This window comes from Pseudoxanthomonas sp. 97-1-1, assembly GCF_057773125.1.
The window spans coordinates 841,868-896,665 of the sequence record NZ_JBYMTJ010000002.1; the positions used below are offsets into that span (position 1 = coordinate 841,868).

57 protein-coding genes and 2 tRNA genes (2 of these 59 only partly in view) are annotated in these 54,798 nt (G+C 66.3%); 46 read left to right on the forward strand and 13 right to left on the reverse strand.

What is annotated here, in order from left to right; translation table 11 throughout:
* The 5 genes in view from AC3DET_RS11170 to AC3DET_RS11190 are tightly spaced (at most 51 nt apart) and all read left to right on the forward strand, a layout consistent with a single transcriptional unit that may run on beyond the window.
* Positions 1-105, forward strand: the final stretch of a protein-coding gene (locus AC3DET_RS11170; RefSeq protein ID WP_488391620.1) for an MraY family glycosyltransferase. It extends 867 nt beyond the left edge of the window; only the last 105 of its 972 coding nucleotides appear in the window; its start codon lies off the left edge, out of view; the stop codon is at positions 103-105.
* A 21-nt stretch (positions 106-126) separates the two neighbouring features.
* Complete coding sequence (locus tag AC3DET_RS11175) at positions 127-2,040, forward strand: polysaccharide biosynthesis protein (RefSeq protein ID WP_192202576.1); 1,914 nt, start codon at positions 127-129, stop codon at positions 2,038-2,040.
* Positions 2,037-2,939: a UTP--glucose-1-phosphate uridylyltransferase GalU gene (gene galU / locus AC3DET_RS11180; protein ID WP_488391621.1), complete on the forward strand. Its 903-nt coding sequence runs from the start codon at positions 2,037-2,039 to the stop codon at positions 2,937-2,939. The genes AC3DET_RS11175 and galU overlap by 4 nt, the downstream gene beginning before the upstream one ends.
* A gap of 51 nt (positions 2,940-2,990) precedes the next feature.
* On the forward strand, positions 2,991-4,298 hold the full coding sequence (locus tag AC3DET_RS11185) for an NAD(P)/FAD-dependent oxidoreductase (RefSeq protein ID WP_488391622.1): 1,308 nt from the start codon (positions 2,991-2,993) through the stop codon (positions 4,296-4,298).
* Between the two features lie 5 nt (positions 4,299-4,303).
* Positions 4,304-4,648, forward strand: a complete 345-nt coding sequence (locus tag AC3DET_RS11190) for a tRNA-binding protein (protein WP_337732038.1) — start codon at positions 4,304-4,306, stop codon at positions 4,646-4,648.
* 72 nt (positions 4,649-4,720) lie between these two features.
* Here the strand turns inward: AC3DET_RS11190 and AC3DET_RS11195 are convergent, their stop codons facing one another.
* The 3 genes from AC3DET_RS11195 to AC3DET_RS11205 are packed head-to-tail and all read right to left on the reverse strand — an operon-like array spanning position 4,721 to position 8,977.
* Positions 4,721-5,926: an acetyl-CoA C-acyltransferase gene (locus AC3DET_RS11195; RefSeq protein ID WP_488391623.1), complete on the reverse strand. Its 1,206-nt coding sequence runs from the start codon at positions 5,924-5,926 to the stop codon at positions 4,721-4,723.
* Positions 5,927-5,949: 23 nt separating this feature from the next.
* A complete protein-coding gene (locus AC3DET_RS11200) occupies positions 5,950-8,322 on the reverse strand; it encodes a 3-hydroxyacyl-CoA dehydrogenase/enoyl-CoA hydratase family protein (protein WP_488391624.1) in 2,373 nt (790 codons plus the stop codon).
* Between the two features lie 25 nt (positions 8,323-8,347).
* Positions 8,348-8,977: a TetR/AcrR family transcriptional regulator gene (locus tag AC3DET_RS11205; protein WP_192202570.1), complete on the reverse strand. Its 630-nt coding sequence runs from the start codon at positions 8,975-8,977 to the stop codon at positions 8,348-8,350.
* A gap of 219 nt (positions 8,978-9,196) precedes the next feature.
* Between AC3DET_RS11205 and ndk the strand changes: the two genes are divergently transcribed.
* The 9 genes from ndk (at position 9,197) to moeB (ending at position 18,331) form a co-directional block, all read left to right on the forward strand.
* Positions 9,197-9,622, forward strand: a complete 426-nt coding sequence (gene ndk / locus AC3DET_RS11210; protein ID WP_162337947.1) for a nucleoside-diphosphate kinase — start codon at positions 9,197-9,199, stop codon at positions 9,620-9,622.
* Positions 9,623-9,668: 46 nt separating this feature from the next.
* Entirely contained in the window at positions 9,669-10,856 is a 1,188-nt protein-coding gene (rlmN, locus tag AC3DET_RS11215) for a dual-specificity RNA methyltransferase RlmN (RefSeq protein ID WP_192202788.1), read from the forward strand.
* Positions 10,846-11,667, forward strand: a complete 822-nt coding sequence (gene pilW / locus AC3DET_RS11220) for a type IV pilus biogenesis/stability protein PilW (RefSeq protein ID WP_192202569.1) — start codon at positions 10,846-10,848, stop codon at positions 11,665-11,667. Before rlmN ends, pilW begins: the two co-directional genes overlap by 11 nt.
* Positions 11,664-12,479: a RodZ domain-containing protein gene (locus AC3DET_RS11225; RefSeq protein WP_337732035.1), complete on the forward strand. Its 816-nt coding sequence runs from the start codon at positions 11,664-11,666 to the stop codon at positions 12,477-12,479. The genes pilW and AC3DET_RS11225 overlap by 4 nt, the downstream gene beginning before the upstream one ends.
* 61 nt (positions 12,480-12,540) lie before the next feature.
* Positions 12,541-13,176, forward strand: a complete 636-nt coding sequence (locus tag AC3DET_RS11230) for a YfgM family protein (protein ID WP_337732034.1) — start codon at positions 12,541-12,543, stop codon at positions 13,174-13,176.
* Positions 13,173-14,360 (forward strand): outer membrane protein assembly factor BamB, encoded by a 1,188-nt coding sequence (bamB, locus tag AC3DET_RS11235; protein WP_488391625.1) that lies wholly within the window; start codon positions 13,173-13,175, stop codon positions 14,358-14,360. The genes AC3DET_RS11230 and bamB overlap by 4 nt, the downstream gene beginning before the upstream one ends.
* A 180-nt stretch (positions 14,361-14,540) precedes the next feature.
* Positions 14,541-15,941, forward strand: a complete 1,401-nt coding sequence (gene der / locus AC3DET_RS11240) for a ribosome biogenesis GTPase Der (RefSeq protein ID WP_337732032.1) — start codon at positions 14,541-14,543, stop codon at positions 15,939-15,941.
* Complete coding sequence (locus AC3DET_RS11245) at positions 15,938-17,155, forward strand: molybdopterin molybdotransferase MoeA (RefSeq protein ID WP_488391626.1); 1,218 nt, start codon at positions 15,938-15,940, stop codon at positions 17,153-17,155. The genes der and AC3DET_RS11245 overlap by 4 nt, the downstream gene beginning before the upstream one ends.
* A gap of 36 nt (positions 17,156-17,191) precedes the next feature.
* Positions 17,192-18,331, forward strand: a complete 1,140-nt coding sequence (gene moeB / locus AC3DET_RS11250; RefSeq protein ID WP_488391627.1) for a molybdopterin-synthase adenylyltransferase MoeB — start codon at positions 17,192-17,194, stop codon at positions 18,329-18,331.
* On the opposite strand, the gene AC3DET_RS11255 is transcribed toward moeB, so the two are convergent.
* Positions 18,332-19,282, reverse strand: a complete 951-nt coding sequence (locus tag AC3DET_RS11255; RefSeq protein ID WP_488391628.1) for a helix-turn-helix domain-containing protein — start codon at positions 19,280-19,282, stop codon at positions 18,332-18,334.
* Positions 19,283-19,395: 113 nt separating this feature from the next.
* Here AC3DET_RS11255 and AC3DET_RS11260 point away from each other — a divergent pair, with 113 nt between their 5' ends.
* From AC3DET_RS11260 to AC3DET_RS11270, 3 genes are all read left to right on the forward strand, one after another.
* Positions 19,396-20,169, forward strand: coding sequence for an SDR family oxidoreductase (locus AC3DET_RS11260; protein ID WP_488391629.1), 774 nt, complete (start codon positions 19,396-19,398; stop codon positions 20,167-20,169).
* A gap of 117 nt (positions 20,170-20,286) precedes the next feature.
* Complete coding sequence (locus tag AC3DET_RS11265; RefSeq protein ID WP_488391630.1) at positions 20,287-20,538, forward strand: hypothetical protein; 252 nt, start codon at positions 20,287-20,289, stop codon at positions 20,536-20,538.
* 31 nt (positions 20,539-20,569) lie between these two features.
* Complete coding sequence (locus AC3DET_RS11270; RefSeq protein WP_488391631.1) at positions 20,570-22,411, forward strand: monovalent cation:proton antiporter-2 (CPA2) family protein; 1,842 nt, start codon at positions 20,570-20,572, stop codon at positions 22,409-22,411.
* Between the two features lie 9 nt (positions 22,412-22,420).
* On the opposite strand, the gene AC3DET_RS11275 is transcribed toward AC3DET_RS11270, so the two are convergent.
* On the reverse strand, positions 22,421-23,215 hold the full coding sequence (locus AC3DET_RS11275; protein ID WP_488391632.1) for an alpha/beta hydrolase: 795 nt from the start codon (positions 23,213-23,215) through the stop codon (positions 22,421-22,423).
* A complete protein-coding gene (locus AC3DET_RS11280; protein ID WP_488391633.1) occupies positions 23,208-23,504 on the reverse strand; it encodes a DUF1244 domain-containing protein in 297 nt (98 codons plus the stop codon). The genes AC3DET_RS11275 and AC3DET_RS11280 overlap by 8 nt, the downstream gene beginning before the upstream one ends.
* 85 nt (positions 23,505-23,589) lie before the next feature.
* On the opposite strand from AC3DET_RS11280, the gene folD reads away from it, so the two are divergent.
* The 5 genes from folD to tadA all read left to right on the forward strand — a co-directional run bounded on the left by folD (position 23,590) and on the right by tadA (position 28,964).
* Positions 23,590-24,498, forward strand: a complete 909-nt coding sequence (folD, locus tag AC3DET_RS11285) for a bifunctional methylenetetrahydrofolate dehydrogenase/methenyltetrahydrofolate cyclohydrolase FolD (protein ID WP_488391634.1) — start codon at positions 23,590-23,592, stop codon at positions 24,496-24,498.
* Between the two features lie 188 nt (positions 24,499-24,686).
* Positions 24,687-26,144 carry an IMP dehydrogenase gene (gene guaB / locus AC3DET_RS11290; RefSeq protein ID WP_192202786.1) on the forward strand — a complete coding sequence of 486 codons (1,458 nt, stop codon included), beginning with the start codon at positions 24,687-24,689 and terminating at the stop codon, positions 26,142-26,144.
* Positions 26,145-26,206: 62 nt separating this feature from the next.
* The gene (gene guaA, locus AC3DET_RS11295) at positions 26,207-27,772 is read left to right on the forward strand and encodes a glutamine-hydrolyzing GMP synthase (protein ID WP_488391635.1); all 1,566 of its coding nucleotides are present in this window, start codon (positions 26,207-26,209) and stop codon (positions 27,770-27,772) included.
* Positions 27,773-27,979: 207 nt separating this feature from the next.
* Positions 27,980-28,480, forward strand: a complete 501-nt coding sequence (locus tag AC3DET_RS11300; RefSeq protein WP_488391636.1) for a hypothetical protein — start codon at positions 27,980-27,982, stop codon at positions 28,478-28,480.
* Positions 28,473-28,964 (forward strand): tRNA adenosine(34) deaminase TadA, encoded by a 492-nt coding sequence (tadA, locus tag AC3DET_RS11305; RefSeq protein WP_488391637.1) that lies wholly within the window; start codon positions 28,473-28,475, stop codon positions 28,962-28,964. The genes AC3DET_RS11300 and tadA overlap by 8 nt, the downstream gene beginning before the upstream one ends.
* Here tadA and AC3DET_RS11310 read toward each other — a convergent pair.
* Positions 28,961-29,431 (reverse strand): DUF2721 domain-containing protein, encoded by a 471-nt coding sequence (locus AC3DET_RS11310; protein WP_337732019.1) that lies wholly within the window; start codon positions 29,429-29,431, stop codon positions 28,961-28,963. The two genes, tadA and AC3DET_RS11310, sit on opposite strands and share 4 nt — an antisense overlap.
* Before the next feature lie 100 nt (positions 29,432-29,531).
* On the opposite strand from AC3DET_RS11310, the gene orn reads away from it, so the two are divergent.
* Positions 29,532-30,101: an oligoribonuclease gene (gene orn, locus AC3DET_RS11315; protein ID WP_488391638.1), complete on the forward strand. Its 570-nt coding sequence runs from the start codon at positions 29,532-29,534 to the stop codon at positions 30,099-30,101.
* Between the two features lie 57 nt (positions 30,102-30,158).
* On the opposite strand, the gene AC3DET_RS11320 is transcribed toward orn, so the two are convergent.
* Both AC3DET_RS11320 and ppsA read right to left on the reverse strand, forming a co-directional pair.
* Positions 30,159-31,139 carry a mechanosensitive ion channel family protein gene (locus AC3DET_RS11320; RefSeq protein ID WP_488391639.1) on the reverse strand — a complete coding sequence of 327 codons (981 nt, stop codon included), beginning with the start codon at positions 31,137-31,139 and terminating at the stop codon, positions 30,159-30,161.
* Positions 31,140-31,202: 63 nt separating this feature from the next.
* Entirely contained in the window at positions 31,203-33,575 is a 2,373-nt protein-coding gene (ppsA, locus tag AC3DET_RS11325; RefSeq protein ID WP_488391640.1) for a phosphoenolpyruvate synthase, read from the reverse strand.
* A gap of 154 nt (positions 33,576-33,729) precedes the next feature.
* Here ppsA and ppsR point away from each other — a divergent pair, with 154 nt between their 5' ends.
* Both ppsR and AC3DET_RS11335 read left to right on the forward strand, forming a co-directional pair.
* On the forward strand, positions 33,730-34,551 hold the full coding sequence (ppsR, locus tag AC3DET_RS11330; protein ID WP_192202550.1) for a posphoenolpyruvate synthetase regulatory kinase/phosphorylase PpsR: 822 nt from the start codon (positions 33,730-33,732) through the stop codon (positions 34,549-34,551).
* 114 nt (positions 34,552-34,665) lie between these two features.
* On the forward strand, positions 34,666-35,148 hold the full coding sequence (locus AC3DET_RS11335; RefSeq protein WP_488391641.1) for a DUF1249 domain-containing protein: 483 nt from the start codon (positions 34,666-34,668) through the stop codon (positions 35,146-35,148).
* A 24-nt stretch (positions 35,149-35,172) separates the two neighbouring features.
* Here AC3DET_RS11335 and AC3DET_RS11340 read toward each other — a convergent pair whose 3' ends face one another.
* From AC3DET_RS11340 to AC3DET_RS11350, 3 genes are all read right to left on the reverse strand, one after another.
* Positions 35,173-35,400: a hypothetical protein gene (locus tag AC3DET_RS11340; protein ID WP_142124729.1), complete on the reverse strand. Its 228-nt coding sequence runs from the start codon at positions 35,398-35,400 to the stop codon at positions 35,173-35,175.
* 210 nt (positions 35,401-35,610) lie between these two features.
* Positions 35,611-35,686: transfer RNA gene (locus AC3DET_RS11345), tRNA-Glu, on the reverse strand.
* A gap of 53 nt (positions 35,687-35,739) precedes the next feature.
* Positions 35,740-35,815 (reverse strand) — tRNA-Ala (locus tag AC3DET_RS11350).
* A gap of 140 nt (positions 35,816-35,955) precedes the next feature.
* On the opposite strand from AC3DET_RS11350, the gene AC3DET_RS11355 reads away from it, so the two are divergent.
* The 21 genes from AC3DET_RS11355 (at position 35,956) to AC3DET_RS11455 (ending at position 53,900) form a co-directional block, all read left to right on the forward strand.
* Positions 35,956-36,699: a beta-ketoacyl synthase chain length factor gene (locus AC3DET_RS11355; protein ID WP_488391642.1), complete on the forward strand. Its 744-nt coding sequence runs from the start codon at positions 35,956-35,958 to the stop codon at positions 36,697-36,699.
* Positions 36,692-37,489, forward strand: a complete 798-nt coding sequence (locus AC3DET_RS11360) for a lysophospholipid acyltransferase family protein (protein WP_446539200.1) — start codon at positions 36,692-36,694, stop codon at positions 37,487-37,489. Before AC3DET_RS11355 ends, AC3DET_RS11360 begins: the two co-directional genes overlap by 8 nt.
* Positions 37,467-37,736 (forward strand): phosphopantetheine-binding protein, encoded by a 270-nt coding sequence (locus tag AC3DET_RS11365; protein WP_488391733.1) that lies wholly within the window; start codon positions 37,467-37,469, stop codon positions 37,734-37,736. The genes AC3DET_RS11360 and AC3DET_RS11365 overlap by 23 nt, the downstream gene beginning before the upstream one ends.
* A 24-nt stretch (positions 37,737-37,760) precedes the next feature.
* Entirely contained in the window at positions 37,761-38,015 is a 255-nt protein-coding gene (locus tag AC3DET_RS11370) for an acyl carrier protein (protein WP_142124725.1), read from the forward strand.
* A gap of 17 nt (positions 38,016-38,032) precedes the next feature.
* Positions 38,033-38,584 (forward strand): COG4648 family protein, encoded by a 552-nt coding sequence (locus AC3DET_RS11375; RefSeq protein ID WP_488391643.1) that lies wholly within the window; start codon positions 38,033-38,035, stop codon positions 38,582-38,584.
* The gene (locus AC3DET_RS11380; protein WP_488391644.1) at positions 38,577-40,259 is read left to right on the forward strand and encodes an ApeI family dehydratase; all 1,683 of its coding nucleotides are present in this window, start codon (positions 38,577-38,579) and stop codon (positions 40,257-40,259) included. The genes AC3DET_RS11375 and AC3DET_RS11380 overlap by 8 nt, the downstream gene beginning before the upstream one ends.
* Entirely contained in the window at positions 40,249-41,028 is a 780-nt protein-coding gene (locus tag AC3DET_RS11385) for a glycosyltransferase family 2 protein (RefSeq protein WP_488391645.1), read from the forward strand. The genes AC3DET_RS11380 and AC3DET_RS11385 overlap by 11 nt, the downstream gene beginning before the upstream one ends.
* Positions 41,025-41,969, forward strand: coding sequence for a lysophospholipid acyltransferase family protein (locus AC3DET_RS11390; protein WP_337732008.1), 945 nt, complete (start codon positions 41,025-41,027; stop codon positions 41,967-41,969). Before AC3DET_RS11385 ends, AC3DET_RS11390 begins: the two co-directional genes overlap by 4 nt.
* Positions 41,962-43,503, forward strand: coding sequence for an HAL/PAL/TAL family ammonia-lyase (locus tag AC3DET_RS11395; RefSeq protein WP_488391646.1), 1,542 nt, complete (start codon positions 41,962-41,964; stop codon positions 43,501-43,503). The genes AC3DET_RS11390 and AC3DET_RS11395 overlap by 8 nt, the downstream gene beginning before the upstream one ends.
* Positions 43,493-43,924: an acyl-CoA thioesterase gene (locus AC3DET_RS11400; protein ID WP_142124719.1), complete on the forward strand. Its 432-nt coding sequence runs from the start codon at positions 43,493-43,495 to the stop codon at positions 43,922-43,924. Before AC3DET_RS11395 ends, AC3DET_RS11400 begins: the two co-directional genes overlap by 11 nt.
* Entirely contained in the window at positions 43,921-44,553 is a 633-nt protein-coding gene (locus tag AC3DET_RS11405) for an outer membrane lipoprotein carrier protein LolA (protein WP_488391647.1), read from the forward strand. The genes AC3DET_RS11400 and AC3DET_RS11405 overlap by 4 nt, the downstream gene beginning before the upstream one ends.
* A complete protein-coding gene (locus AC3DET_RS11410; protein WP_488391648.1) occupies positions 44,546-46,906 on the forward strand; it encodes an MMPL family transporter in 2,361 nt (786 codons plus the stop codon). The genes AC3DET_RS11405 and AC3DET_RS11410 overlap by 8 nt, the downstream gene beginning before the upstream one ends.
* Positions 46,903-48,135, forward strand: coding sequence for an NAD(P)/FAD-dependent oxidoreductase (locus AC3DET_RS11415; RefSeq protein WP_488391649.1), 1,233 nt, complete (start codon positions 46,903-46,905; stop codon positions 48,133-48,135). The genes AC3DET_RS11410 and AC3DET_RS11415 overlap by 4 nt, the downstream gene beginning before the upstream one ends.
* 8 nt (positions 48,136-48,143) lie before the next feature.
* Positions 48,144-48,671 (forward strand): DUF3261 domain-containing protein, encoded by a 528-nt coding sequence (locus AC3DET_RS11420; RefSeq protein WP_488391650.1) that lies wholly within the window; start codon positions 48,144-48,146, stop codon positions 48,669-48,671.
* Positions 48,668-49,858: a beta-ketoacyl-ACP synthase gene (locus tag AC3DET_RS11425; RefSeq protein WP_488391651.1), complete on the forward strand. Its 1,191-nt coding sequence runs from the start codon at positions 48,668-48,670 to the stop codon at positions 49,856-49,858. The genes AC3DET_RS11420 and AC3DET_RS11425 overlap by 4 nt, the downstream gene beginning before the upstream one ends.
* Positions 49,859-50,314, forward strand: coding sequence for a hotdog family protein (locus tag AC3DET_RS11430; RefSeq protein ID WP_446539189.1), 456 nt, complete (start codon positions 49,859-49,861; stop codon positions 50,312-50,314).
* A complete protein-coding gene (gene fabG / locus AC3DET_RS11435) occupies positions 50,311-51,075 on the forward strand; it encodes a 3-oxoacyl-ACP reductase FabG (protein WP_488391652.1) in 765 nt (254 codons plus the stop codon). The genes AC3DET_RS11430 and fabG overlap by 4 nt, the downstream gene beginning before the upstream one ends.
* On the forward strand, positions 51,072-52,313 hold the full coding sequence (locus AC3DET_RS11440) for a beta-ketoacyl-ACP synthase (protein WP_488391653.1): 1,242 nt from the start codon (positions 51,072-51,074) through the stop codon (positions 52,311-52,313). Before fabG ends, AC3DET_RS11440 begins: the two co-directional genes overlap by 4 nt.
* A 24-nt stretch (positions 52,314-52,337) precedes the next feature.
* A complete protein-coding gene (locus tag AC3DET_RS11445) occupies positions 52,338-52,805 on the forward strand; it encodes a hypothetical protein (protein WP_337731998.1) in 468 nt (155 codons plus the stop codon).
* A 41-nt stretch (positions 52,806-52,846) separates the two neighbouring features.
* Complete coding sequence (locus AC3DET_RS11450; protein ID WP_488391654.1) at positions 52,847-53,341, forward strand: hypothetical protein; 495 nt, start codon at positions 52,847-52,849, stop codon at positions 53,339-53,341.
* A 121-nt stretch (positions 53,342-53,462) separates the two neighbouring features.
* Entirely contained in the window at positions 53,463-53,900 is a 438-nt protein-coding gene (locus AC3DET_RS11455) for an excinuclease ATPase subunit (protein ID WP_337731996.1), read from the forward strand.
* Positions 53,901-53,950: 50 nt separating this feature from the next.
* Here AC3DET_RS11455 and AC3DET_RS11460 read toward each other — a convergent pair whose 3' ends face one another.
* Positions 53,951-54,798 carry the 3' portion of a heavy metal translocating P-type ATPase gene (locus AC3DET_RS11460; RefSeq protein ID WP_488391655.1) on the reverse strand. It continues 1,534 nt past the right edge of the window, so 848 of the gene's 2,382 nt are visible here — the last part of the coding sequence; its start codon lies off the right edge, out of view; the stop codon is at positions 53,951-53,953.

Here is a 54,798-nt window from a genome sequence, read left to right on the forward strand (position 1 = left end):
GGCATGCCCCGGACAACGGTGGTAGCCACCCTGGGCGCGGTGATCGCCGTCTACGGGTTCGGTGGGGCGCTGTGGGTTTTATTGCGCCGAGGATGGCGTAGCTGATAGCACACGGAGACGGAGCTGATGGAGTCCTGGCGGGATCGATTGAGTGGGTTCATGCCGCGCCTTCTGGTAGCGGCCCATGATCTGACGATGGTGTGGCTGTGCTGGCAGGTATTGCATCGTCTTCGGTACGCAATGCTCGCCCAAGCACCGGCGTTTCCTCTTTGGTCGAACGAGATTGCCATCGTTCTGTTGGCGCAGGGCGCCGTGTTCTGGTGGATGGGGCTGTATCGCGGTCTCTGGCGCTTTGCCAGTCTTCCAGACCTCTGGAATATCGTGAAGGCGTGTGCGCTGGGCTTCCTGGGCGTTGTCCTTGGGCTGTTCTTCTACAACCGGTTCGGTTCCACGCCGCGTGCAGTGCTGGGCTTCTACCCGTTTGCCCTGGTGGGTTTCCTTGGCCTGCCCAGGCTCGCTTACCGCGCATGGAAGGACAGTCAGGTCAACCGCAGCAACGAAAGTGCGTCCCGAGTGCTGATCTTGGGCGCCGGCCGGGCAGGCGAAGCTCTTGTACGGGAGCTCCGGCGCACGGGAATCTATCAACCGGTCGCCTTCCTTGACGACGCGTCACGGTTGCACGGATCAAAACTGCAGGGCATTCCCGTGCTGGGGGGATTGGAGAACGCGGCGGCGGTTGCGCGCGAAACCGCTGCCCGCATGCTGGTCATCGCCATGCCGTCCCTCGATGCGCCGGCGATGCAACGCGTGGTGGCGATCTGCGAAAGCACCGGGCTGCCTTTCCGCATGGTGCCCCGACTGGTCAACGTGCTGGAAGGACAGTCCATGCCGGGCGACCTCAAGGAGGTCGCGATCGAGGACTTGCTTGGCCGAAAATCCGTCACGCCCGACTGGAAGCTCATCCGGGGCTGGCTGGGCGGACGGACCGTGATGGTGACCGGTGCGGGCGGGTCCATCGGCTCGGAGCTCTGCCGGCAATGTGCTCGCCATGGTGCCCAGCGGATCGCACTGGTTGAAATCGACGAACTGGCGCTTATCACGATCCAGGGCGATCTTCGTCGAGCTTTCCCGGATCTTGAGGTTCTTCCGATACTCGGCAACTGCGGAGATGCGGCCGTCATTGAGCACGCGCTGAAGATTGCAGAGCCGGATGCCGTATTCCATGCCGCAGCTTACAAACAGGTGCCATTACTTGAGGGGCATCTGCGGGAAGCGGTTGGCAACAATGTTCTGGCAACCGAAACGGTGGCACGTGCGTGTCGTGAAGCGGGTGTCGCGACCTTCGTGCTGATTTCCACGGACAAGGCCGTGGATCCCGTGAACGTGCTTGGTGCGACCAAACGCCTTGCGGAGATGGCATGCCAGGCGCTCGATGATGCGCGCTCGGGAACGCGATACGTCACGGTGCGTTTCGGCAACGTCCTGGATTCCGCAGGTAGCGTAGTCCCCTTGTTCCGGGAGCAGATCCGCAAGGGCGGGCCGGTTACCGTCACCGATCCGGACGTGACGCGCTATTTCATGACCATTCCCGAGGCGTGCCAGCTGATCCTGCAGGCCGCTTCAGGCGCAGCGCATGCATCCATCTACACGTTGGACATGGGCGATCCGGTGCCGATCCGCCTGCTGGCGGAACAGATGATCCGATTGGCAGGCAGGCAACCCGGGCGCGATATCGCCATCGTCTACACCGGTCTTCGCCCCGGGGAGAAGCTGCACGAAACGCTTTTCCACGCAGATGAGCGCTACCAGCCCACCTCTCACTCGAAGATCATGAAGGCGCTTGCGCGCGAAGTGGCGCCCGAGTTCATCGAACTGGCTCTGCAGCGCATGCGGGCAGCGCATGCCCGGTACGATACGAACGAGTTGGGAGAGGTGCTGCGGATCGCGGTTCCCGAGTTCGCACCGTTGTCAAACGACCAGGATGATTCTTCGGCTAACATCGTGGTATTCCCAGGTCGCGATGCCCGCAGGACCCGATGACCACTGCCAGAATCCGCAAGGCCGTTTTTCCCGTCGCCGGTCTCGGCACCCGCTTTCTGCCTGCGACCAAGACCGTGCCGAAGGAGATGCTGCCGATCATCGATCGGCCGTTGATCCAGTACGCCGTGGATGAGGCGGTCGAGGCCGGGTGCGACACCTTGATCTTCGTCACCAACCGCTACAAGCATGCGGTTGCCGACTACTTCGACAAGGCCTATGAGCTCGAGCAGAAGCTGGAGCGGGCCGGAAAGCTGGAGCAGCTCGAACTGGTGCGGAATGTGCTGCCCAGCCACGTACGCGCTGTTTTCGTGACGCAGGCCGAGGCGCTGGGTCTGGGGCATGCCGTGCTGTGCGCCAAGCCGATCGTGGGCGATGAACCCTTCGCGGTCCTGCTGCCCGACGATTTGATATGGAACCGTGGGCCCGGTGCGTTGAAGCAGATGGCCGACGCCGCCGAAACGACGGGCGCCAGCGTCATCGCTGTGCAGGATGTGCCGCATGACCAGACAGGTAGTTACGGCATCGTGGCCACCGACGCCTTCACCGGAAGGGAGGGGCGCATCCGTGGCATTGTGGAGAAGCCGAATCCGGAGGTCGCGCCCAGCAATCTGGCGGTCGTCGGCCGTTATGTGCTCGATTCGCGCATCTTCGCCTTGCTGGAAGGTACGGTGCCGGGCGCCGGTGGCGAGATCCAGCTGACGGACGCCATCGCGGCGCTGCTGCTGGAAAAACCGGTACATGCCTATCGCTTCAAGGGCACCCGCTTCGACTGCGGTACGCATATCGGCCTCATCGAAGCGACCATCCGCTACGCACTCGACCACGAGAAACTCAGTGATGCGGCACGCGTCATGATGCAGGATGCCCTGGCCGAACTGGGCGTGCGGGAACTCGAGTAGGGTTCCGCGTTGCCGAACGTCTGATCGAAACCCTTCGCCTCGAGTCACTCGATGGATGCCATGTCTGCGGTCGACACCTCCGGGGCCGGCTACTATCTCGATACGGCTGGCGCGGTCCCGGTATCGCCAGTTCTGCACGGGAGCGTGGATGCATCGGTCTGCATCGTCGGCGGCGGGTTTGCCGGGCTCAATACCGCGCTGGGCCTGTCGGAGAGGGGCGTCCGTGATGTCGTGCTGCTCGAGGCCGAAGCGGCCGGGTATGGTGCCTCGGGTCGCAACGGGGGCTTCGTGTTCGGCGGATTCTCGCGGGGTGAGGACGCGCTCCTGCACGACCTGGGTGCCCAGCGCGCAAGGGCTCTTTATGACGGCACAACGGATGCTGTCGACCTGATCCGGCAACGCATCACGCGCCATGCCATTGCCTGCGACGACACGCACGCCGGGATCATCTGGGCCAACTGGTTCAAGGATCCGGAGGTGTTGCGGAGCCGGCAGCGCCTGCTGGCGGATCAATATGGTCAGGACTGGCGATGGATGCCGCAGGAAACGCTGCGAAGCCACATCCGGACGCACCGTTACCACGACGGCCTGTTCGAGCCCGACGCATTCCATTTTCATCCGCTGAAGTACGCGCGCGGCATTGCACGCGTGGCAAAGGAACAAGGGGTTTCTCTGTTCGCGCGCTCGCCTGCGACCGCGCTGGTGCGGGATGGCGTGGGATGGCGCGTGGCCACGCCACAGGGGCAGGTCAGGGCACGTCATGTGGTGCTGGCCTGCGGGGGCTATCTTGCCGGCCTGCATCGTCGCGTGGACGCGGGCGTATTGCCCATCGCCACCTATGTGATGGTGACCGAGCCGCTGCTTGCGCGGATGCAGGACGCACTCACGACGCAGGCCGCGGTCTACGACACCCGGTTCGCATTCGACTACTACCGACCGCTACCGGACACGCGGCTGTTGTGGGGAGGGCGCATCTCCGTGCTGGACCGGTCGGCCGCGGAGGTACGGAGATTGCTGTATCGCGACATGCTGAAGGTGTTCCCCCAGCTTGAAGGCGTCCGCATCGACTACGCATGGTCGGGCCTGATGAGCTATGCCCGCCACCAGATGCCTCAGGTGGGGTGCGTGGAGGACGGCTTGTGGGTTGCGCAGGCGTTCGGCGGGCACGGCGTGGCACCCACCACGTTCGCCGGGGAGATCATCGCCAGCGCCATCGCCCAGGAAGATCCGCGCTGGCGTGAGTTTTCGGACTATGGGCTGGTATCCGCATTGAAACCTGCCGGCTTCATGGGCGCGCAGCTCGGCTACTGGTGGGCGGAATTCAAGGATGCGTGGAAAGACAGGATGGAGCACAGGTGACCGACATGACGGAAACGAACGATCTCATCGAATGGGCAGATTTCGAACGTGTCGCGTTGTGCGTGGGTACCGTGCTGAAAGTCGAGGCATTCCCGCAGGCGCGCAAACCGGCGTGGAAGCTCTGGGTGGACTTCGGGCCACATGGGGTCAGGAAGACCAGCGCGCAGATCGTCGCGCTCTATGCCGCGGAGGACCTGGTCGGGCGGCAGATCGTGGGTGTCATCAACTTCCCTCCGAAGCAGATCGGCGGCTTCCTGTCCGAGTTCCTGCTGACCGGCTTCCACACCGATGCCGGCGTGGTGATCACCACGGTGGAGCGGCCGGTGCCGAACGGTGCGCGGATGGCGTGAGCGAAGGCGCCGCACCGGTGAAAAAGGCGCCTTTCGGCGCCTTTTTCGTTCAACACAGAAGTGCGGAGAACGTCAGAGCGATTCGAAGATGCCCGCCGCGCCCATGCCGGTGCCGATGCACATGGTGACCATGCCGTACTTCTGCTGGCGCCGACGCATGCCGTGGACGATGGTGGCAGTGCGGATCGCACCAGTCGCACCCAGCGGATGGCCGAGGGCGATGGCGCCACCCAGCGGATTGATCTTCGAAGGGTCAAGTTCGCTGTCGCGAATCACCGCCAGCGCCTGCGCGGCGAAAGCTTCGTTGAGCTCGATCCAGTCCAGCTGGTCCTTGGTCAGGCCGGCCTGTTTCAAGGCCTTCGGGATAGCCGCGATCGGGCCGATGCCCATCACTTCCGGGCGCACGCCGGCGACCGAGAAGCTGACGAAACGGGCCAGCGGGGTCAGGCCGTAATCCTTGATCGCCTGCTCCGAGGCCAGCAGCACGCCGGCGGCGCCATCGCTCATCTGCGACGAGGTACCGGCAGTAACGGTGCCGCCGAACTGCGGATTGCGGAACACGGTCCGCAGCTTGGCTAGGCCTTCCAGCGACGTGTCCGCACGCGGGCCTTCATCCTGTTCGACCAGCAGCTTCTTCAGCCGCACCGTGTTGCCGGCCAGGTCGGGCTGGCGCGAGATCACTTCGTAGGGACTGATCTCATCCTTGAACTCGCCCGCCGCCTGCGCGGCGAGGGCCTTCTGGTGCGAGGCGACGGCGAACGCGTCCTGGTCCTCGCGCGAGATCTTCCATTCCTCGGCCACCTTCTCGGCGGTGATGCCCATGCCGTAGGCGATGGCCACGTGGTCGTTGTCGAACACGCTGGGCGCCATCGCAATCTTGTTGCCCATCATCGGCACCATGCTCATGCTTTCGGTGCCGCCGGCCAGCATCAGGTCGGCGTTGCCGAGGCGGATCTGGTCCGCCGCCATCGCCACGGCCTGCAGGCCGGACGAGCAGAAGCGGTTGATGGTCTGCGCGGCGATCGTGTTCGGCAGGCCCGCCAGCAGCAGGCCGATGCGCGCCACGTTCATGCCTTGCTCGCCCTCGGGCATGGCGCAACCGATGATGGCGTCATCGATGCGGCCGAGGTCGATGCCCGGCGCCTGCGCGACCACGGACTTCAGCACGTGCGCCAGCATGTCGTCCGGACGGGTGTTGCGGAATACGCCCTTCGGCGCCTTGCCGACCGGCGTGCGGGTGGCGGCGACGATATAGGCTTCTTGGATCTGCTTGCTCATTTCGATGTGTCCTTGTCGGTCGCTTAGTTACGCAGGGGCTTGCCGGTCTTCAGCATGTGGCCGATGCGCGCCTGGGTCTTTTCCTGCTGCGCCAGTTCAACGAAGTGCTTGCGCTCCAGCTTCAACAGCCACTCTTCGTCCACCAGTGCGCCGCGGTCGACTTCGCCGCCGCACAGCACGGTGGCGATGCGCACGCCAATCTCGTAGTCGTACGGGCTGATGAAGCGGCCTTCCAGCATGTTGACCAGCATCATCTTGAAGGTGGCGATGCCGACGTCACCGGCCACCTGGATGCGGCGGGCGGGCAGGGGCGGGCGGTAGCCGGTCTCGGCCAGCGCCAGGGCTTCCTGCTTGGCGATGTACAGCAGTTCGTAGGCATTGAAGGCGATCTTGTCGCCCGCGCGCATCAGGCCCAGCTCCTTGGCCTCGACGGCGGAAGCGGACACCTTGGCCATCGCCACGGTCTCGAAGGTCTTCTTCAGCTCGGCGAACACGTCGCCACCCGGGCCGGCGGCCTGCGACGCACGCACGGCGATTTCCTTCAGGCCGCCACCGGCGGGCAGCAGGCCCACGCCGGCCTCTACCAGGCCGACGTAGCTTTCCAGCGACGCGACCGTGCGTGCACTGTGCATCTGGAACTCGCAGCCGCCGCCCAGCGCGAGGCCGCGCACGGCGGCAACCACGGGTACCAGCGCGTACTTGATCCGCTGGCTGGTGGCCTGGAAATTGGCCACCATCGCTTCGAACTCGGCGATCTTGCCCGCCTGCAGCGCACCGAGGGCGCCTGCGAGGTCGGCACCGGCCGAGAAGGGTTCCTTCGGCTGCCAGATCACCAGGCCCTTGAACTTCTGCTCGGCGATGGCGATGGCTTCCTGCAGACCGTCCAGCACGGCGTCGGAGACGGTGTGCATCTTGGTCTTGAAGCTGATCACGCCGATACCGTCGCCGTCGGTCCACAGGCGCACACCGTCGTTCTCGTAGACGGTCTCGCCCAGGGCAAAGGCTTCGCCCAGCAGCGGATCCGGGAAGCGCTGGCGCTGGTAGACCGGCAGGGTGGAGCGAGGCAGCTTGGCGTTGCGGCCCGGGCTGTAGCTGCCTTCGGCACCATGCACGCCCTCGCGGCCGTCGAACACCCAGTTCGGCAGCGGCGCGCTGCTCATGGCCTTGCCGGCCACGATGTCATCGGCGATCCACTGCGCCACCTGCTTCCAGCCGGCGGCTTGCCAGGTCTCGAACGGACCGAGCGACCAGCCGTAACCCCAGCGGATGGCCAGGTCGACATCGCGCGCGGTTTCGGCGATGTCGGCCAGGTGGTAGGCGCTGTAATGGAACAGGTCGCGGAACACGGCCCACAGGAACTGCGCCTGCGGGTGCTGGCTCTCGCGCAGCTTGGCGAACTTCTCCGCGGGATTCCTGATCTTCAGGATCTCGGCCACCTCGGACGCGGCCGTGCGGTCGGCGGCGCGGTAGTCCTGCTTCTCCAGGTCCAGGACCACGATGTCCTTGCCGACCTTGCGGAAGATGCCGGCACCGGTCTTCTGGCCAAGCGCGCCCTTGGCGATCAGCGCGTCCAGCCACTTCGGCGACTTGAAGTAGGCGTGCCACGGGTCATCGGGCAGGGTATCGGCCATGGTCTTGATGACATGGGCCATCGTGTCCAGGCCGACCACGTCCGAGGTGCGGTAGGTCGCCGACTTCGGGCGGCCGATCAGCGGGCCAGTGACGGCGTCCACTTCGTCGAACCCCAGCTTGAATTCGCCGGTGTGGTGGGCGGTGGCCAGGATCGAGAACACGCCGATCCGGTTGCCGATGAAGTTGGGGGTGTCCTTCGCATAGACCACGCCCTTGCCCAGGGTGGTGGTCAGGAAGGTCTCCAGACCTTCGAGGACGGTGGCATCGGTGGATTTGGCCGGAATCAGTTCGGCCAGATGCATGTAGCGTGGTGGGTTGAAGAAGTGCACGCCACAGAAGCGATGGCGAAGTTGTTCTGGAAGAACTTCCGCCAACTTGTTGATTCCCAAGCCTGATGTATTGCTTGCCAGTACCGCATGATCGGCCACGAACGGGGCGATCTTCTTGTAGAGGTCCTGCTTCCAGTCCATCCGTTCGGCGATGGCCTCGATGATCAGGTCGCAGCCCTTCAGGTGCTCGAGTCCTGTCTCGTAGTTGGCGGGCGTGATGGCTTCGGCAAGCGACTTGCTGGCAAGAGGGGCAGGGCTCAACTTGGCCAGGTTGGCGATGGCCTTCTGCACGATGCCGTCGGGATGGCCCTCCTTGGCAGGCAGGTCGAACAGCACGGTGTCGACGCCGGCATTGGTCAGGTGCGCGGCGATCTGCGCGCCCATGACACCAGCGCCCAGAACGGCCGCCTTGCGTACAAGCAATGGATTGGACATGGAGTTTCCTTGGATTGCAGGGGTTTCAGACATGGTCGGCGCGCAGGCCGGCTTCGGCGAAGCGGATGAGTTCGCGGGCGGCGCGCTCACGGTGCGCTGCTTCCGTGACGCCCGTGGGGCGCTTGATCAGGCCGAAGTCGGCCATGGCGTAGGTCAGGGCGCCGGAAAAGAAGTCCAGCCGCCAGTAGAGCTCTTCCTTGCTGAGGCCCGGCACGCAGGCGGCGATCGCCTTGCCGAACTCACGCAGCACATGGCCGTAGTGGTCGGAGAGGAACTTGCGCAGGCCATCGTTCTTTTCGGCGTAGGCGCGGGCGATGACCCGGACAAAGGCGCCGCCCCCATGGCGATCCTGGGCCAGCGCCAGCGCCGGCTCGACGAAGGCGGCGAGGATGGGTTCCAGCTCGCCCGGGCGCCCGGCCAGTGCCTTTTCAAGCAGAGTGAGGCGGGCGGCGGTCATGTCGTCCATGCGGCGACGGAACACCTCGTTGACCAGGTTTTCCTTGCTGCCGAAGTGGTAGTTGACGGCCGCGATGTTGACGTCTGCGCGACTCGTCACCTGCCGCAGGGAGGTGCCTGCAAAGCCGTACTGGGCGAAGAGTTCTTCCGCGGCCCCCAGGATCCGTTCCTTGGTGGAGAAGTGCGTGGTATTGCCCATGGAGCCTCCGGCTTAATCAAACGCTTGTTTGATTGATTCTCCGCTGACCGTGGGGCCGTGTCATGTTGCAAGGCAGCAATCGGCCTGTGACGCAGGCTGCATCCTGCGCTGGGATACGTTAGAATCTCGCTACGCTTTCTGGTCTAAGCCCGCGTTTCGACGCGGGTTTTTCATGTTAACCTTGGGCCTTCAGTGGCCCGCCCAACGGAGAAAATCCCCATGGCGCTGGAGCGCACCCTGTCGATCGTCAAGCCCGATGCCGTCGCCAAGAACGTCATCGGCGAAATCTATGCCCGTTTCGAAAAGAACGGCCTGAAGATCGTCGCCTCGAAGATGAAGCACCTGTCGCGCCGTGAGGCCGAAGGTTTCTACGCCGTGCATCGCGAACGTCCGTTCTTCAATGCACTGGTCGAGTTCATGATCTCCGGTCCGGTCGCCATCCAGGTGCTGGAAGGCGAGAACGCCGTGCTGAAGCATCGCGACATCCTCGGTGCCACCAATCCGAAGGACGCCGCGCCGGGCACGATCCGCGCCGACTTCGCCGATTCCATCGATGCCAACGCCGCACACGGCTCGGATTCGGTCGAGAACGCGAACATCGAGATCGCGTACTTCTTCGCCGCCACCGAAGTGTTCTCGCGCTGAGCGAAGAGTGATGAGCAGCCACGAACTGCCACCGATCGAACTGAAAATGGCCACGGACGCACCGTCCGTGGCCATCGGTGCGTCCGTGCCTGCGAAACAGAACCTGCTGGACCTGGATCGCGAGGGCCTTGAGCAGTTCTTCATCGGAAAGCTCGGTGAGCAGAAGTTCCGCGCCCACCAGGTGATGAAGTGGATCCACCACCGCTACGTCACCGACTTCGACCAGATGACGGACCTGGGCAAGAACCTGCGCGCCAAGCTGCAGGAGCATGCCGAGGTTGTCGTGCCGCAGGTGGTGTTCGACAAGCCCTCCACCGACGGCACCCACAAGTGGCTGCTCGGCATGGGGGTTGATGGCAAGAATGCCGTCGAAACCGTGTACATCCCCGACAAGAGCCGCGGCACGCTGTGCGTGTCGTCGCAGGTGGGCTGCGGGCTGAACTGCACGTTCTGCTCCACGGCTACCCAAGGCTTCAATCGCAACCTGACCACCGCCGAGATCATCGGTCAGGTGTGGGTGACAGCGCGCCACCTGGGCAACGTGCCTGCGCAGAACCGTCGCCTCACCAACGTGGTGATGATGGGCATGGGCGAGCCGCTGCTCAACTTCGACAATGTCGTGCGTGCGATGAACATCATGCGCGACGACCTGGGCTACGGCCTGGCGAGCAAGCGCGTCACGCTGTCGACCTCCGGCCTGGTGCCGATGATCGACCGGCTGTCCACCGAGACCGACGTGTCGCTGGCGGTCTCGCTGCACGCGCCCAACGACGCACTGCGCGAGCAGCTCGTGCCGCTCAACAAGAAGTACCCGATCGCCGAGCTGATGGCGTCTTGCGTTCGCTACCTGCGTGCGAACAAGAAGCGCGATTCGGTGACGTTCGAGTACACCTTGATGAAAGGCGTCAACGACCAGCCCGAACACGCACGCCAGCTGGCCCAGCTGATGCGCAAGTTCAGCAACGCCGCGCAGTTGAAGGATGCCGGCAAGGTCAACCTGATTCCGTTCAATCCGTTCCCGGGCACGCGCTACGAGCGCTCTCCGGAAGATGAAATCCGCGCGTTCCAGAAACTGCTGCTCGACGCGCAGGTGCTGACGATGGTCCGCCGCACACGTGGTGACGACATCGATGCCGCCTGCGGCCAGTTGAAGGGCCAGGTGATGGACCGTACGCGTCGCCAGGCCGAGTTCCGCCGGCAATTGCAGGAACAGGGCATCGACGATGCGGCATAAGGCGATCTGCCTGCTGCTGATCCCCCTCCTGCTGGCCACCGCCTGCAGTCGCCTCACCTTCGTTCGCCCCAAGGGCAAGATGGAGTCCCTCTCCGGACAGCAGGTCGCGCCCGAGTACTCGGTCAAGGACAGTCCGGAGGTCAAGCGCCGCCAGTCGGTGCAGACGATGCTCGCGCGCGCCACCCAGCGCCTGCATGCCGGCGAGCTCGATCCCGCGGAGAAGGATGTGCGCTCCGCACTCAAGCTGGATCCCGGCTCGGCGGATGCCACCACCCTCCTGGCGGTGATCGAAGACCGGCGCGGGCGGGCCCAGGAGGCCGGCCAGCTGTACCGCCGTGCGGCGGAGCTGGCGCCCGGGCAGGGCGCGGCCCAGAACAACTACGGGGCCTGGTTGTGCGCCAATGGTGCGGCGGCCGAATCATTGGTCTGGTTCGACCGCGCGGTCCAGGCGCCCGGCTATGCGACGCCCGTGCTGGCGATGGCGAATGCCGGCAGTTGCGCCCTGACCAGCGGACAGACCGAAAGGGCCGAGCGCGACCTGCGTCTGGCCCTGTCGCGCGACCCGTCCAACACGACCGCTCTTGGCGCGATGGCGGAGCTGGAATTCGACCGGCAGCACTATCTGCCGGCACGTGCCTTCATCGAGCGCAGGCTGGCTTCGGGGCCAGCGACTGCCGCGGTGTTGAAACTCGCATCACAAATCGAGGATAGACTCGGCGACAAGGCCGCTGCCAGTCGATATGTTCAGCGGATTCGGGCGGAGTTCCCCGACGCGCAGGACGTCAACTCTGGGGGAAATGCAGGGCCATGATGGACACGGTAGGTGGGGGAGTGGCGCCGCCGCAGGGGTGCGGTGAGGCGCTGAGATTGGCGCGTGAGCAGGCCGGCCTGTCGTTGCAGGAGGTCAGCCAGCGCCTGAAGATGCCATTGAAGGTGCTGCACGCCCTCGAAGGCGGGCAGTGGGACCAGTCAGGTGGGGCGGTGTTCGTGCGCGGGCAGCTGCGCAGTTACGGTCGCCTCCTCAAGGTGGATGTCGAACCCTTCCTGCAGCAGGCGGAAGCGGTGGTATCGAAGCCGGTCGAACTGGTCAGCCACAGCCATACGCCGCACTTCCAGTATTTCTTTGAAAGCTTCAAGCGGCGTGCGGTGTACGTCGTGTTGACGCTCGTGATCGCAACGCCGGTGTGGATGGCCTTGCGTCCGACCTCCGGACCGGCACCGGATGCGGCGACCGCGTCGCTGGACGTCGTGCCGAGCGCGTCGGGTTCGCCAGGCGAGAGGGAAGGGAACACCCCGGTCGCCAGGCCTCAGGCGACGCCATATGTGGCGTCACTGGCGCCACTGCCGCGCGCGGCGGCCTCGTGGCTGACGCTGACGTTCAAGGGTGACAGCTGGGTCGAAGTCAATGATCCCGCTGGCCGCAAGGTTGAGCATGCGCTGATCCGGGCGGGCGAAGAACGCACGTACGCGAGGGGTGAAGTCGGCCGCATCAAGTTGGGCGATGCCACGGCGGTCGAGGTTCAGCATGCCGGTAGTACGGTGAATCTGGCACCGTACCAGCGAGCGAATGTTGCGCGCTTTACGGTATCCTCTGAGGGTTCCCTAGCGCCGGTCGGTGACTGACCCGCGCGCGGGTTTGTCCAACTAAAGACCAAGACCCCGCCTCGACGGGGCAAGAGAGCGCATGGCGATTGATGATCTGCTCGACGAGCACGAACAAAGCGAACGCGTCCGTAGCTGGCTCCGTAACAATGGTGCCGGCCTGCTGGGGGGCGTGATCCTGGGGTTGGGTGTCATCTTCGGCTGGCAGTGGTGGCAGAAGAGCCAGGCGGGCAAGAAGGAACAGGCCTACCAGGCATACCAGGCGGCTGTCGAGGATCTGTCGAAGGGCGACCTGAAGCAGGCCAAGGGCGCCGTCGATTCGCTCATGAAGGAAGACGAGCTGTACGCCGATGTGGCCGGTCTCCAGCTGGCCAAGGCACAGATCCAGGCGGGCGAGCGTGATGCCGCCATCGCCACGTTGCGCGGCCTGACGCCGGTCGATTCGCTGCGGCCGCTTGTGAACCTGCGCCTGGCGCGCCTGCTGATCGATACCGGCAAGCACGACGATGCATTGAAGCTGCTGGAGAAGGCCGATGATGCATCGAGCCTGGAAGTCCGTGGCGACGCGCTGCTGGCTGCAGGCAAGTTGAAGGAAGCGCAGGATGCGTACACGCGTGCGTTGACGACGCTCGATGTGGTATCCCCCCAGCGTCGGCTCGTGGAGCTGAAACTCATCCACGCCGGCGGCACGCCGCCCAAGAGCGGAGACGCTGCATGAAGCTCACCTATGGTTTTCCCGTCCGTCTCCTGACGGCAGCACTCCTGATCGGCGCCCTGGGGGGCTGCAGTACGGTAAAGGGCTGGTTCGACGGCGACGACAAGCCCGACGAGAAGCCGACCGATCCAGCGGAACTGGTCGACATCACGCAATCGGTGTCGGTGTCCAAGCTCTGGAGCGCGAATGCCGGCAAAGGCGAGGATCGACTGGGCATCCAGCAGGCGCCTGTGGTGGACGGTGGTCGGGTATATGCCGCTGCGGTCGAAGGCGGCGTGCGTGCCTTCGATCTCCAGACGGGCAAGCAGGTATGGCAGTACAAATCCGACTTGCGACTGTCGGGTGGTCCGGGTACCGGCCAGGGCCTGGTGGTCGTGGGAACACTGGACGGCCAGGTCATCGCGCTGGATGCCGCCACTGGTGCCGAGAAATGGCAGGTGAAGGTGCCGAACGAAGTCATTGCGGCGCCGGCGATCGGGACGGACCTGGTTTACGTGCGCAGCAATGATGGCCGCGTCACGGCATTGAATGCAGCAAACGGCGAGCGCCGCTGGTTCTGGACCAACGAGCTTCCCAGCCTGACCGTTCGCGGCAACGCGCCGGTCGTGGTCGGTCCGGGCGTCGTGTTCGCAGGCAGCGACGACGGCACGGTCACCGCACTGTCGGCGGGCGATGGTCGTCCCATGTGGACGCAGGCGGTAGGTACGCCGGAAGGCCGCAGCGAACTCGAACGCATGGCCGATGTGGATGGCGCCCCGGTGCTGGAAGGCACCACCTTGTATGCCACCAGCTACAAGATGGAGACCGTTGCGCTGGAAGGTCCTTCGGGCCGCCCCTTGTGGACGCGCGACAATGGCGGCGCGGGTGGCCTGGCGGTCACCAGCAGCGCGGTCATGGTGGCCGATCCGGCGGGTACCGTCTGGGCGCTGGACAAGTACAGCGGCAGCGCCTTGTGGTCCAACACCACCCTCGCGCGACGCTCGCTGACGGCACCCACCATCCATGGCGATTACGCCGTGGTCGGTGACTACGACGGCTATCTGCATTGGCTGAAGACGGACAATGGCGAGGTCGCGGCGCGCGCCCGCGTGGGGGGCAAAGCCCTGCGTGGCAAGCCTGTCGTCGCCGACGGCATCCTGCTGGTACAGGATGTGGAAGGCGGCCTGACCGCCTTCGGGTTCAAGTAACCCCGTCCGAAGGAGTGGGCCGGCCCACTCCAGTCTTGCCGGAAAGGGCCGCATTGCGGCCCTTTTTCGCGGAAGGGGGCGTATTCCGATACCATGGCGGCCCGTTGCCAGACCGGAGCGGCCGTGCCCTGCGCGCGGCGACACGCCTCCGGCAACATTTTCCTTTCCGGTTGCCTCTGCATGTTGCCCCTCGTCGCCCTGGTGGGTCGTCCCAACGTCGGCAAATCCACCCTGTTCAACGCGCTGACCCGCAGTCGTGACGCCCTGGTGCATGACCAGCCCGGCGTGACGCGCGATCGCAACTACGGCGTCTGCCGACTCGACGAGGACGACCCTTTCCTGGTCGTCGATACCGGCGGCATCGCCGGTGAGGAAGAGGGCCTGGCCGGTGCCACGGCACGCCAGGCACGTGCGGCGGCCGAAGAGGCCGACCTGGTGTTGTTCATCGTCGATGGCCGTGAAGGCGCATCCGCGCTCGACGACGAGATCCTGGCCTGGCTGCGCAAGGCCGCGCGCCCCACGCTGCTGGTCATCAACAAGATCGATGGCATCAACGAGACCACCGCGCTGGCGGATTTCGCCCGCTACGGTTTCTCCGACGTTATCACGATCTCGGCTTCGCACCGGCAGGGCATCGACGACCTGCTGGAGGAAGTCCACCAGCGGTTGCCCGAAGAAGGTGCCACTGCCGGACTGGACGACGATCCCGACCGCATGCGGGTCGCCTTCGTGGGCCGCCCCAACGTGGGCAAGTCCACGCTGGTGAATCGCCTGCTGGGCGAAGAACGCATGATCGCCTCCGAGGTGCCGGGCACCACGCGCGACTCGATTGCCGTGGACATGGAGCGCGACGGTCGCCAGTACCGCCTGATCGACACCGCCGGCCTGCGACGCAAGGGCAAGGTGGAGGAGGCCGTCGAGAAGTTCAGCGTGGTCAAGACGCTGCAGGCCATCGAGCAGTGCCAGGTGGCCGTGCTGCTGCTGGATGCGACCGAAGGCGTCACCGACCAGGATGCCAGCGTGCTCGGCGCCGTGCTCGATGCGGGCCGCGCGCTGGTCGTGGGGATCAACAAATGGGACGGGCTGACGACCTACCAGCGCGAACAGGCGGAAGCGCTGTTGGCACGCAAGCTGGGGTTCGTCGAGTGGGCCGAAGTGGTCCGCATTTCCGCGCTGCACGGCTCCGGCCTGCGTGAACTGTTCAAGGCCATCCACCGCGCGCATGCGTCGGCGACCAAGGAGTTCGGCACCAGCGAAGTCAACAAAGCGCTGGAAGTCGCGTACGAGACCAACCCGCCCCCGAGCATCCGTGGCCACGTTTCCAAGCTGCGCTACGTGCATCCGGGCGGCGCCAATCCGCCGACCTTCATCGTCCATGGCACGCGCCTGAAGGTGTTGCCGGAGTCGTACAAGCGGTACCTGGAGAACTTCTTCCGCAAGCGCTTCAAGCTGGTCGGTACGCCGGTGCGCTTCATCTTCCGCGAGGGCGCCAACCCCTACGAAGGCAAGAAGAACGTGCTGACGGAAAAACAGATCGCGAAGAAGCGCCGCCTGATCCGGCACGTCAAGCGCGGCAAGTGACCGGATACCCGTCTCGCATCGGCTTCGCCGAAGCCGGACAGATCATCCGGCAGGTCGCCGGCAACCGGATGCTGGGCCCGGAGCGCATCGCCGTCACCCGCGCCAGCGGGCGGGTGCTGGTCGAGGACATCACCGCCCCCCTCCCGTTGCCGCCGTTCGACAACAGCCGCATGGATGGCTTCGCCTTCGCCCACGCCAGCCTGCTGCCGGGGGAAGACACCCTGTTGCGATTGGCCGGTGAACAGTTCGCCGGCCGACTGCAGGCCATGCAGGTCGGCGCCGGGGAATGCGTCCGCATCACCACGGGCGCGCCGCTGCCTGCGGGTACGGACACCGTCGCCATCAAGGAAGACTGCACCCTTCACGACGGCATGGTGCGCGTGCCGGCCGGCCTGCGGCCCGGCGCGGATGTGCGGCGCGCGGGCGAAGACGTGCAGGCGGGCGCACGCGTGCTCGCCGATGGTCAGGTACTGACGCCGGCCCGGGTGTCGTTGGGCGCCGGGCTGGGGATAGCCTCGCTGGCAGTCGCACAACGCCCGACCGTGGCCGTGTTCACGACCGGCGACGAACTGGTGGAACCCGGGTTGCCGCTGGCGCCCGGCCAGATCTACAACAGCAATCGCGAACTGCTGATGGGCCTGCTGCGCGCGGAAGGGCTGGAGCCGACCGCCTGGCCGACGCTTCCCGACGACCCGGAGCGCATGAGTACCGCGCTGGCCGACGCCGCTGCCGCGTTCGATGTCGTCATCACCTGCGGCGGCGTGTCCGCCGGCGAGAAGGATCATCTGCCCGCACTGTTGGCAGCGCGGGGTCGCATCCATTTCTGGAGGGTACGCATGAAGCCCGGGATGCCGGTGCTGTTCGGCGAGATGGACCGGGCCCTGTTCCTGTGCCTGCCGGGCAATCCGGTGTCCTCGCTGGCCACGTTCCTGACGCTCGGGCGGGCCCTGCTGGATGGCCTGCAGCGTCGTCGTGAGCCTCGTCCGCAATGGAGGGCGGTGTTGTGCGCGCCCTGGCGCAAGACGCACGAGCGCCTGGAATTCCTGCGAGGATGGATGGAAAGCGGGGACGATGGACGATTGCAGGTCACGCCCAACGCCGCGGATGCTTCCCACCAGTTGCGTGCGGTCGCCGACAGCAATGCACTGATCGTCCTGCCCGAAGGCGCGCGCGACTATTCGGCGGGCGACGTCGTGGACGTGATCGGTTGCTGAAGCGGCCCGCGTGGCGAGTTGCGCGATAATCACGCCATGGCCATCCGCGAAATCCTTCCCGAACACGTCGCCCCGCTGCTTGCGCAAGGCAGCGTCTTCATCGATGTACGCGAAGACCACGAGCGTGCCAGCGGCCAGGCCGAGGGCGCGCGTGGCATTCCCAAGGCGCAGCTGGAAGCCGATCCTTTCGCCCACCTGCCGGATCGTGACGCCAGCATCGTGCTGGTCTGCCAGAAGGGCGGGCGATCGATGGAGGCTGCGCGCGTGCTGGAAGCCGCCGGCTATACGGCAGTGTTCTCCGTCGCAGGCGGAACGTCGCGCTGGATCGAAGAAGGGCGCCCGGTCGTCATGCCCGTCCTGTCCGATGACGCCCGCGACTTCAACGAGCGCTATTCGCGCCACCTGCTGTTGCCCGAAGTGGGCGCGGCGGGCCAGCTGCGCCTGCAGCAGTCGCGCGTGCTGATGATCGGGGCGGGCGGCCTCGGATCCCCTGCGGCGTTCTATCTTGCCGCCGCCGGGGTAGGGCAGCTGCGCATCGCGGACGATGACGTGGTCGACCGCAGCAACCTGCAGCGCCAGATCCTGCATAACGAAGCGCGGGTGGGCCAGGCCAAGGTCGCCTCCGCGCAGGCAACGCTCACTGCACTCAATCCGCGCACCCGGATCGAAGCCGTGGCCGAGCGCGTCACGGTGGACAATGTCGAACGCCTGCTGGAGGGCGTGGACGTGGTGCTGGATGGGGCCGACAACTTCCCGGTGCGCTACCTGCTCAACGATGCCTGCGTGAAGCTGGGCAAGCCGCTGGTGTATGGCGCGGTGCAACGCTTCGAGGGGCAAGTGAGCGTGTTCGATGCCGGCCGCCATCGTGGCCATGCGCCCTGTTACCGCTGCCTGTTCCCGGAACCGCCGCCGCCGGAGTTCGCCCCCAACTGCGCCGAAGCCGGCGTGCTGGGCGTGCTGCCGGGGGTGATCGGGCTGCTGCAGGCCACCGAAGTCATCAAATTGCTGCTGGGCATCGGCGACCCGCTGACGGGCCGGTTGCTTCACTTCGACGCGCTGTCCATGCGCTTCCGCGAAACCCGGTTACGGCACGACCCGGACTGCGCGGTGTGCGCGCTCGATCTGCCGTTCCCCGGCTACATCGACTACCCCGCGTTCTGCCGCGCGCCGGCCTGATCACTCCATCGCGCGCATGCGCAGCCCGTCGCGGAACTGACGCGGGGTGATGCCCGTATCGCGCTTGAATGCCGCGCTGAGGTGGCTGTGGCTGGCGAAACCGCAGTCGACGGCGATGTTCGCGATGTCGGCGTTGCTGTTGAGCAGATGCCAACGGGCCCGGCGAAGACGCTGAGCCAGGATGTACTGCGCGGGCGTGGTGCCGAAGTCGCGCCGGAATGCGATCAGCAACTGGTGCACGCTCATGTCCACCAGCATCGCCAGTTCGGCCAGCGTGATGCGCTGGTCCAGGCAGGCCTCGATGTGATCGCACAGCTGGCGCGCCGCGCGCGGCGCGAGCCGGGCCGATGCGGGCGCGCGCATCACGGGCAAGCGGTAGCCGTCGTACAGGTGTTGCCGCAGGACCAGTTGCAGGCGTTCGGCCATCATCACCGACAGGTCGTCGTCCTGCTGGCTCAGGCGCCCGAGTCGGGCCACGCTGTAGTGGAGAAATTCGTCGCGATGGCCCAGGCGCGGCATCAGGTCTTCAATGAGGGCGCGCTGTCCGTTGCCCACGTCCACCTCGGCGAGCGGGGACAGCCGCAACTCGGCGTAGGTGATGACCTGTCCCTTCGCCTGACTGGCATAGCGTCTTTTCGCGGGGATCAGCCAGATGTCGCCCGGCGACGGAGGCGCATGGGTGGCGCCGGCGCCATCGATCTCGGTATCCAGCTCGCGCATGGTGCCGCCCAGGTGGACGATGACCGTGTGGCGCGGTTGGTCGATCGCCCACAGCGTGCGCTGGCGGATGTCCTCGCGGCAGACCAGCAGTTCCACGCCGGGCCAACGCGCCTGCGCAAGCACCCGGTATTGCGGCGTCCCTTCAGACGCGTGGTTGGCCGCGTCATACGACGATTGCCAGCCATCGTGCGGGCCATCGGGCACCGGAGAATTTGACAGTGGACGGGACATCGTGAAGGCCAGGCGAGCCGCTTCGCACGCATCTTAGTGGCGTCGAGCGGGACTGCCTACCGCTGGCGCTCCCTGCAGTCGACCGCCCCTATCGCCCCCTGAAGGAAATTCCCATGACCGACCATTCCATCCGCGGCAAAGTCGTCCTGATCGCCGGCGGTGCCAAGAACCTGGGCGGCCTGATCGCCCGCGACCTCGCCGCGCAGGGTGCCCGTGCCATTGCCATTCACTACAACAGCGCGGCCAGCACGGCCCAGGCAGAGGCCACTGTCGCTGCCATCGAGCGGACTGGCGCAAAGGCCGTCGCGCTGCAGGGTGATCTGACCACCGCCGGGGCCATGGAGCGGCTGTTCACCGATGCCGTCGCGGCAGTCGGGCGCCCCGACATCGCCATCAACACGATCGGCAAGGTGCTGAAGAAACCGATGGCCGACATTTCCGAAGCCGAGTACGACGACATGGCGGCGGTCAATGCCAAGACCGCGTTCTTCTTCCTGAAGGAGGCCGGCAGGCACCTCAATGACAACGGCAAGGCGTGCACCCTGGTCACATCGCTTCTTGGCGCGTTCACCCCGTTCTATGCGGCATACGCAGGCACCAAGGCGCCGGTGGAACACTTCACCCGCGCTGCGGCAAAGGAATTCGGCGCACGCGGCATCTCGGTGACGGCCGTCGGCCCCGGCCCCATGGATACACCGTTCTTCTATCCAGCCGAAGGCGCCGATGCCGTCGCCTACCACAAGAGTGCGGCGGCGCTTTCGCCCAGCAGCAAGACCGGGCTGACGGACATCGAAGACGTGGTGCCCTTCATCCGCCACCTGGTGAGCGATGGCTGGTGGATCACCGGGCAGACCATCCTCATCAACGGTGGCTACACCACCAAGTGAGCGTGTCTGGGGTCGGGTTGCGTGGCCCGTTCCCGGGCCGGAAGCGTGGTACTGGAGTGCGGTAATGTGGGCGCGCGGGCTGCCCCGCGCGAGCCAGTTCCCGGGGAGGACCACACCGTGCGGACCTTGATCTTCATCGTTGTCGGCCTGCTGGTCGTGGGCTTTGCGATGTGGCTGGCCAAGCCAGCCAGACGTCGCGCTGCAGCGTTATTTTTCAGCCTGGGCTGGTTGCTCGCCGTGCTCTGGAACCTGCGTACGGGCATGTCGCACGGTTACTCGCTGCAGGAAGAGTTGCCCATCCAGTTGCTGATCTTCGCGGTACCGGTGGCAGCGGGCGCATGGCTGGCCATGAAGGCACCGGGCCGGTAGAGCGGGCACATCCATCCGGTAGACTGCCCGCATGAGTGCAGAATCCGGTGCCAGCCAACTGGTAAGTGTCGTCGCCCTGCTGGGTGCCGCCGTCGTGACCGTGCCGATCTTCCGGCGCCTGGGCCTGGGATCGGTGCTGGGATATCTCGCCGCCGGCCTCGTGATAGGTCCGTTCGGTCTGAAGTGGTTCTCCGATCCGCAGTCCATCCTGCACGTTGCCGAACTCGGCGTGGTGATGTTCCTGTTCGTGATCGGCCTGGAAATGCGGCCCAGCCACCTGTGGAGCCTGCGCAAGCAGATATTCGGGCTGGGAACGCTGCAGATCGCGGTCTGTACGGTATTGCTGACCGGCGTGGGCCTGGTGTTCGGCTACCCGCTGGCGGTGTCGTTCATCGGTGGCATGGGCTTCGTGCTGACCTCCACGGCGGTGGTCATGCAACTGCTGGCGGAACGGGGCGACGTCGCGTTGCCGCATGGCCAGAAGGTGGTATCGATCCTGCTGTTCGAAGACTTGCTGATCGTACCGTTGCTGGTGCTGGTCGCCTTCATGTCGCCCCAGGTGGTGGAGCCGCAGGAGGGCTCGCGCTGGATCGCGATCGGCATCGGTGTCGCGTCGCTGGCCGGGCTGATCGCCGCCGGCATCTGGCTGCTGAACCCTTTCTTCCGCATCCTCGCTGCGGCCAAGGCGCGCGAAGTGATGACCGCCGCCGCGTTGCTGGTGGTGCTGGGTGCCGCGTTGCTGATGCAGTTGGGTGGCCTGTCGATGGCGATGGGCGCTTTCCTGGCCGGCGTGCTGTTGTCCGAGTCGACCTTCCGTCACCAGATCGAAGCCGACATCGAACCCTTCCGCGGCATCCTGCTGGGCCTGTTCTTCCTGGGCGTGGGCATGGCGCTGGACCTGGGCGTGGTGGCGGCCAACTGGCCGCTCATCGTCAGCGCGGTGCTTGCGATGATGGCCGTCAAGGCCGCCTGCATCTACATGGTCGCGCGCGTCACCCGCAGTTCGCATGCCGAAGCGCTCGACCGCGCGGTGCTGATGGCGCAAGGCGGCGAGTTCGCCTTCGTGCTGTTCGCCGCCGCCGCTGCGGCCGGCATCATCGACGCAACCGTCAACGCCAACCTCACCGCCATCGTGGTGCTGTCGATGGCGCTGACGCCGCTGTTCGTGCTGCTGTTGCGCCGGTTCACCCATCCGGAGCAGCCCTCGATGGAAGGCATCGAGGAGGCGAAAGGCCTCAGCGGCAGCGTGCTGATCATCGGCTTCGGCCGCTTCGGCCAGGTGATGAGCCAGTCGCTGCTGGCGCGCGACGTGGACGTCACCATCATCGATACCGACATCGAGATGATCCGCAGCGCCGAGGAATTCGGCTTCAAGATCTACTACGGCGACGGCACGCGACTGGACGTGCTGCGTGCATGCGGCGCGCAGACGGCCCAATCCATCGCCCTCTGCATCGACGACAAGGAAGCGGCCAACCGCATCGTCGAACTGGTCAAGCACGAGTTCCCGCAGGCGCAGGTGCTGGTGCGCTCGTTCGACCGAGAGCACTCGCTGGCGCTGATCGCCGCAGGCGTGGATTTCCAGATCCGGGAGACGTTCGAATCCGCGGTGGAGTTCGGCAAGGCGGCGCTGGCGAGCGTGGGCATATCGCCCGAGGACGCCGAGACGATCGCACTGGAAATCCGTCGGCGGGATGCGGAACGCCTGGAACTGGAGATTGCGGGCGGTGACCTCAGGTCCGGCATCCCGGCGCTCTACGGCAACGCCAGGCCCGCCAAGCCCACGCCGACGCCCTTCACCAAGCCCAAGCGCGAGGCGAGGGCGCTCAACGAGGAAGCCGCCGAGATCATCGGCGAGGAAGAAGAGGAGTAGCCGGCGCGCTCAGTCCGCGCCGGTTTCGAGGAAGTCGCTGAAGGCAGGCCAGTAGTGGGGGTCCAGTGACAGATCGTCATGGCCCGCGTGCGGGAAGTCCACGATCAGCGCACGGCCCTTGAAGGCTTTGAGCAGCCGGTCGGTGTTTGCGGGCGGCACCACCACATCCCGTCCCGCCCGCAGCACCAGCAGCTCACCCCGATGGCGCGGCAGGCGCTGCGACGAGTCGTAGTGGTCGCGTAGCAGCCATCGTGCCGGAAAGACGGGGTAGTGCGATTGCGCCACGGCGGCCAGGCTGTCGAAGGGCGTGACCAGCACCAGCCGTGGCACCGTCCGTTCCGCGGCAACATGCGTGGCGACTCCGCTGCCGAGGCTGCGCCCGACCACGGAGACCTGCCCGCCCGGGTGCCGTCGAGCCACGTCGTCGAACTGCGCGAGCGCGTCCGCCAGCAATGCCGCCTCGCTGGGCAAGCCGTCACTGGCGCCATAGCCGCGGTACGCGAAAAGATACGCCGTATGGCCTGGAAGCCAGCGGGCAAGGTCGTCCCGGTTGGCCTGCACCGATTCGGCGTTTCCTCCGAAGTACACGACGGCATCCCGGCGCCCCGGATTGACCACCCAGCCACGCAGCGTGGCGCCGGGGCGGGCGAGGGCGATATCGGTTTGCGCGGGTTCCACCCGGGTGAGCTGCGGGTAGTAGATCAACCGGCGTTGCTGCGAATAGAGCAACGCGCAGGCGGCGAGATAGCAGGCTGCGGCGATCGCCGTCGACCAGAGCAGCATGCGACGGCCGCGCTTACCCATGCCGCTCCTGCGCCGCCTTGAAGGCGGCCAGCTGTTCGGGTGTGGCGTCGCGCTGGTGCTGCGCCTTCCATTTGGCGAACGGCATGCCGTAGATCACGTCGCGCGCCTGCTCCTTGTCCATCGCGATGCCCGCCTCCACGGCGGCCTCGCGGTACCAGTCGGCCAGGCAGTTGCGGCAGAAGCCGGCCAGGATCATCAGGTCGATGTTCTGCACGTCGGTGCGGTCGGTATTGAGGTGCTTGAGCAGGCGGCGGAACGCGGCCGCCTCGAGGGCTGTGGTATCGGTCATGGTCTTGATCCGTGGGAGCGTCCCATGGGCACGATGCCTCGAGACGAAGGGGAACAGCATCGCGCCCACGAGGCGCTCCTACAACATGGGGAAGGAATCGGGGACAATATGCATCGACTCTACACCCCACGCTCCCATGACTGCCCGAATCCTGGACGGCCGCCGCATTGCCGAAAACCTGCTGGACCAACTGAAGGTCCGGGTGGACGCGCGGGTGGCTGCGGGCCAGGCGCGGCCGGGCCTGGCGGTGGTGCTGGTCGGCGGTGACCCGGCTTCCACGGTCTATGTTCGCAACAAGCGGCGTGCGGCCGAAAAGGTGGGCATCGCCGCCTACGATTACGACATGCCGGAAGGCACCACCGAGGCACAACTGCTGGACCTGATCGATCAGCTGAATGCCGATCCGAAGATCCACGGCATCCTGGTCCAGCTGCCGCTGCCCGGCATTCCGGATGCGACCCGCCTGATCGAGCGCATCGATCCGCGCAAGGACGTGGACGGGTTCCATCCCGCCAACGTCGGCCATCTGGCGCTGCGGCAGTTCGGCCTGCGTCCCTGCACGCCGCGCGGCATCACCACGCTGCTCGCGTATACGGACCGCCCGGTAAGGGGCCAGAACGCCACGATCGTCGGCGTCAGCAACCACGTCGGCCGGCCGATGGCGCTGGAACTGCTGATCGCCGGCTGCACCGTCACCAGTTGCCACAAGTTCACCCCGCGCGACGTGCTGCAGGCCCGGGTCGGCGACGCCGACATCCTCGTGGTGGCGGCGGGCAAGCCCGGCCTGGTCCCCGGCGAATGGGTCAAGCCGGGCGCCGTGGTGATCGATGTGGGCATCAACCGGCTCGAGGATGGCCGGCTGGTGGGCGACGTGGGCTTCGACGCGGCCGCGGAGCGGGCCAGTTGGATCACCCCCGTCCCGGGCGGCGTGGGGCCGATGACGGTGGCCACGCTGATGCAGAACACGCTGGAAGCCGCCGAAGCGGGCCCCTGAGCGGCGTTCTGTCTGGGTGTGGGAGCGACGCAAGTCGCGATGAAGCCATCGGATCCCTCATCGCGACTTGCGTCGCTCCCACAGACACGGGGCGGCACCGGGAAAGCATCGTTCCAGTTGCGGCAGCAGGCGGAAGCCCCTTCGATCAGGGTATAATGCCGCGCTTCCCCAACTATCCGGGCCCGCCGATGCTGCGCATCCAGGCTGAAGCACTGACGTACGACGACGTCTCCCTCGTCCCCGCCCATTCCACCGTCCTGCCCAAGGACGTCAACCTGGAAACGCGGCTGACGCGCGACCTGCGGTTGAAGCTGCCGATCGTCTCGGCGGCGATGGATACCGTCACCGAGGCGCGGTTGGCCATCGCCATGGCCCAGCTGGGCGGCATCGGCATCCTGCACAAGAACCTGACCGTCGAACAGCAGGCCGCCGAAGTGGCCAAGGTCAAGAAGTTCGAAGCCGGCGTGATCAAGGAGCCTTTCACCGTCGGGCCCGAAACCACGATCGCCGAAGTGCTCAAGCTCACCCGCGCGCGCAACATCTCCGGCGTGCCGGTGGTCGATGGCGGCCAGCTGGTCGGCATCGTCACCAGCCGCGACATGCGCTTCGAAACGAAGCTGGACGATCCGGTCCGCCACATCATGACCAAGAAGGATCGCCTCATCACGGTGAAGGAAGGCGCCAGCGATGGCGAAGTGCTGCAACTGCTGCACAAGCACCGCATCGAGAAGGTCCTGGTGGTCAATGATGCCTTCGACCTGCGCGGCCTGATCACCGTCAAGGACATCCAGAAGAAGACCGACAACCCCAATGCCGCCAAGGACAGTTCCAGCCGCCTGATGGTGGGTGCTGCCGTCGGCGTGGGCGGCGACACCGACCAGCGCGTCGAAGCGCTGGTGGCTGCGGGCGTGGACGTGATCATCGTGGATACCGCGCACGGCCATTCGCAGGGCGTCCTGGACCGCGTGAGCTGGGTCAAGAAGCGCTTCCCGTCGCTGCAGGTCATCGGCGGCAACATCGTTACCGGCGATGCCGCGCTGGCGCTGATGGATGCCGGTGCCGACGCGGTGAAAGTCGGCGTGGGCCCGGGCTCCATCTGCACCACCCGCATGGTGGCCGGCGTGGGCGTGCCGCAGATCACCGCCATCGACATGGTGGCCGAAGCCCTGCAGGACCGCATCCCGCTGATCGCCGACGGCGGCATCCGCTACTCGGGCGATATCGGCAAGGCGATCGCCGCGGGCGCATCCACGGTGATGATCGGCGGCCTGTTCGCCGGCACCGAGGAAGCGCCGGGCGAAGTCGAACTGTTCCAGGGCCGCAGCTACAAGAGCTACCGCGGCATGGGCAGCCTGGGTGCGATGGAGAAGGGGTCCAAGGACCGCTATTTCCAGGACGCCAGCGACGCCGACAAGCTGGTGCCGGAAGGCATCGAGGGACGCGTGCCCTATCGTGGTTCGGTCGGCGGCATCATCCACCAGCTGGTCGGCGGCCTCCGTGCCACGATGGGCTACGTGGGCTGCGCGACCATCGAGGAGATGCGCAGCAAGCCGAAGTTCGTGGTCATCACCGGCGCCGGCCAGCGCGAGAGCCACGTGCACGACGTGCAGATCACCAAAGAGCCACCGAACTACCGGATGGGCTGATCGTTGCCGGAGAAGGGAGACGCCAGCGTTTCCCTTCTTCGTTTTTGTAGCCGCAGGACACCATGACCAACATCCATACCGACAAGATCCTCATCCTCGACTTCGGCGCGCAGTACACGCAGCTGATCGCCCGCCGCATCCGCGAGATCGGCGTCTACTGCGAGATCTGGGCATGGGACCACGATCCCGAGGAGATCGCGAAGTTCGGCGCCAAGGGCATCATCCTGTCCGGTGGCCCGGAATCGACCACGCAGCACGGCGCGCCCGCAGCACCGCAGCAGGTGTTCGACAGCGGGCTGCCGATCCTGGGCATCTGCTACGGCATGCAGACCTTGGCCGCGCAGCTGGGTGGCACGACGGAAGCCGCCGATGCACGCGAATTCGGCCATGCCGAAGTGCAGCTGGTCGCGCATGACGCACTGCTGGGCGGCCTGAGCGATCACCAGGGCGCGCCGCGTATCGACGTGTGGATGAGCCACGGCGACCACGTCGCGAAAGCGCCGCCGGGCTGGACGATCACCGCCACCACCGACCGCATCCCGGTTGCGGCGATGGCGCTGGAAGAGAAGCACTGGTACGGCGTGCAGTTCCATCCGGAAGTGACGCACACCAAACAGGGCCAGACGCTGCTGCGCCGGTTCGTTGCGGAGATCTGCGGCTGCAAGACGTTGTGGACCGCCGCCAACATCATCGACGACCAGATCGCCCGCGTGCGCGAGCAGGTCGGTTCCGATGAAGTGATCCTGGGCCTGTCGGGCGGCGTGGATTCGTCGGTTGTCGCGGCGCTGCTGCACAAGGCCATCGGTGAACAGCTGACCTGCGTGTTCGTCGACACCGGCCTGCTGCGCTGGCAGGAAGGCGACCAGGTGATGGCGATGTTTGCCGAGCACATGGGCGTGAAGGTCGTGCGCGTCAATGCCGCCGACCGTTACTTCACCGCGCTGAAGGGTGTTGACGATCCCGAAGCCAAGCGCAAGATCATCGGCAACCTGTTCGTCGAGATATTCGAGGAAGAATCGAACAAGCTGAAGAACGCCAAGTGGCTGGCGCAGGGCACGATCTACCCGGACGTGATCGAGTCGGCCGGCAGCAAGACCGGCAAGGCGCACGTCATCAAGAGCCACCACAACGTCGGTGGCCTGCCCGAGCACATGAAGCTGGGCCTGGTGGAGCCGTTGCGCGAACTGTTCAAGGATGAAGTGCGCCGCCTGGGTGTGGAACTCGGCCTGCCGCGCACGATGGTCTACCGCCATCCGTTCCCCGGCCCCGGCCTGGGTGTACGCATTCTGGGCGAGGTGAAGCCGGAGTACGCCGAACTGCTGGCCAAGGCGGATGCGATCTTCATCGACGAACTGCGCAAGGCCGACCTGTACGACAAGACCTCGCAGGCGTTCGCGGTGTTCCTGCCGGTCAAGTCGGTGGGCGTGGTGGGCGACGCCCGTGCCTACGAGTGGGTCATCGCGCTGCGCGCAGTCGAAACCATCGACTTCATGACCGCGCACTGGGCGCACCTGCCGTACGACTTCCTGGGCACGGTCTCCAATCGCATCATCAACGAACTGCGTGGCGTCTCGCGCGTGGTCTACGACATCTCGGGCAAACCGCCAGCGACGATCGAGTGGGAGTGATTGTTTCCCCGGCAAACGGGATACCTCCCGTTGCTCGTCGGGGCGATACGGACAAGGATCACGCTTCGCCCGCGCAGGGAATGTGCGTTGAGATCCAAGCATCATGTCACTGAGCTGGTGCCACTATCTCAGCGCTCCTTGTAGGTAACATGCTGTGCAGGCCGGCAGGTGTAGCCGGTCTTATCGGTCACATCACAAGGAATGACGATGATTAAGACTGTTCTGGCATTGGGCGCAGCAGCGCTGGTCGCGGGGTACGTATATCAAACAGGGTCGGTGATTACCGAAGCGCACGTCAGGGAATTCTATGGCGATCAGCTGAGGGCATATGAGCAGCAAGATGCCGACCGGCTATGCGAGACGATGGCGGATGATTTCAGCATGTCGTTGACGGAGCACGGGGAGGGGCCTGCGAGGACATCCATGCAAGACCGGCATCAGGCATGCGCGGACGTGAAGGATGCAATGGCGCTGACGCAACTCTTGTCCGAGCGCTCCCGCGGCCTACTCAGCCTGGATGTCGATTACGACGTGAAGGGAGTCGAGGTGTCGCCTGGAGGCAGGGACGCAGTCGTTCGAGTTACCAGTCGGGTAAGTCTCGGAGACCATGTTGTCGCATTGTCGAGAGCAGAGGAAAAGCTCTCGCGATCCTTCTGGAAGGTTAAGACACACGGCGGCAAAGCGAAGGTCTGGACGAGCGATGGCTGAGACATCCACTCCGCCGTTGGACGATCTGCATTGGATGCGCCGCGCCTTCGCGCTGGCCGACCGCGCCGAGCGCGAATTCGACGAGATCCCGGTGGGTGCCGTGCTGGTCGGTGCCGACGGCCAGGTGCTTGGCGAAGGCTGGAACCGCAACATCCTCGACCATGACCCCAGTGCACATGCCGAGATCGTGGCGATGCGCGAGGCGGGCAGGGTATCGGGCAATCACCGCCTGGTCGGCACCACGCTGTATGTCACGCTGGAGCCGTGCGCCATGTGCGCGATGGCGCTGGTGCATGCACGCGTGGCGCGGCTGGTCTACGGTGCCGGCGATCCCAAGACGGGTGCCTGCGGCAGCGTGTTCGACGTGATCGCGGACCCACGCCACAACCATCGCGTGGAGGTGCTGGGTGGGGTACTGGGTGAAGAAGCGGGGCGCCGGTTGACCAACTACTTCCGCGCCAAGCGCGGCCGTCCCCTGGTCTAGCCGGCGGATGGGGGCGCCTTGCGCTTCACCTTGCGGTGGTCCATCTCTTCATTGATCGCCGTGACAGCCAGTGTCGATTCACGGGCAAGCAGCAGGCTGGCCGCGAGCATGGCCACAACCCCCAGGGCCGCAAGCCAAGTGGGCAGGGAGCCCAGCCTGTGTCCGGTGAACGTATCCACCGCCACCGCCAGGCTGGTGCCGACGAAGCAACTGATGGCACCGTAGAGAAGCTGGCCAGCGCGCAGGATGATCAGGCTGCGCTGGCGCTGCAGCGCTATGCGCTTTTCCAGCAGGGCGCGCTCCGCGTCATCTTCCATGTCGGCCAGCTCGCGCAGCAGCGTGCGCGCCCGGTCGATGATGCGTGCAAGACGGTTGTTGGCCGACAGCAACAACGATGCGGTCGCGGTCAGGAAGAACGCCGGCGCCAGCATCGCGGTGAGCACGGCGTGGTCGGTGGTCGGATTCATGGGCCGGTCACGGGAATGGTCTGCGTTATGATGACATGATGCGGCACGCCCGCATCCCCGGTGTGGATACCCGGGCCTTCTTTCCGTCACGGACTGCTGCATGGCATCGCAAAACACGCACAACGACCGCCTGATCTGGATCGACCTGGAGATGACCGGCCTGGACACCGACCGCGATTCGATCCTGGAGATCGCCACGGTAGTCACCGATTCCCGCCTGAATGTGCTTGCCGAAGGTCCGGAGTTCGCGATCGCGCACCCGGTCGCGGTGCTGGAGGCGATGGACGACTGGAACCGCAACCAGCATGGCAAATCGGGCTTGTGGAAGCGGGTGGTGGAGAGCCAGGTGACCCTGGGCCAGGCCGAAGCGCAGACTGTTGCGTTCCTCAACGAGTGGGTGCCCGCTGGCGCCTCCCCGATGTGCGGCAACTCGATCTGCCAGGACCGTCGCTTCCTGCATCGCCTGATGCCGCGGCTGGAGAAGTACTTCCACTATCGCAACCTGGATGTCAGTACGCTCAAGGAACTGGCGCGCCGCTGGGCGCCGCAGGTGCTGGAAGGGGTGCGCAAGCAATCCAGCCACACCGCACTGAGTGACGTGCGCGACTCCATCGAGGAGTTGCGCCACTACCGCAGGCACATGGCGGCGCTCGCCGGCGAGGCCCTCTAGGAGGGGCTTCAGCCCCGCTGCTTCTCCCTCAGGCCGTGGTCGGGGCTGAAGCCGCTCCTACACGGTTGGCTTGGCCACGTCTCCATCGTCGGCAACACCCTTGGTGATGATGTCGGTCAGGGGCGTGCCGTCGCTGTTGTGGTGGTACACATGCAGGTCGCGCTGCGGGTACGGGATATTGAGCCCGTTGCCGATGATCTCGGTACGCACGGCTTCGGTCAGGTCGCTCTTCGTCTCGCCGAAATCCTTGGTCTTCGCCCACGCCAGCAGGATCAGGTCGACGCTGCTTTCGCTCAGTTTGGACACGATGACGCTCGGTGCCGGGTCCGGCAGCACGAGAGGATGGTCCTGCGCGATCTTCAGCAGGATCTGCTTCGCCTGCTTGAGGTCGTCGTCGTAGCCGACGCCGACCGGGATGTCGATGCGCCGGTGCGGCTTGGCGGTGAAATTGATGATCGGCGCCGTGGTGATCAGGCTGTTCGGAAGCACGATCAGGCGATTGTCGAGCGTACGCATCCGGGTCTGGAAGATGCGGACTTCCTCGACGATGCCTTCCAGCCCGCCGGCCTGCACGAAGTCGCCGTCGCGGAACGGACGCAGCACGATCAGCATGACGCCGGACGCGATGTTGGACAGCGAATCCTTCAGCGCCAGGCCGACGGCGAGACCGGCGGCACCCAGTACGGCGAGCATGGACGTGGGATTCACCCCCAGCGAGGTGAGCGCGGTGATGATGACCAGCACCATCATGGCGGCGTAGCTCGCGCGGCGCAGGAAGCCGCCCAGCGTGGCGTCCGCGTGCGTGCGGCCGAGGACGCGTTCCAACCCCGCGCTCAGCCGCTTGGCCAGCCACATCCCCACCAGGAAGATGACGGCCGCAGCGAGCAGCTTGAGGCCCCAGGTTTCCAGCAGTTGAAGCCAGTCGATACCGCGCAGCTCGTTGAGCAGTACCGTCGGTTCGGTGGGGATGTCGGGGAGGGCAGGGGGCGTGGTGGGGGACGCGGACATGCAGGACTCCTGAAATGCAGCACGCCCCATCAGGGGCGTGCCGGGTTTACAGGAGGATGGTAACCGCGTTTGCGTGAAGATGATCGCAGCGGATCAACCCGCCTTCGTCTTCGCCAGCCGCAACCAGGTATCGACCACGGTATCCGGATTCAGCGACACCGATTCGATGCCCTCGGCCATCAGCCATTCGGCCAGGTCGGGGTGATCGCTGGGGCCCTGGCCACAGATGCCGACATACTTGCCCTTGGCACGCGCTGCCTTGATCGCCATCGAAAGGAGCTTCTTGACGGCGGGATTCCGTTCGTCGAACAGGTTGGCGACGATGCTGGAATCGCGGTCCAGGCCCAGCGTCAGCTGGGTGAGGTCGTTGGAGCCGATCGAGAAGCCGTCGAAGATGTCGAGGAATTCTTCGGCAAGCAGCGCGTTCGACGGCACTTCGCACATCATGATGATCTTCAGATCGTTCTCGCCCTGGCGAAGGCCATGCTTGGCCAGCACCTCGATGACCTTGCGGCCTTCTTCCAGCGTCCGGACGAACGGGATCATCACCCACAGGTTGTCCAGGCCCATCTCGTCGCGAACGCGGCGCACGGCCTGGCATTCGAGCGCGAACGCCGGCTCGAACGACGGATCGACATAGCGGCTGGCGCCGCGGAAGCCGATCATCGGGTTCTCTTCATGCGGTTCGTAACGCGTGCCGCCGATCAGGTTGGCGTACTCGTTCGACTTGAAGTCGGACAGGCGCACGATCACCGGGTGCGGCGCGACCGAAGCGGTGATGGTAGCGATGCCCTCGGCCAAGCGGTCGACATAGAAGCTGACCGGGTCGGCATAGCCTGCAGTCTTGGCATCGATCTTCCTGCGGACATCCAGGTCCTGGCGGTCGTATTCCAGCAGTGCCAGCGGGTGCACGCCGATGTGGCTGGCGATGATCATCTCCAGGCGCGCCAGGCCGATGCCGGCGTTGGGCAGCTGGCCGAAATCGAACGCGCGTTCCGGGTTGGCGACGTTCATCATGATCTTGAGCGGTGCTTCGGGCATCGCCGCGAGGTCGGTCGTCGTGCGTTCGAACGGCAGGCTGCCGGCGTAGATGAAACCGGTATCGCCATCGGCGCAGCTGACGGTGACCTCGACGCCGTCCTCGATCCGGTCCAGCGCGTTGCCGGTGCCGACGACGGCCGGCACGCCGAGCTCGCGTGCGATGATCGCGGCATGGCAGGTACGGCCGCCGCGATTGGTGACGATGGCGCTGGCGCGCTTCATCACCGGCTCCCAGTCGGGATCGGTCATGTCGGCCACCAGCACATCGCCGGGCTGCACGCGGGCCATGTCGTCCAGCGAACGGACCACGCGGGCCACGCCGCTGCCGATCTTCTGGCCGATGGCGCGACCTTCCGCGATCACGTCACCGCGTTGCTGCAGCGCGTAGCGTTCGATCTGCGTGGCCTTGGCGCGCGACTTCACCGTTTCAGGACGTGCCTGCACGATGAACAGCTTGCCGGTCACGCCGTCCTTCGCCCATTCGATGTCCATCGGGCGGCCGTAGTGTTCTTCGATCACCAGCGCCTGCTTCGACAGCTCCTGCACGTCGGCGTCACTGATGGAGAAGGTGTTGCGGAGCGCCACCGGCGTGTCTTCGGTCCTGACGCGCTCGCCCGGCACGTCCGAATACACCATGCGCAGCGCCTTGCCGCCCAGCGAGCGACGCAGGATGGCCGGCTTGCCTTGCCTGAGCGTGGGCTTGTAGACGTAGAACTCGTCCGGATTCACCGCGCCCTGCACGACCATCTCGCCCAGGCCGAAGCTGGAGGTGACGAAGACGACGTCGCGGAAACCGGATTCGGTGTCCAGCGTGAACAGCACGCCGGAGGCGCCCACGCCCGAGCGCACCATCAGCTGCACGCCGGCGGACAGGAACACGTCTTCGTGCTTGAACCCGTGGTGCACGCGGTAGGCGATCGCACGGTCGTTGTAGAGGCTGGCGAAGACTTCCTTCACCTTGTGCACGACATCGTCGGCGCCGGTGACGTTGAGGAAAGTCTCCTGCTGGCCGGCAAAACTGGCATCGGGCAGATCTTCGGCCGTGGCCGACGAGCGCACGGCCACCGCCACCTCGCCGCCGCCGTTCCCGGCGCACAGCGTGGCGTAGGCGGTGCGGATGTCCGCATCCAGGTCAGGCTGCAGCGGCGCGTCGATCACCCAGCCGCGGATCTCCTTGCCGGCGGCCGTCAGCGCCGCCACGTCCTCGACATCCAGCGTGGCCAGCTTGTCGAAGATGCGCTTGGACAGATCGTTGTGGGCGATGAAGGCCTTGAAGGCCTCGGCCGTGGTCGCATAGCCGCCCGGGACCGACACGCCCAGGTTGGCCAGGTGGCCGATCATTTCGCCCAGGGACGAATTCTTGCCACCCACGCGGGCCAGGTCGGCCAGGCGCAGCTCGTGCAACCACAGGATGTTCTCGTTCAAGCGCAATGCTCCGAAGCAGGCCGCGCCATGCCGATGACCATCGGCGTGGGGTGCCGTGTCCATGGGGAAAGAAGCGATATGATGCAGTGCATACCAATTGCAGACAAGCTTGATCTGAAGGGGATTTCCATGGTGAAGCAGGGAACGGGTGGCCATGTCTGAGCTGCGTGCGGTGTTCTACGTCTCGGATGGCACCGGTATCACCGCCGAGACCATCGGCCACAGCCTGCTGACGCAATTCGCGGGCATGCGCTTCCAGACGGATCGCCTGTCCTTCGTCGATGACGAAGAGAAAGCGCGGGATGCCGCCGACCGCATCCGGCGCACGGGCGAAAAGCTGGGCAGTCGTCCCATCGTCATCAACTCCTGCGTGGATCCGGCGCTGAGTGCATGCATCGCGGAGAGCGGGGCGCTGATGCTGGACGTGTTCGCCCCCTTCATCGAGCCGCTGGAGCGCGAGCTCGGCCAGCAACGCCAATCACGGGTGGGCCAGGCGCACGGCCTGGTGGACTTCGAGACCTACCACCGCCGCATCAACGCCATGAACTTCGCGCTGACCCATGACGATGGCATGGCGGTGAACTACGACGAGGCCGACGTGATCCTGGTGGCGGTATCGCGCGCCGGCAAGACGCCGACCTGCGTGTACCTGGCGCTGCATTACGGCATCCGCGCGGCCAACTACCCGCTGACCGATGGCGACCTTGAAACCGATCGCCTGCCTGCGCGCCTGCGACCCTATCGCCGGAAACTGTTTGCGCTGACCATCGACCCCGACCGCCTGCACCAGATCCGCCAGGAACGCCGGCCGAATTCGGGCTACGCGAAGATGGAAACCTGCAAGCGCGAAGTGGCCGCCGCCGAGGCGATGTTCCAGGTCGAGCGCCTGCCCACGCTGAGCACGACCAACAAGTCGATCGAGGAGATCTCGAGCAAGGTCCTGTCCACGCTGGGCCTGCAGCGCGACATGTACTGAGGGGAGGGCGCTTGCGTGGGCCCGGAAAGCAACGCCGGGGAACCCTTAACTTAGGCCGCACGCCACGGGTCGTCAATGCTGCCGCGCGTGCGGTTCGGCGTGTAGGATCGACCCATGTCCCAGGCCCTCGCACGCACCGCACGCATCCCCCGGCTCAGCCGCTTCGGCTGGCTGATGGCGCTCTACGCGGAGAACCATGCGCGGCTCACGCGGCTGTTCGCGCCGGAGCACCTGCAGCCGGGAACGTACCTGTCCAGCATCGGTGATGGGCTGGACGTGCGCCTGGAGGTCATCGAGACGCACCGCTACACGGTGGAACTGCGACTGACCTATGACCTCTGCGATCCGCTCACGGGCGAACCCGATCCTTCCGCCTTCGTGCGCCTGTACCGCGACGCGCACCAGGCGGAGGCCACGCACTGCTATGTCGGCAGGCGCTGGCAGGATGTCATCGGCCTGTACCCCCCACCGGCGGAGGTGATCAGCCATCGGATGCACATGAATACGTTCCTGGGCAAATGGCTTGAATACCTAGCGGAACAGGGCCACGGCGTGGCGACCCTCCGCCCGGCCACCATCACGCGCGACGTCGCCTGACGCGCAACCCCGACCGCAGCAGCGTCAGGCCACCCGCATGAAGCGGATGGCATTGAGGCGGCGCAGTCCGTTGTTCGCGTCACGCGACAGGTTCATCACGTCGACGGCGCCCAGCGTTTCGAGTTCGAGCAGGCGCTGGGCGACCGCGTCGAAGGCGGCTTCATCCAGGCCCAGCGAACCCGCGGTCCACCGCGTATCGCGGTTGATCGGGAGCTGGGCGACCAGTTCGTCGGCAAGGGAATCGTGTGTCATGACGGCAGGCTCCGGCAAAGGGGCACCAGCTTCGACTGCACCTACTGGGTACACGCGCCTGCCGATCCATTGCGAGGGAAGGAAGCGTGGAGTCGCTTCTACGCCGTTTGCGGTGAGTTTCTTGTAAATGCCTGCGAAAGCCGCGTTACGATCCTTCGACCGGGAGAAACGCAAAAAAAGAGGCCCGGTTTCCCGGGCCTGCAAGATAGTTGGCGTCCCCACGGGGATTCGAACCCCGGTCGCTACCGTGAAAGGGTAATGTCCTAGGCCTCTAGACGATGGGGACACACGTAAAATGTTGCCAGGTTTTTCATTCCGGACGGCCTATTGTCCGGATGTTGGTGGAGCCAGGCGGGATCGAACCGCCGACCTCCTGCATGCCATGCAGGCGCTCTCCCAGCTGAGCTATGGCCCCAACGTGCTGGCAGGAGCGAAATGATAGCCAGCCTCTTTGCGATGCGCAAGCATCCCTTACGAAAAAATTCACAACTGGCGAATCTCCGGGCATGCGGGTGAAATAGGGCGATTCGGAATCGGCGGGGCTTTGCGCGGCGGATGATCGGTTTCTCAGTGAAGGAATGGAGCGCATGGGCACCGGGACTGGTGGACCACGACGCATGGCGCGCGTGGGCCAGGGCGCCCTGGCTGCCGATGGGGGACGACACGCCTGCGCTCACCGAGGTTCCGGCCATGCAGCGCCGTCGCATCGAGCGACTCGGCCGGATGGCGATCCAGACGGCATGCTGGTGCCAGCGCGCGGAAGAACATGGCGTGCCGATGGTGTTCGCGTCCCGGCATGGCGACGTGGCGCGTTCGATGGAACTGCTCGAAGCACTCGCGGCTGAGCAGCCGCCATCGCCGACGACGTTCGGCCTGTCGGTCCACAACGCGATCGCCGCCCTGTATTCCATCCTCCGGCGCCAGCGCGGCAATTACATTGCGCTGGCGGGCGGCATGGCGACCGTCGAAACCGCATGCGTGGAGGCCGCCGCGTTGCTCGCAGACGGCGCGCCGGAAGTGATGCTGGTCGTCTACGACGCTCCGTTGCCGGCGATCTATGCGGGGTTCCCGGATGAACCGGATGCCGGCTTTGCCTGGTGCTGGCGACTGGCGCCTGCCGATGGCGCTGCGCCCACGTTGCGACTCGGGTGGGGAAGCGAAGGCGTTGCCGGCGAGACGGATGCAGAAGCCAGCCACTTGCCGCATGGCCTGGATGTCTTGCGTTTCCTGCTGTCCGGCGACCCCTCCCTGCGCTGGATCAGTGACGGGATGGCGTGGCAGTGGCGGCGAGATGCGTGACCGGCTGGATCATGCGTGGCGTGTCGTCGGGACCGGGCTGAGCTTCCTGGCGTTTGGAGCCGGCGGACTGTTGCTGGGCGCCTGCGTCCTGCCGCCCCTCCTGTGGCTGGTGCGCGACCCGGAGCGCCGCCGCCGCTGGTCCCGCCGCCTCGTCCAGCGCAGCTTTGCCGCGCATGTCGAACTGATGCGGCGGTTGGGCGTGATGACCTACGAGATCCGTGGGCGCGAGCGCCTGGCGCGCGACAGTCTGCTGGTGCTGGCCAATCATCCCTCTTTGATCGACGTGGTCCTGCTGGTGTCGCTATTGCCGAACGCCGACTGCGTGGTGAAGTCCGCGGTCGCGCGCAACCCGTTCATGCGCGGGCCGGTACGGGCCGCAGGTTACGTATCCAACGACGACGGTGCGGGATTGGTCGAGGACTGCATCGCCGCAGTGCGGGCGGGCGGCGCGCTGGTCATTTTCCCCGAGGGCACGCGAACCACGCCGGGGCAGCCGTTGAAGCTGCAGCGCGGCGCCGCCAACATCGCGGTGCGCGGCAGACTGGACATCACGCCGGTACGGATCACGTGCTTGCCACCGACGTTGGGGAAAGGGGATAAGTGGTATCGTGTGCCGCCGGTGCGGTTCCATATGGTGATCGATGTTCAGGAAGACCTGCCGATCGCCCCGTTCCTGAATGGAACGGAGGGGGCGGACCCATCGGCGGGGGGAGAGGCGCTGGCAGCCCGGCGACTCACGGAATATCTGGCCATCTACTTTGCGGGAGATCCATCGCGTGCAGGCACTTGAGCACGAGATCAAGGAATTGATCATTTCTTCGTTGTCGCTGGAGGACATCTCCCCGGACGACATCGACACCAGCGCGCCGCTGTTCGTGGAAGGCCTTGGCCTGGATTCGATCGACGCGCTCGAACTGGGCCTGGCGCTGCAGAAGCGGTATGGCGTGGCGCTCTCGGCCGACTCGCAGGAAACCCGTCGGCATTTCGCCAGCGTGCGCACATTGGCCGATTTCGTCGCCTCGCAAGGCAAGGCCTGAGCAGGGACGGGTAGGACTGGCAACATGACCAAGAACGAACTTTTCGACCGGATCGTCACGATCCTGCATGACAGCTTCGAGATCGAGCCCGCGCGCATCACGCCCGAGGCCCGTCTCTACGACGATCTCGACATCGACAGCATCGATGCGGTGGACCTGATCGTGCAGCTCAAGCCACTGCTGGGGCGCAGCCTGCAGCCGGATGCCTTCAAGTCGGTGCGCACGGTGCAGGACATCGTGGACGTGCTGTACGGCCTGATCCGCGACCAAGCCGCCTGAGCGCAGGCCGCCTCCGCGTGTCCCGCATCGGCGCGATCATCTTCGTGGCGTTGTCCGTGGCGTACCCGCTGGTGGTGTACTGGGCCATGGGCCGCTTCGAGCCACGATGGCTGGCCGTCCTGCTGCTGGTGCTGGCCTTGCTTCGCGCCGCCGCCACCCGTCAGGCAGTGTGGCTGGCCGCCGCGGCGGGGGCCGCGGTCCTCGCGGGGCTGGCCACGGTCTTCAACCAGGCGCTGCCGTTGAAACTCTATCCGGCGCTGATCAATGCAGTGATGCTGCTCGTGTTCGGTGCCAGCCTCGTATTCCCGCCATCGGCGGTGGAGCGCATCGCCCGGCTGACGGAGCCGGAGCTGCCGCCTGCAGGGGTGGCGTACACGCGCCGGGTGACGCAGATATGGTGCGGCTTCTTCGTGTTCAACGGCACGGCTGCGCTGGTCACCGCGTTGTGGATGTCCGACCGCACATGGGCGCTGTACAACGGACTCATCGCCTACGGTCTGATCGGGCTGTTGTTCGGCGGCGAGTGGCTGGTGCGCCAGCGCGTGAAGGCGAACCATCGGCATGGCTGAGTGGCGCAGCCTGACGGACGTCGCCGTGCAGCCGGTGCCTGCCCGTGCCTTCATGGTGGCGGGCCGGGAGGCCCGTGATCACGTACATTTCCATCGCGACGTGCTGCGCTGGCATGCGAGCTTCCAGGCCCGGGCCGGCACGACCTGGGCGCTTCATTTCGACGATGCCGCACGCTTCGCCGGCGCCTTGTACGGTGCATGGCACGCCGGCAAGACGGTGGTGCTGCCGGGCGATGCCCTGGCCGGCACGCAGGCACGATTGCGGAGCCGCGTGGACGGGTTCGCAGGCGACTGGCCGGATGCATCCCTGACATGCGCCGATGATGACGAGGGCGAGACCCTGCTTTCTCCCCTGGACGCCAGGACCACGCGCCTGACCGTATACACCTCGGGCAGCACCGGCGAACCCGTTGCGATCGAGAAGTGCCTTGCCCAGTTCTGTGCCGAAGTCGAGGCGTTGGAAACCGCGCTGGGCGCGGGTCTGGAGGGTGTGGCGGTGCATGGCACCGTGTCGCACCAGCACATTTACGGGTTGCTGTTCCGCGTGCTGTGGCCGCTGGCCGCCGGTCGCGCCATCGTGCCGCGCGCGTTTTTCCCGGAGGACCTGCTGGCGGCGATGGAAGACCACGACGCCGTGCTGGTCGCCAGTCCGGCCCACCTCAAGCGCCTGCCGGCCCAGCTGTCGTGGTCGTCGCTGCATGGACGGCTGCGTGCGGTGTTCTCCTCGGGCGGCGCGCTGCCTGCCGAAGCCGCGCATGCCGCCGCTCAACTGCTGGGCGTGCCGCCCACGGAAATCCTCGGCAGCAGCGAGACCGGTGGCATCGCATGGCGCCAGTGGCGGGAAGAACAGCCGGCGTGGCGGCCGCTCCCGGGAGTCGATTGGCGGATACGGGACGGCGCGCTGGAGGTGCGTTCGCCCCACTTGAATGAAGACGCCTGGTGGCACAGCCAGGATCGCGCAGAGCCGGATGGCGCCGGCGGCTTCCGCTTGCTGGGTCGCGCTGACCGCATCGTCAAGGTGGAGGAGCGGCGGGTGTCGCTGGACGCGCTGGAGCGGCAGATCCTGTCGCATCCCGCGGTGAAGGAGGCTCGCGTGCTGTTGCTGGGAGGCGCACGCAGCACGCTGGCGGCGGTCGTGGTGATGAACGACGACGCGCAGGTGCCGGACGACGCATCGATGCGGCGCGCGCTTTCGCAGACCCTGTCGCGCCACCTTGCCGGCCATCAGGACGCCGTGACGCGCCCGCGCCGCTGGCGCTTCGTTGCGGCGCTGCCGGTGAATGCACAAGGCAAGGTGACCGAAGCAGGATTGACGGCACTGTTCCGTCCCGAACGGCCGGCAGCGCGCTGGATCCTGCGGGAAGCCACGCATGCGAAGGTCGAGTTGCCGCTCGATGCCTCACTTGCGGTGTTCGACGGACATTTCCCGCAGGCCGCCATCCTGCCGGGCGTCGCACAACTGGACTGGGCGGTGCAGCTGGCGCGCGAGGTGTTCGCAGTGCCACGACATTTCCTGCGCATGGAGGCGCTGAAATTCCAGCGTGTCGCCCGGCCGGGGGATGTGGTCCGGCTTGATCTCGAATGGCATCCGGAGCGCGTCACGCTGGTGTTCCGCTACACCTCCGTGCACGGGCCGCATGCGAGTGGTCGCGTAGTGTTCGCCGATGCCGAGTGATCCCGCGCCCATGTCGTCCACCTTCCGTCCCCTGGTGGTGATCCCGGTGTTCGATCACGAGCACGCCATCGCGACGATGGTGGAGGGCGTGCTGGCGTCGGATGTGCCCTGCCTGCTGGTGGACGACGGCTCCAGCGCTGCCTGCGCAGCCGAACTGGATCGCCTGTCGACATTGCATGCGCCGCGCGTGCGCCTGCTTCGGTTGTCCGAGAACCAGGGCAAGGGCGGCGCGGTGTTGGCCGGCTTCCGCTGGGCCGGCGCCCATGCCCACACCCACGTCCTGCAGATCGACGCGGACGGCCAGCACGATCCCGCCGATATCCCCGCCTTCCTGACAATGGCGCGGGCGCATCCAGACGATGTGGTCTGTGGCGTGCCGCTGTACGACGACAGCGTACCCAAGGGGCGGCTGTATGGCCGCTATCTCACCCACGTATGGGTCTGGATAAACACGCTGTCCTTTGCCATCCGCGACTCGATGTGCGGGTTCCGCGTATATCCGCTGCCGCCGGTGCTGCAGCTGATCGATGAGGAAACCATCGGGCGTCGCATGGACTTCGATGTGGAAGTGCTGGTCCGGTTGTTCTGGCGGAGCGTCGGGGTGCGCAACCTGCCCACCCGGGTGACGTATCCGCTCGATGGCGTGTCCCATTTCGATGTGTGGCGCGATAACGTGCGCATCAGCCGCATGCATGCACGGCTGTTCTTCGGCATGGTGCGCCGCCTGCCGCGCCTTCTGGCGCGCCGCGCCGTGGACAGGGCCGCATGAGCGAGCGCGGTCAGCACTGGGCCGAGATCGGCGAATCCACGTCCGTGCGCGGCATCCTGCTGCTGTGTGCGGTACATCGCTGGCTGGGGCGCTGGCCGTTCCGTCTCTGCGTGTATCCGGTGGTGTTCATCCACTGGCTCGCCAACGGCACGGCGCGCCGCGCGTCGCTGCAATACCTGCAGCGGGCGCATGCGTACCAGGCCATGCCGCCCCGGCGGCCGGGCATGTGGCAGAGCCTGCATCACTTCGCGATGTTCGCCGAAACCCTGCTCGACAAGATCCTGGCGCTGGGCCAACGCTACCCGGTGGAACGGGTGCGGATGGAGCGGAAGGATGTGCTGGCCCGCGTGAAGGCGGGCGAGGGTGGCTTGATCGTCACCGCGCACCTGGGCTGCCTGGAGCTGTGCCAGATCATGGCCGACCAGGTGCCCGGGTTCCGCCTGACCGCGCTGGTGCACACCGCGCATGCCGAGCGCTTCAACCGGCTGATCCGTCGCCTGGATGCCGGCAGTCGGGTCGAACTGCTGCAGGTCACCGACCTGGGACCTGCCGATGCGGTGAAGCTGGCCGAGCGCGTGGCGCGCGGCGAGTTCGTTGCCATCGCGGGCGACCGGGTGCCGCTGCGCGGCGGCCGCAGTGTGACGGCATCGTTCCTGGGCCATGCAGCACCGTTTCCCATCGGGGCCTACGTGCTGGGCGCTGCGCTGAAGTGTCCCGTGTTCACGATGGCCTGCACGCATGATGGTGATGGCTACCGCGTGCGTCTGGAAGCCTTTGCTGAACGCATCGAACTGCCACGTGGCTCGCGCGATGCCGCCCTGGCCGGCTACGCTGCGCAGTTCGCGGCGTGGATGGAACGGCAGGTCCGCCTTTCTCCCTACGACTGGTTCAACTTCTACCCCTTCTGGGATCAGGTAACGCATGACGCCCGCAATGAATGAATCCGTGTCCCCGGTCTTCGGTGATGCCCCTCTTCGCATCGAGGATGTCGTGGCGCTCGCACGGCGGCAGGTACCGGCCGTGCTGTCGGACGACGCGGAATTCCGCGCGCGGATCACGCGCGGCGCGGATTTCCTTGATCGGCTGCTGGACGAGGACGGCGTCATCTATGGCGTCACCACCGGGTATGGCGATTCCTGCACGGTGAACATTCCGCCGGCGCTGGTCGCGGAACTGCCGCACCATCTGTACACCTACCACGGGTGCGGTCTCGGCCGTTTCCTCGATGAAACCGAAACGCGCGCAGTGCTCGCGGCGCGCCTGGCATCGCTGGTGCGCGGGATGTCCGGGGTCAGCCTGCTATTGCTGCAAGGTCTGGAAGCGTTGTTGCGCCACGACGTACTGCCGCTGATTCCCGCGGAAGGATCGGTGGGCGCGAGTGGAGACCTGACGCCCCTGTCGTACGTGGCGGCGGTGCTTTGCGGCGAGCGCGAGGTGATGCATGCCGGCCGTCGCAGACCGGCCGCCGAGGTATTGGCCGAGATCGGTCTCAAGCCGCTCACGCTGCGCCCGAAGGAGGGCCTGGCGATCATGAACGGCACCGCGGTGATGACGGCGCTGGCGTGTCTCGCGTTCCATCGCGCGGAGTACCTGTCGCGTCTCGCCACCCGCCTGACCGCGTTCAACGTGCTGGCAAGCAACGGCAACGCGCACCATTTCGATGCGGTGCTGTTCGCCGCCAAGCCGCACCCGGGCCAGTCACGGGTGGCCCAGCGCCTGCGCGAGGACCTGCACAGCGACCGTCCTCCGCGCAACGAACAGCGGCTGCAGGACCGGTATTCGCTGCGCTGCGCGCCGCACGTGATCGGCGTGCTGGAGGACGCGCTTCCGTTCTTCCGCCAGCTGATCGAGACCGAACTCAACAGTGCGAACGACAATCCGCTGATCGACCCGGACCGCGAGCAGATCCTGCACGGCGGCCACTTCTACGGCGGCCACATCGCCTTCGCGATGGATTCGTTGAAGAACACCGTGGCCAACGTGGCCGACCTGCTGGATCGCCAACTGGCGCTGATCGTCGACGCCCGCTACAACCATGGGTTGCCCGCCAACCTGTCCGGTGCGACGGGGCCGCGCGCCGCCATCAATCATGGCCTGAAGGCGTTGCAGATCAGCGTTTCGGCGTGGACGGCCGAAGCGCTGAAGCTGACCATGCCGGCCTCGGTCTTCTCGCGCTCGACCGAATGCCACAACCAGGACAAGGTCAGCATGGGCACGATCGCCGCGCGGGACTGCCTGCGCGTGATCGAGCTGACCGAGCAGGTGATGGCGGGGATGCTGGTGTCGGCACGCCAGGCCCTCGAACTGCGCGAACGCGTGGGCCTGCAGTCGACGCTGCGCGATGGTCCTGCCGCAATGTACGCCGACCTGCGCGCGCGCATTCCGCTGGTGGAAGAGGACCGGGCACTGGATGGCGAGCTTCGCCAGTTGCTGGCCGACATCCGCGAAGAGCGGTGGAACGTCTATGCCGGTTGAGCAGCGCGATCATCTGGCCATCGAAGTCGCGCTGAGCCCGGCCTTCCATGACTGCGATGCCATGCAGGTGGTCTGGCACGGGCACTACTTCAAGTATCTGGAGATCGCCCGGTGCGCGTTGCTGCAGCGGCTGGACTACGACTACCCGCAGATGCAGGTGTCGGGCTATCTCTGGCCCATCGTCGACACGCGCGTGAAGTACATCCGGCCACTGCGGTACGCGCAGCCGCTGGTGGTGGCCGCGCGCATCAGCGAGTGGGAGAACCGGTTGAAGCTGGACTACGAGATCCGTGATGCCGCCAGCGGCGAGGTGATGACGCGCGCACACACCATCCAGGTCGCGGTCGACGCGGCTTCAGGCGAGATGCTGTATCTGTGCCCGCCTGTCCTGTGGCAGCGGTTGGGAGTGGAGGCGCCATGAAGACGATCCGCGGATTCCTTTCCGCGTTCCTGCTGGCCGTCGCGGCGGGTGGGAGCATCCTGCCGGTGGCAGCAGCCGATCCGCTGGCGCAGGTGCAAGGGCAGGTCGCGCAGGTGCCGCTGCTGCGCGGCGAGTTCGCGCAGGAGAAGCAGGTCGCTGGCTTCAGGAATCCGTTGCGTTCCAGCGGTCGTTTCCTGCTTGCGCGTGGCAAGGGTGTGGTCTGGACCACGGTCGCGCCGTTTCCCTCCGAAATCGTGATCACGCAGGACCGCATCCTCATCCGGCAGCGCGACGGCGGCCGGCGGGTGGAAGTGGACGCACGCCAGCAGCCGGGACTTCGCAGCGTCAATGCGATGATGTTCGCGCTGATGAGTGGCGATATGAAGGCATTGACGTCGACCTTCGACGTGAAAGCCGAGCCTGCAGCCGGCAAGGGGTGGCGGATGACGCTGGCGCCGCGTTCACGGCAGCTGGCGCAGGCGTTCACGTCCGTGCGCCTGTCCGGCGACCGTTACGTGCGCGAGGTCGAATTGCGCGAAGCCAATGGCGACGTCACCCACCTGCGGTTCAGCGCGATGAGCGAAACACCGGCCACCCTGTCGCGCGACGAGGTGGCCCGGTTTGAGTGAGCCGTCCCTTCATCCGCTGCGGGGCTGGCGTTGGCTGGCGCTTGCATGGTTGCTGGTGCTGGCGGCCGTGGCCTGGCACCAGTGGCGGTTCTGGCAGGCACCGCGGATCGACAGCGACGTGCTGGCGTTGTTGCCCCAGGACGCCGGAGACCCGGCGATCGCCGATGCCACGCGGCGCATCGCCGGGAACAGTTCGCGCGACGTAGTGGTGATGCTGGGGGCGGATACGCCGGAAGCGGCGCTGAAGGCGCGCGCAGCTTTCCATGCATTCGTGCAGTCGTCTCCCGGCACAACGGCATCTGGGTTGCTGGTCAAGGACGCCTCGCCGGAAGACTGGTTCGCGCAGGCGCGGACTTTCTTCGCGTCGCATCGCGACCGTCTGCTGACACAGGCGCAACGGCAGGCGCTCGCGCAGACACCCGCCGATGCACTGGCCGAGTCCGCGCTCGCCGCCCTGTATGGGCCGATGGGGGCGCCCCGCCTGACCGAGTGGCGCAGTGATCCACTGGGCTTGTGGCCGCAGTGGTGGCAGGCGCAGGCCGCTTCCACGGGCCTGGCGCTGGATGGCGATGGCCTGCTGCAGGCGGAAGGACGTCACTGGGCCGTGCTGCAGTTCACCCTGCGCGAATCCGCGTTCAAGCTCGACGGGGAACGCCGGTTGCAGGATCTGCTGGATGGCGCGGCATCCGCGGCGACCACCGCCGCGCCCGGGATACAGGTGCTGAAGGCGGGCGTGCCGCTGCACGCGGAATCCGCGGCCGTGCAGGCCAGCCGCGAGGTCAACACCATCGGCTGGGGGTCACTGGCGGCGGTATTGCTGCTGGTCTGGCTGGCATTCCGTTCGCTGCGTCCGCTGCTGCTGGTGGCGCTGTCGTTGCTGGTCGGTTGCGCGGTGGCGTTGACCGTCACCGTACTGGTGTTCGGGAAGATCCATCTGCTGACGTTGATCTTCGGCGCCAGTCTGGTGGGCGTCGCGGAGGACTATGGCATCCACTGGTTCGCCTCGCGCCAGGGCGTGGCCGCCGAGCGTCGCTGGTCATTGCTGCGGCACCTGCTGCCGGGCTTGTGGCTGGCCTTGCTGACCAGTGCCATGGCCTACCTGGCGCTGGGGCTCGCGCCGTTCCCCGGGCTGCGGCAGATGGCGCTGTTCTCGGTGGTCGGGCTGACGGCCGCATTCCTGACGGTGATCCTCGCGTTTCCCTGGCTGGATGGGGGGCGCATGGGCACCACCGCATTCTCGCGCTGGTTGGGCGGCACGCTCGCGCGATGGCCGCGATTGGCCAGCCGTCGTGCCTTTGGCGTGGTGGCGGCCACAGTGCTGCTGGTCGCGGTACCCGGCCTGGTCAAGCTGCGAGCCAACGATGACCTGCGCGGCCTGCAATCATCGCCGCCGGCACTGATCGCGCAGCAGCGCGAAGTGGGACGATTGCTGGGAATGCCCAGCCCGGCGCAGTTCTTCCTGGTCCAGGGGCGCGATGCCGAGCAGGTGCTGCAGCGCGAAGAACACCTCACCGCCCGGCTGCGCCAGGTGGAGCAGCAAGGCCTGGTCGGTGGCCACCGTGCATTGAGCGATTGGCTGCCGTCGCTGCGTCGGCAGGACGAGGATGCCGCGTTGACGGCACGCGTGGAGCGCGACGTGCTGGCGCGGCTGTCGGACGTAACCGGCGAGACCGTGGCGCGTGGGGAGTTCGCTGCCGCCTCCATCGACATGGACGCTTTCCTCGCGTCGCCCGCTTCCCTGCCGGTGCGGCATCTGTGGCTCGGGCAGGTGGGGCAGGGCGTGGCATCGGTGGTGATGGTGAACGACCTGTCCCGCCAGGATGCGCTGGACACCTTCGCCGCGCAGGCGGCGGGGCTGGACGGCGTGCGTTGGGTCAATCGCACCGCCGACATCTCGCGCCTGCTCGCGCACTACCGGCGGATGATGACCGGCCTGCTGCTGGCGGGCGTGGGCGTGGTGTTCGCCGTGCTGGCGATCCGCTACCGCGGGCAGGCGTGGCGCGTGATCACGCCGACCTTGCTGGCCGGCCTGCTGACGGTCGCGCTGCTGGGCTGGCTGGGCCAGCCGCTGCAGTTGTTCAACGTGCTGGCGCTGATGTTGCTGCTGGGCATGGGGATCGACTACGGCATCTTCCTGGTCGAGCACCGCGGCGACGCGAGTGCATGGCTCGCGGTCTGCGTGGGCGCGGCCAGTACGTGGCTCTCGTTCGGCCTGCTGGGCCTGTCGGCAACCCCGGCGCTGCGCGCGTTCGGTCTCACGCTGTTGTTCGGCATCGGCCTGGTATGGCTGCTTTCCCCCCTGTTCCGGCCTCCGCCGGAATCTCTCCCCTCGAACGGAAACACCTCTGCATGAAGACGGAACGCACGGAAATCCTCATCATCGGCGCGGGCCCCGCGGGCTCCGTCGCCGCGGCGATGCTGCGCCAGCAGGGGCGCAAGGTCCTGATCGTCGAGCGCGAGCAGTTCCCGCGCTTCTCGATCGGCGAAAGCCTGCTGCCGCAGAGCATGGAGTACATCGAGGCGGCCGGTCTGCTGCAGGACGTGGTGGAAGCCGGCTTCCAGTACAAGAATGGTGCGGCGTTCGTGCGCGGCGAGCGCACCACGGAGTTCGATTTCCGCGACAAGTTCTCGCCGGGATGGGGCACCACCTACCAGGTGCAACGCGCCGAGTTCGACCACGTGCTGGCCAAAGGCGCCGAGCGCATGGGGGCGGAAGTGCGTTACCGCCATGAAGTGCTTTCCGCCGAGCCGGGCGAGACGCCGCGCGTGACCGTGCGTTCGCCGGAAGGCGAGGAGTACGTCATCGAAGCAGATTTCATGCTGGATGCCAGTGGCTTCGGGCGCCTGCTGCCGCGCCTGCTGAAGCTGGAGTCGCCTTCCAACTTCCCGGTGCGGGGGGCGATCTTCACCCATGTGCGCGACCACATCGCGCATGACGCCGGGTTCGACCGCAACAAGATCCTGATCACCACGCATCCCGAACACGTGGACGTCTGGTACTGGACGATCCCGTTCTCCAATGGTTGCTGCTCGCTGGGCGTGGTGGCGGAGATGGACTTCCTCAACCGCTACCAGGGCACCGAGCTCGAACGCCTGCAGGCCATCGTCGGCGAGGATCCGAACCTGACCCGCCTGCTGAAGAATGCCGAGTGGGCGGTGCTGCCGGTGCGCCAGATCACCGGTTACTCGGCGAACGTATCGTCGCTGTGGGGCCCGGGCTATGCGCTGTTGGGCAATGCGGGCGAGTTCCTCGATCCGGTGTTCTCGTCGGGCGTCACCATCGCGTTCAAGTCGGCGCAGCTGGCCAGCGAGTGCCTGGCCCGCCATTACGCGGGCGAAACCGTGGACTGGGAAGCGGATTTTTCCGTGCCGCTGCGGGGCGGCGTGCAGACCTTCCGGCGTTTCGTGGAGTCCTGGTACGCCGGTGGTTTCCAACGCATCATCTTCCACCCCGATGCACAGCCTGACATCCGCCGGATGATCTGTTCGATCCTGGCGGGCTACGCGTGGGACAGGAAGAACCCCTATGTGGCCGACACGCAGCGTCGCCTGCACGTCCTGGAGCAGCTGTGCACCGGCTGATCGCCTGCTTGCTGACGGGACTGTTGCTGGCCGCGTGCGCCACGCGTCCGGCATCGCCTGCGGTCGAGCTGCCTTCGCTGCGCCTGGCACCGGCAGCGCTGGGCCAGCAGGTCGCGTTGCAGCAACGCCTCGTGTTCCGTTTCGGCGAACACGTGCGGGAGCTCGACGCATTGCTGGAAGTCGACGCCGACGCCGTGCGTTTGGCCGTGCAGGCCATGGGCCGTACCGGCGTCCGCCTGCAATGGGACGGCACGACCTTGTCCGAAGAACGTGCGGCGTGGCTGCCTGCGGCGGTGCGGGGTGAACGCGTGCTCGACGACGTGCAGTTCAGCCTGTGGCCCGCGGACGCCGTGCGCGCCGCCTTGCCCGCGGGCTGGGAACTGGTCGAGTCCGGCGACAAGCGCGAACTGCGCAAGGATGGCCACGCATGGCTGGTGCGGGAGCGCGTGGATGCGACCACGTTGCGGGTCCACAACAAGGCGGACGGCTATCATCTGACGATTGAATCGACGGCCGGCGGAGCCCCGATCCCGTGAGCGGCGACGCGATCTTCCTGAACGATCTCGGGCTGGTATGCGCACTCGGCGCAGACAAGGCGTCGGTGCGCGATGCCTTGTTTCGCGACGATGCTCCCTCGGGCGTGGCACAGAACGACACCCTGGTGCCTGGCCATCGCCTCGCGATGGGTACGGTGACCACCGCGCTGCCCGCGCTCGACCACCATCCGGTGCAGCTCCGCGGGCGGAACAACGCACTGCTGCGCGCCGCCTACCTGCAGATCCACGACCAGGTGCAGCAGGCGATCGAACGCCATGGGCCTGCACGCGTGGCCATCGTGGTCGGCACCAGCACCTCGGGCATAGGCGAGGCGGAGCAGGCGATGGTGCATTGGCATCGCCATCAGCAGTGGCCCGAGGGGTTCCACTACGTGCAACAGGAGATCGGTGCGCCTTCGCGTTTTCTCGCAGCCGAATCGGGTGCGCGCGGACCGGCCTGGACGATCTCCACCGCGTGTTCGTCCAGCGCCAAGGCAATGGCGTCCGCGGCACGGCTGCTGCGCGCCGGGCTGGTGGACGCCGTCATCACGGGTGGCGCGGATTCACTGTGCCAGTTCACGGTGCGCGGCTTCATGGCGCTGGAGTCGGTGTCGCCCGAGCGATGCAATCCGTTCTCGGCGCACCGCCACGGCATCAACATCGGCGAGGGTGCCACCCTTTTCCTGATGACACGCTCGCCCGGGCCGGTGCGGCTGGCGGGGTGGGGTGAAACCTCAGACGCCCACCACATCTCCGCGCCCGAGCCGCAGGGCATCGGCGCCATCGACGCCATTGGCCAGGCGCTCGCACGGGCCAAACTGTCGCCGGGGCAGATCGACTACGTGAACCTGCACGGCACGGCCACGCCGCAGAACGATGCGATGGAAAGCCGCGCGGTGGCGTCTGCACTGGGGTCCGAGGTGCCGGTGAGCTCCACCAAGCCCCTGACGGGCCACACGCTCGGCGCCGCAGGTGCCGTCGAAGCCGGCCTGTGCTGGCTTGCAATGGTCGACAACCCGCAGCGCCGGTTGCCACCGCACTGGTGGGATGGCGTGCCGGATCCGGCCTTGCCGCCCTTGTCCTTCGCGCGGCCCGGAAGCACTGCCGACGGCCCGCTGCGCCATGTGCTGAGCCAGTCGTTCGCATTCGGTGGCAGCAATGCGGTGCTGGTATTCGGAGCTGAGTGAATGGGTGAGTTGTACGACATCGAACGTGTGGTGCCGCACCGGGGAACGATGCGGCTGGTCGATCGCCTCGTTGCCTGGGGCGAAGACAGCGTGGCAGTGGAAGTGCGCGTGCCCGATGAAGGACCGTTCTGCCATGCGGAAGGCGTCCCCGCCTGGGTGGGGGTCGAATACATGGCGCAGGCCATCGCCGCGTGGGCGGGCTGCCACGCCCGCGCCTCCGGCCGCGAGCCGTCGATCGGCTTCCTGCTGGGCACGCGCCGCTACGAAAGCCGGGTTTCGTGGTTCCGCACGGGCGCATTGCTCCGGGTAGAGGCAACGCGCGAGCTGCTGGGCGACAATGGGCTTGGAATGTTCAGCTGCCGCATCCTGGGGGACGGCGAAGAACTGGCAACTGCCAACGTGTCCGTGTTCGAACCGCCGGACGCGATGGCCTATCTGGAGACGACGCAGCAATGAGGGGAGACACCACCACCGGCGACAGCACGCCTGGGGAGCGCACCGTTCTGGTCACCGGCGGGAGCCGGGGCATCGGCCGGGCCATCGCGCTGCGTCTTGCGCAGGATGGCTTCGACATCGTCGTGCATTGCCGCAGCCGGGTGGAAGAAGCCGAGGCTGTCGCTGGCCAGATCCGCGACCTGGGCCGCGGAGCCCGCGTGCTGACATTCGACGTGGCCGACCGCAGTGCCGCCGCGGAGGCACTGGAGGCCGACATCGGAGGGCACGGCGCTTACCATGGCGTCGTCTGCAACGCCGGCATCGCACGCGACACCGCGTTCCCGGCGATGAGTGGCGACGACTGGGATGCCGTGTTGCGCACCAACCTCGATGGTTTCTACAACGTGCTCAACCCGCTGGTCATGCCGATGGTGCGCCGGCGCAAGCCGGGGCGCATCGTGACGCTTTCGTCGGTGTCCGGCCTGGTCGGCAATCGTGGCCAGGTCAACTACAGCGCGGCCAAGGCCGGCATCATCGGCGCCACCAAGGCGTTGGCACTGGAGCTGGCCAGCCGCGAGATCACCGTCAACTGCGTGGCGCCGGGCCTGATCGACACCGAGATGGTGAGTGGCGAGGTGGTGGATGAAGCGTTGAAAATGATCCCCATGAAGCGCGTCGGGCGGCCGGAGGAAGTCGCCGCCGTGGTGGCGTTCCTGATGTCGCCACAGGCGTCGTACGTCACCCGGCAGGTGATCTCGGTCAATGGAGGGCTGGTCGGATGAGTCGCAGCGATCGACGCGTTGTAGTTACCGGCGCTGGCACGATCAGCCCGCTCGGCCACGACTGGGCCAGCGTGCACCTGCGCCTGCGCGAATGCCGCAACGCCGTGCGCCACATGCAGGACTGGGACAAGTACGAAGGCCTCAACACGCGACTGGCCGCGCCCGCCGAACCGTTCGAGTTGCCTGCCCACTACAACCGCAAGACCACGCGCAGCATGGGCCGGGTGGCCGTGATGGCCGTGCGCGCCACCGAGATGGCGCTGGAGCAGGCGGGTCTGCTCGGCCACCCCGTCCTGAAAAGCGGGAAGGTGGGCGTCTCGTACGGCTCCTCCGCGGGAAGCCACGAAGCCATCGGCGACTTCGGCCGCATGCTCAATGCGTACACCACCGAAGGCATCAACGCGACGACCTACCTGAAGATGATGAGCCACACCGCGCCGGTGAACATCGGGGTGTTCTTCGGATTGACCGGCCGCGTCTACACCACGTCCAGCGCCTGCACGTCCGGCAGCCAGGGCGTGGGCTGTGCATACGAAGCCGTGCGCAGCGGCAAACAGGTCGCGATGATCGGCGGTGGCGCGGAGCAACTGGATGCCACGGCGGCAGCGGTGTTCGATACGTTGTTCGCCACCAGCGTGCGCAACCATGAGCCCGAGCGGACGCCACGTCCGTTCGATGCCAACCGCGATGGCCTGGTGCTGGGCGAGGGCGCCTGCACGCTGGTGCTGGAGGACCTGGAGCACGCGCAGGCGCGCGGCGCGACCATCCTGGCCGAAGTCGTCGGCTATGGCACCAACAGCGATGGCCAGCATGTCACCCAGCCCAGCGCGGACACGATGGCGCAGGCCATGCGCCTGGCGCTGGAAGATGCAGGGCTGGAGCCGGACGCGATCGGTTACGTCAACGCGCACGGTACGGCCACCGACCATGGCGACATCGCCGAGAGCACGGCCACGGCGGCAGTGTTCGGCAGCCGCATGCCGATCAGTTCGCTGAAGAGCTACGTCGGCCACACGCTCGGGGCATGCGGCGCCTACGAGGCCTGGATCACGCTGGAGATGATGCGCGAGGGCTGGTTCGCCCCCACGCTCAACCTGGAGGAGCGCGATCCCCGCTGCGCGGACCTGGACTACATCATCGGCGAAGGCCGCGAACTGCAGACCGACTACGTGATGAACAACAACTTCGCTTTCGGCGGCATCAACACGTCGCTGATCTTCAAGCGTTGGAAAGACTGACGTCAGACATCCACAGGGGGATAGATGAAGAAGCGTTCCGTTTCGTTGCTGTTGGCGCTCGTGCTGTCAGCAGTCAGCCTGCCGGCGATGGCCGGCAAGCAGGATCCGATGGTCGTGCCGGCGTACGAGCGGGTGGAGTCCACCAACGGCATTCCGCCGAGTGCGGCACGCATCAAGGCGGCCATCATCCACGCGGGCAAGACACGTGGCTGGGCCGTCGTGGACAGCGAACCCGGCCGGGTGACGTTGCGCTACGCGCCACGCACGCATGAGGTCGTGGTGGCGGTGCGCTACGACGCCAACGGCTTCAAGATCGAGTACGTCTCCAGCAGGGAGATGAACTACGAGATCAAGCGCGGTGCGCCGCGGATCCATGGAAACTACAACCGCTGGATCGGCAACCTTGCGCTCGACATCCAGAACTCCCCGGTATTCCACCAGCAGGACGCGGTGGACGCTGCCGCGGACGCCGCGCCGGTGGCCACGCCGTGATCCGCAGTCCATGGCGCCTGCTCTTCGCACTGTGCCTGGCCATGCCCGCACTATCCGCGGTGGCCGACGACGTGATCCGCACCAGCCCCAGGATCGCACTGCGCGATGGCTATGCCGGGTATCCGGAGTTCATGAAGCAATGCGACTGGACGGCCGAGCTTCCCGCGCATCTGGTCGATTACTCGCGTGGCCTGGTGGAACTGACAGACCAGGATATCGAGGCGCTATCGGGCCGCACCCTGCGCATCCGCATCATGAACATGCGCAGTGCCGACGGTGGCGGGTTCTCCGGTCCCAAGTGGGCGATGATCCGAGCGGAACTGTTCCAGGACGGCAAGCTGATAGGGCAGTACCAGCCCTACCGGCAGACGATGACGCTGTTCCGGGGTGGCTGCTCGTCGTTGAGCAAGATCAGCGATGCACTGGCGGCCGATACGGCGGCATGGCTGCGCCGCGGCGATTTCCGGATCCTGTTCGCAGACGAGCAGGCCGGGATCGAGATCGGGCCCGAGGAAGACGTGCCACCGATCCAGTGACGAGATGCGCCACGACTGGCGGTGCTGCGTTCGGCAGGCCTGCACGGCCTCCCCACGCCCGCCTCGGCATGCTTGACCATCACGGTGGCCCCGCCACCCTTTCCCCCGAAGGAGCCTGACCATGAAACGACTTCTGACTGCATCCCTGCTGACCCTGCTGGCCGTGCCGCAGGCATTCGCTGCCGATACCCGCCTCGAGCTTCCGTTGCGCGAACTGATCGACTCGCCACAGGCGAAGGCGGCGGGCATCGACGGCAGCGTGCGCTTCTTCCTGGCCGGCGAGAAGACACCGGCGGTGGTGACGCGGATGGGCGAGGACGTCACCAACAAGAAGACCAACGGCGTGGGCAAATCGGACGTGGAGTCCTGCAACTGGGTGGCGCTGTCCGCACTCAAGGCGCTGCAGGAGGGCGCCAAGGATCGCGGGGCGAATGCCGTGATCAACATCACCAGCTATTTCAAGAAGAACGAGTTCCGCAGCGCTACCAATTACGAGTGCTACGCGGGCAACATCATGAGCGGCGTTGCCCTGAAGGGCACCTACGTCACCGTCAAGTAAACGCGCGGTACCGGTGACGGCACGGCCACCGGCGGGTGGCCGTGTGCGTTTCAGTCGACGGGTAGCCGGACACGGCGCAGCCGCAGTGCATTGCCGACCACCGACGCCGAGCTCAGGCTCATCGCCAGTGCCGCCAGCATCGGCGAGAGCAGCGGGCCACCGAACAGGCCCAGCAGGCCGGCGGCGACCGGTACGCCCAATGCGTTGTAGGCGAAGGCGAAGGCCAGGTTCTGCCGCATGTTGCGCACCGTCGCTTCCGACAGCGCCTTGGCGCGTGCGATGCCGCGCAGGTCGCCCTTCACCAGCGTCACCTGCGCGCTGGACATCGCCACGTCCGTGCCCGTGCCCATCGCGATGCCGACATCCGCTGCCGCGAGGGCAGGCGCATCGTTGATGCCATCCCCGGCCATCGCCACGTGGCGGCCCTCCTGCTTCAGACGCGCCACCAGTGCGGCCTTGTCGGCAGGACGCACGTCACCGTGGACTTCGTCGATACCGAGGCGCGCGGCGACCGCCCGCGCGGTGCGCTCGCCATCGCCGGTGGCCATGACGATGCGGAGCCCGCCGTCACGCAAGGCGCGCAGGGCGTCCGGCGTACTGGCCTTGATGGGATCGGCCACCGCGATGCTGCCGGCGGGCGCGCCATCGACCGCGAGGAACATCACGCTGCCGCCTTCCTCGCGGAGGCGATCGGCATGTTCCCGCAGGGCATCGAGGGATACGCCTTCTTCCTGCATCAGCACGGCATTGCCGAAAGCGACGCGATGGCCGTCGACCATGCCGCGGACACCGATGCCGCTGCTGGATTCGAAATCCTGCGCGGACGCGAGCGCCAGCCCACGCTGGCGCGCTTCCTGCACCACGGCCTGCGCCAACGGATGCTCGCTGCCGGCATCCA

What these genes read in the sequence shown, in the direction of transcription:
- AC3DET_RS11175 (WP_192202576.1), top strand. Translation starts at nt 127, where the DNA reads ATGGAGTCCTGGCGGGATCGATTGAGTGGGTTCATGCCGCGCCTTCTG.
- galU (WP_488391621.1), top strand. Translation starts at nt 2,037, where the DNA reads ATGACCACTGCCAGAATCCGCAAGGCCGTTTTTCCCGTCGCCGGTCTC.
- AC3DET_RS11185 (WP_488391622.1), top strand. Translation starts at nt 2,991, where the DNA reads ATGGATGCCATGTCTGCGGTCGACACCTCCGGGGCCGGCTACTATCTC.
- AC3DET_RS11190 (WP_337732038.1), top strand. Translation starts at nt 4,304, where the DNA reads ATGACGGAAACGAACGATCTCATCGAATGGGCAGATTTCGAACGTGTC.
- AC3DET_RS11195 (WP_488391623.1), bottom strand. Translation starts at nt 5,926, where the DNA reads ATGAGCAAGCAGATCCAAGAAGCCTATATCGTCGCCGCCACCCGCACG.
- AC3DET_RS11200 (WP_488391624.1), bottom strand. Translation starts at nt 8,322, where the DNA reads ATGTCCAATCCATTGCTTGTACGCAAGGCGGCCGTTCTGGGCGCTGGT.
- AC3DET_RS11205 (WP_192202570.1), bottom strand. Translation starts at nt 8,977, where the DNA reads ATGGGCAATACCACGCACTTCTCCACCAAGGAACGGATCCTGGGGGCC.
- ndk (WP_162337947.1), top strand. Translation starts at nt 9,197, where the DNA reads ATGGCGCTGGAGCGCACCCTGTCGATCGTCAAGCCCGATGCCGTCGCC.
- rlmN (WP_192202788.1), top strand. Translation starts at nt 9,669, where the DNA reads ATGGCCACGGACGCACCGTCCGTGGCCATCGGTGCGTCCGTGCCTGCG.
- pilW (WP_192202569.1), top strand. Translation starts at nt 10,846, where the DNA reads ATGCGGCATAAGGCGATCTGCCTGCTGCTGATCCCCCTCCTGCTGGCC.
- AC3DET_RS11225 (WP_337732035.1), top strand. Translation starts at nt 11,664, where the DNA reads ATGATGGACACGGTAGGTGGGGGAGTGGCGCCGCCGCAGGGGTGCGGT.
- AC3DET_RS11230 (WP_337732034.1), top strand. Translation starts at nt 12,541, where the DNA reads ATGGCGATTGATGATCTGCTCGACGAGCACGAACAAAGCGAACGCGTC.
- bamB (WP_488391625.1), top strand. Translation starts at nt 13,173, where the DNA reads ATGAAGCTCACCTATGGTTTTCCCGTCCGTCTCCTGACGGCAGCACTC.
- der (WP_337732032.1), top strand. Translation starts at nt 14,541, where the DNA reads ATGTTGCCCCTCGTCGCCCTGGTGGGTCGTCCCAACGTCGGCAAATCC.
- moeB (WP_488391627.1), top strand. Translation starts at nt 17,192, where the DNA reads ATGGCCATCCGCGAAATCCTTCCCGAACACGTCGCCCCGCTGCTTGCG.
- AC3DET_RS11255 (WP_488391628.1), bottom strand. Translation starts at nt 19,282, where the DNA reads ATGTCCCGTCCACTGTCAAATTCTCCGGTGCCCGATGGCCCGCACGAT.
- AC3DET_RS11260 (WP_488391629.1), top strand. Translation starts at nt 19,396, where the DNA reads ATGACCGACCATTCCATCCGCGGCAAAGTCGTCCTGATCGCCGGCGGT.
- AC3DET_RS11270 (WP_488391631.1), top strand. Translation starts at nt 20,570, where the DNA reads ATGAGTGCAGAATCCGGTGCCAGCCAACTGGTAAGTGTCGTCGCCCTG.
- AC3DET_RS11275 (WP_488391632.1), bottom strand. Translation starts at nt 23,215, where the DNA reads ATGGGTAAGCGCGGCCGTCGCATGCTGCTCTGGTCGACGGCGATCGCC.
- AC3DET_RS11280 (WP_488391633.1), bottom strand. Translation starts at nt 23,504, where the DNA reads ATGACCGATACCACAGCCCTCGAGGCGGCCGCGTTCCGCCGCCTGCTC.
- folD (WP_488391634.1), top strand. Translation starts at nt 23,590, where the DNA reads ATGGGGAAGGAATCGGGGACAATATGCATCGACTCTACACCCCACGCT.
- guaB (WP_192202786.1), top strand. Translation starts at nt 24,687, where the DNA reads ATGCTGCGCATCCAGGCTGAAGCACTGACGTACGACGACGTCTCCCTC.
- guaA (WP_488391635.1), top strand. Translation starts at nt 26,207, where the DNA reads ATGACCAACATCCATACCGACAAGATCCTCATCCTCGACTTCGGCGCG.
- AC3DET_RS11300 (WP_488391636.1), top strand. Translation starts at nt 27,980, where the DNA reads ATGATTAAGACTGTTCTGGCATTGGGCGCAGCAGCGCTGGTCGCGGGG.
- tadA (WP_488391637.1), top strand. Translation starts at nt 28,473, where the DNA reads ATGGCTGAGACATCCACTCCGCCGTTGGACGATCTGCATTGGATGCGC.
- AC3DET_RS11310 (WP_337732019.1), bottom strand. Translation starts at nt 29,431, where the DNA reads ATGAATCCGACCACCGACCACGCCGTGCTCACCGCGATGCTGGCGCCG.
- orn (WP_488391638.1), top strand. Translation starts at nt 29,532, where the DNA reads ATGGCATCGCAAAACACGCACAACGACCGCCTGATCTGGATCGACCTG.
- AC3DET_RS11320 (WP_488391639.1), bottom strand. Translation starts at nt 31,139, where the DNA reads ATGGGGCGTGCTGCATTTCAGGAGTCCTGCATGTCCGCGTCCCCCACC.
- ppsR (WP_192202550.1), top strand. Translation starts at nt 33,730, where the DNA reads ATGTCTGAGCTGCGTGCGGTGTTCTACGTCTCGGATGGCACCGGTATC.
- AC3DET_RS11335 (WP_488391641.1), top strand. Translation starts at nt 34,666, where the DNA reads ATGTCCCAGGCCCTCGCACGCACCGCACGCATCCCCCGGCTCAGCCGC.
- AC3DET_RS11340 (WP_142124729.1), bottom strand. Translation starts at nt 35,400, where the DNA reads ATGACACACGATTCCCTTGCCGACGAACTGGTCGCCCAGCTCCCGATC.
- AC3DET_RS11355 (WP_488391642.1), top strand. Translation starts at nt 35,956, where the DNA reads ATGATCGGTTTCTCAGTGAAGGAATGGAGCGCATGGGCACCGGGACTG.
- AC3DET_RS11360 (WP_446539200.1), top strand. Translation starts at nt 36,692, where the DNA reads ATGCGTGACCGGCTGGATCATGCGTGGCGTGTCGTCGGGACCGGGCTG.
- AC3DET_RS11370 (WP_142124725.1), top strand. Translation starts at nt 37,761, where the DNA reads ATGACCAAGAACGAACTTTTCGACCGGATCGTCACGATCCTGCATGAC.
- AC3DET_RS11380 (WP_488391644.1), top strand. Translation starts at nt 38,577, where the DNA reads ATGGCTGAGTGGCGCAGCCTGACGGACGTCGCCGTGCAGCCGGTGCCT.
- AC3DET_RS11385 (WP_488391645.1), top strand. Translation starts at nt 40,249, where the DNA reads ATGCCGAGTGATCCCGCGCCCATGTCGTCCACCTTCCGTCCCCTGGTG.
- AC3DET_RS11390 (WP_337732008.1), top strand. Translation starts at nt 41,025, where the DNA reads ATGAGCGAGCGCGGTCAGCACTGGGCCGAGATCGGCGAATCCACGTCC.
- AC3DET_RS11395 (WP_488391646.1), top strand. Translation starts at nt 41,962, where the DNA reads ATGAATGAATCCGTGTCCCCGGTCTTCGGTGATGCCCCTCTTCGCATC.
- AC3DET_RS11400 (WP_142124719.1), top strand. Translation starts at nt 43,493, where the DNA reads ATGCCGGTTGAGCAGCGCGATCATCTGGCCATCGAAGTCGCGCTGAGC.
- AC3DET_RS11405 (WP_488391647.1), top strand. Translation starts at nt 43,921, where the DNA reads ATGAAGACGATCCGCGGATTCCTTTCCGCGTTCCTGCTGGCCGTCGCG.
- AC3DET_RS11415 (WP_488391649.1), top strand. Translation starts at nt 46,903, where the DNA reads ATGAAGACGGAACGCACGGAAATCCTCATCATCGGCGCGGGCCCCGCG.
- AC3DET_RS11430 (WP_446539189.1), top strand. Translation starts at nt 49,859, where the DNA reads ATGGGTGAGTTGTACGACATCGAACGTGTGGTGCCGCACCGGGGAACG.
- fabG (WP_488391652.1), top strand. Translation starts at nt 50,311, where the DNA reads ATGAGGGGAGACACCACCACCGGCGACAGCACGCCTGGGGAGCGCACC.
- AC3DET_RS11440 (WP_488391653.1), top strand. Translation starts at nt 51,072, where the DNA reads ATGAGTCGCAGCGATCGACGCGTTGTAGTTACCGGCGCTGGCACGATC.
- AC3DET_RS11445 (WP_337731998.1), top strand. Translation starts at nt 52,338, where the DNA reads ATGAAGAAGCGTTCCGTTTCGTTGCTGTTGGCGCTCGTGCTGTCAGCA.
- AC3DET_RS11450 (WP_488391654.1), top strand. Translation starts at nt 52,847, where the DNA reads ATGCCCGCACTATCCGCGGTGGCCGACGACGTGATCCGCACCAGCCCC.
- AC3DET_RS11455 (WP_337731996.1), top strand. Translation starts at nt 53,463, where the DNA reads ATGAAACGACTTCTGACTGCATCCCTGCTGACCCTGCTGGCCGTGCCG.